This is a genomic window from Nitrosophilus alvini (genome assembly GCF_015100395.1).
GTDB lineage: Bacteria > Campylobacterota > Campylobacteria > Campylobacterales > Nitratiruptoraceae > Nitrosophilus > Nitrosophilus alvini.
The window spans coordinates 1083870-1141540 of the sequence record NZ_AP022847.1 but is presented as its reverse complement, the minus strand read 5'-3'; the positions used below and the strand labels follow the sequence as shown (position 1 = coordinate 1141540).

Annotated in this window: 56 protein-coding genes and 2 tRNA genes (1 of these 58 only partly in view); 28 read left to right on the top strand and 30 right to left on the bottom strand. The window is 38.1% G+C overall.

The window, feature by feature from the left end:
• Window positions 1–371: 371 nt before the first annotated feature.
• A complete protein-coding gene (locus tag EPR_RS05870) occupies window positions 372–1457 on the top strand; it encodes a TIR domain-containing protein (protein ID WP_267905522.1) in 1086 nt (361 codons plus the stop codon).
• On the opposite strand, the gene EPR_RS05865 is transcribed toward EPR_RS05870, so the two are convergent.
• From EPR_RS05865 to EPR_RS05840, 6 genes are all read right to left on the bottom strand, one after another.
• On the bottom strand, window positions 1454–2308 hold the full coding sequence (locus EPR_RS05865) for a lysylphosphatidylglycerol synthase transmembrane domain-containing protein (protein WP_200762320.1): 855 nt from the start codon (window positions 2306–2308) through the stop codon (window positions 1454–1456). The two genes, EPR_RS05870 and EPR_RS05865, sit on opposite strands and share 4 nt — an antisense overlap.
• 67 nt (window positions 2309–2375) lie before the next feature.
• Complete coding sequence (locus EPR_RS05860) at window positions 2376–3317, bottom strand: glycosyltransferase family 2 protein (protein ID WP_200762319.1); 942 nt, start codon at window positions 3315–3317, stop codon at window positions 2376–2378.
• On the bottom strand, window positions 3314–4849 hold the full coding sequence (locus EPR_RS05855) for an ArnT family glycosyltransferase (protein ID WP_200762318.1): 1536 nt from the start codon (window positions 4847–4849) through the stop codon (window positions 3314–3316). Before EPR_RS05855 ends, EPR_RS05860 begins: the two co-directional genes overlap by 4 nt.
• Window positions 4846–5427, bottom strand: coding sequence for a phosphatase PAP2 family protein (locus tag EPR_RS05850; RefSeq protein WP_200762317.1), 582 nt, complete (start codon window positions 5425–5427; stop codon window positions 4846–4848). The genes EPR_RS05855 and EPR_RS05850 overlap by 4 nt, the downstream gene beginning before the upstream one ends.
• A complete protein-coding gene (locus tag EPR_RS05845; RefSeq protein ID WP_200762316.1) occupies window positions 5424–6086 on the bottom strand; it encodes a phosphatase PAP2 family protein in 663 nt (220 codons plus the stop codon). Before EPR_RS05845 ends, EPR_RS05850 begins: the two co-directional genes overlap by 4 nt.
• Window positions 6083–7537, bottom strand: coding sequence for an ArnT family glycosyltransferase (locus EPR_RS05840; RefSeq protein ID WP_200762315.1), 1455 nt, complete (start codon window positions 7535–7537; stop codon window positions 6083–6085). Before EPR_RS05840 ends, EPR_RS05845 begins: the two co-directional genes overlap by 4 nt.
• A gap of 118 nt (window positions 7538–7655) precedes the next feature.
• Between EPR_RS05840 and amrB the strand changes: the two genes are divergently transcribed.
• Window positions 7656–8450: an AmmeMemoRadiSam system protein B gene (gene amrB / locus EPR_RS05835; RefSeq protein ID WP_200762314.1), complete on the top strand. Its 795-nt coding sequence runs from the start codon at window positions 7656–7658 to the stop codon at window positions 8448–8450.
• A gap of 30 nt (window positions 8451–8480) precedes the next feature.
• On the opposite strand, the gene truA is transcribed toward amrB, so the two are convergent.
• From truA to glmU, 6 genes are read right to left on the bottom strand one after another with little or no spacing between them, the layout of a single operon-like run.
• Window positions 8481–9206 carry a tRNA pseudouridine(38-40) synthase TruA gene (truA, locus tag EPR_RS05830; RefSeq protein ID WP_200762313.1) on the bottom strand — a complete coding sequence of 242 codons (726 nt, stop codon included), beginning with the start codon at window positions 9204–9206 and terminating at the stop codon, window positions 8481–8483.
• On the bottom strand, window positions 9206–10228 hold the full coding sequence (locus EPR_RS05825; protein WP_200762312.1) for an LptF/LptG family permease: 1023 nt from the start codon (window positions 10226–10228) through the stop codon (window positions 9206–9208). Before EPR_RS05825 ends, truA begins: the two co-directional genes overlap by 1 nt.
• The gene (locus EPR_RS05820) at window positions 10221–11036 is read right to left on the bottom strand and encodes a prepilin peptidase (protein WP_200762311.1); all 816 of its coding nucleotides are present in this window, start codon (window positions 11034–11036) and stop codon (window positions 10221–10223) included. Before EPR_RS05820 ends, EPR_RS05825 begins: the two co-directional genes overlap by 8 nt.
• Before the next feature lie 15 nt (window positions 11037–11051).
• Complete coding sequence (uppS, locus tag EPR_RS05815) at window positions 11052–11702, bottom strand: polyprenyl diphosphate synthase (protein WP_200764182.1); 651 nt, start codon at window positions 11700–11702, stop codon at window positions 11052–11054.
• 32 nt (window positions 11703–11734) lie between these two features.
• On the bottom strand, window positions 11735–13000 hold the full coding sequence (gene coaBC, locus EPR_RS05810; protein WP_420827473.1) for a bifunctional phosphopantothenoylcysteine decarboxylase/phosphopantothenate--cysteine ligase CoaBC: 1266 nt from the start codon (window positions 12998–13000) through the stop codon (window positions 11735–11737).
• Window positions 13001–13014: 14 nt separating this feature from the next.
• Window positions 13015–14310 (bottom strand): bifunctional UDP-N-acetylglucosamine diphosphorylase/glucosamine-1-phosphate N-acetyltransferase GlmU, encoded by a 1296-nt coding sequence (glmU, locus tag EPR_RS05805; protein ID WP_200762310.1) that lies wholly within the window; start codon window positions 14308–14310, stop codon window positions 13015–13017.
• Between the two features lie 100 nt (window positions 14311–14410).
• On the opposite strand from glmU, the gene trmA reads away from it, so the two are divergent.
• Entirely contained in the window at window positions 14411–15520 is a 1110-nt protein-coding gene (gene trmA, locus EPR_RS05800; RefSeq protein ID WP_200762309.1) for a tRNA (uridine(54)-C5)-methyltransferase TrmA, read from the top strand.
• A gap of 2 nt (window positions 15521–15522) precedes the next feature.
• Here the strand turns inward: trmA and EPR_RS05795 are convergent, their stop codons facing one another.
• Window positions 15523–16032, bottom strand: coding sequence for a rhodanese-like domain-containing protein (locus EPR_RS05795; protein WP_200762308.1), 510 nt, complete (start codon window positions 16030–16032; stop codon window positions 15523–15525).
• A gap of 198 nt (window positions 16033–16230) precedes the next feature.
• Here EPR_RS05795 and EPR_RS05790 point away from each other — a divergent pair, with 198 nt between their 5' ends.
• Genes EPR_RS05790 through feoB form a run of 3 tightly spaced genes read left to right on the top strand, consistent with a single transcriptional unit; the run spans window position 16231 to window position 19781 of the window.
• Window positions 16231–17448 carry an OprD family outer membrane porin gene (locus tag EPR_RS05790; RefSeq protein ID WP_200762307.1) on the top strand — a complete coding sequence of 406 codons (1218 nt, stop codon included), beginning with the start codon at window positions 16231–16233 and terminating at the stop codon, window positions 17446–17448.
• A gap of 18 nt (window positions 17449–17466) precedes the next feature.
• Window positions 17467–17685: a FeoA family protein gene (locus tag EPR_RS05785; RefSeq protein WP_234697200.1), complete on the top strand. Its 219-nt coding sequence runs from the start codon at window positions 17467–17469 to the stop codon at window positions 17683–17685.
• The gene (feoB, locus tag EPR_RS05780; RefSeq protein WP_200762306.1) at window positions 17685–19781 is read left to right on the top strand and encodes a ferrous iron transport protein B; all 2097 of its coding nucleotides are present in this window, start codon (window positions 17685–17687) and stop codon (window positions 19779–19781) included. Before EPR_RS05785 ends, feoB begins: the two co-directional genes overlap by 1 nt.
• 1 nt (window position 19782) lies before the next feature.
• On the opposite strand, the gene EPR_RS05775 is transcribed toward feoB, so the two are convergent.
• Entirely contained in the window at window positions 19783–21276 is a 1494-nt protein-coding gene (locus EPR_RS05775; RefSeq protein ID WP_200762305.1) for a sensor domain-containing diguanylate cyclase, read from the bottom strand.
• A gap of 97 nt (window positions 21277–21373) precedes the next feature.
• On the opposite strand from EPR_RS05775, the gene EPR_RS05770 reads away from it, so the two are divergent.
• From EPR_RS05770 to EPR_RS05740, 7 genes are all read left to right on the top strand, one after another.
• Window positions 21374–21805, top strand: a complete 432-nt coding sequence (locus tag EPR_RS05770) for a CoA-binding protein (RefSeq protein WP_200762304.1) — start codon at window positions 21374–21376, stop codon at window positions 21803–21805.
• A gap of 10 nt (window positions 21806–21815) precedes the next feature.
• The gene (gene ilvA / locus EPR_RS05765; RefSeq protein ID WP_200762303.1) at window positions 21816–23027 is read left to right on the top strand and encodes a threonine ammonia-lyase; all 1212 of its coding nucleotides are present in this window, start codon (window positions 21816–21818) and stop codon (window positions 23025–23027) included.
• Window positions 23028–23030: 3 nt separating this feature from the next.
• Window positions 23031–23936 (top strand): Ppx/GppA phosphatase family protein, encoded by a 906-nt coding sequence (locus EPR_RS05760; RefSeq protein WP_200762302.1) that lies wholly within the window; start codon window positions 23031–23033, stop codon window positions 23934–23936.
• Window positions 23937–23993: 57 nt separating this feature from the next.
• A complete protein-coding gene (locus EPR_RS05755; RefSeq protein ID WP_200762301.1) occupies window positions 23994–25694 on the top strand; it encodes an acetolactate synthase large subunit in 1701 nt (566 codons plus the stop codon).
• Window positions 25695–25697: 3 nt separating this feature from the next.
• Window positions 25698–26168, top strand: coding sequence for an acetolactate synthase small subunit (ilvN, locus tag EPR_RS05750; protein WP_200762300.1), 471 nt, complete (start codon window positions 25698–25700; stop codon window positions 26166–26168).
• A 4-nt stretch (window positions 26169–26172) separates the two neighbouring features.
• The gene (gene lpxD, locus EPR_RS05745) at window positions 26173–27123 is read left to right on the top strand and encodes a UDP-3-O-(3-hydroxymyristoyl)glucosamine N-acyltransferase (RefSeq protein ID WP_200762299.1); all 951 of its coding nucleotides are present in this window, start codon (window positions 26173–26175) and stop codon (window positions 27121–27123) included.
• A 102-nt stretch (window positions 27124–27225) separates the two neighbouring features.
• The gene (locus EPR_RS05740) at window positions 27226–27513 is read left to right on the top strand and encodes a hypothetical protein (protein WP_234697089.1); all 288 of its coding nucleotides are present in this window, start codon (window positions 27226–27228) and stop codon (window positions 27511–27513) included.
• On the opposite strand, the gene EPR_RS05735 is transcribed toward EPR_RS05740, so the two are convergent.
• The 15 genes from EPR_RS05735 to EPR_RS05665 form a co-directional block, all read right to left on the bottom strand.
• Window positions 27514–29463, bottom strand: a complete 1950-nt coding sequence (locus EPR_RS05735; RefSeq protein WP_200762298.1) for a glycyl radical enzyme family protein — start codon at window positions 29461–29463, stop codon at window positions 27514–27516. It abuts the gene before it with no gap.
• Window positions 29464–29537: 74 nt separating this feature from the next.
• Window positions 29538–30710 carry a pyridoxal phosphate-dependent aminotransferase gene (locus EPR_RS05730; RefSeq protein WP_200762297.1) on the bottom strand — a complete coding sequence of 391 codons (1173 nt, stop codon included), beginning with the start codon at window positions 30708–30710 and terminating at the stop codon, window positions 29538–29540.
• 97 nt (window positions 30711–30807) lie between these two features.
• Window positions 30808–31023, bottom strand: a complete 216-nt coding sequence (locus tag EPR_RS05725; protein WP_200762296.1) for a hypothetical protein — start codon at window positions 31021–31023, stop codon at window positions 30808–30810.
• Between the two features lie 163 nt (window positions 31024–31186).
• Complete coding sequence (locus tag EPR_RS05720) at window positions 31187–31534, bottom strand: type II toxin-antitoxin system PemK/MazF family toxin (RefSeq protein ID WP_200762295.1); 348 nt, start codon at window positions 31532–31534, stop codon at window positions 31187–31189.
• A complete protein-coding gene (locus EPR_RS05715) occupies window positions 31527–31769 on the bottom strand; it encodes a ribbon-helix-helix protein, CopG family (RefSeq protein ID WP_200762294.1) in 243 nt (80 codons plus the stop codon). The genes EPR_RS05720 and EPR_RS05715 overlap by 8 nt, the downstream gene beginning before the upstream one ends.
• A 112-nt stretch (window positions 31770–31881) precedes the next feature.
• Window positions 31882–32058 carry a hypothetical protein gene (locus tag EPR_RS05710; protein ID WP_200762293.1) on the bottom strand — a complete coding sequence of 59 codons (177 nt, stop codon included), beginning with the start codon at window positions 32056–32058 and terminating at the stop codon, window positions 31882–31884.
• A gap of 2 nt (window positions 32059–32060) precedes the next feature.
• Complete coding sequence (cysE, locus tag EPR_RS05705) at window positions 32061–32771, bottom strand: serine O-acetyltransferase (RefSeq protein WP_200762292.1); 711 nt, start codon at window positions 32769–32771, stop codon at window positions 32061–32063.
• Window positions 32771–34612: a biosynthetic arginine decarboxylase gene (speA, locus tag EPR_RS05700; RefSeq protein WP_200762291.1), complete on the bottom strand. Its 1842-nt coding sequence runs from the start codon at window positions 34610–34612 to the stop codon at window positions 32771–32773. Before speA ends, cysE begins: the two co-directional genes overlap by 1 nt.
• A gap of 12 nt (window positions 34613–34624) precedes the next feature.
• The gene (hisS, locus tag EPR_RS05695) at window positions 34625–35839 is read right to left on the bottom strand and encodes a histidine--tRNA ligase (RefSeq protein ID WP_200762290.1); all 1215 of its coding nucleotides are present in this window, start codon (window positions 35837–35839) and stop codon (window positions 34625–34627) included.
• Window positions 35839–36420 carry a dTMP kinase gene (tmk, locus tag EPR_RS05690; protein ID WP_200762289.1) on the bottom strand — a complete coding sequence of 194 codons (582 nt, stop codon included), beginning with the start codon at window positions 36418–36420 and terminating at the stop codon, window positions 35839–35841. The genes hisS and tmk overlap by 1 nt, the downstream gene beginning before the upstream one ends.
• A 39-nt stretch (window positions 36421–36459) precedes the next feature.
• On the bottom strand, window positions 36460–36939 hold the full coding sequence (gene coaD, locus EPR_RS05685) for a pantetheine-phosphate adenylyltransferase (RefSeq protein WP_200762288.1): 480 nt from the start codon (window positions 36937–36939) through the stop codon (window positions 36460–36462).
• 55 nt (window positions 36940–36994) lie between these two features.
• Entirely contained in the window at window positions 36995–37516 is a 522-nt protein-coding gene (locus EPR_RS05680) for a UbiX family flavin prenyltransferase (RefSeq protein WP_200762287.1), read from the bottom strand.
• A 90-nt stretch (window positions 37517–37606) separates the two neighbouring features.
• A tRNA-Gly gene (locus EPR_RS05675) sits at window positions 37607–37681 on the bottom strand.
• A 7-nt stretch (window positions 37682–37688) separates the two neighbouring features.
• A tRNA-Leu gene (locus tag EPR_RS05670) sits at window positions 37689–37775 on the bottom strand.
• Between the two features lie 95 nt (window positions 37776–37870).
• On the bottom strand, window positions 37871–38146 hold the full coding sequence (locus EPR_RS05665; RefSeq protein ID WP_200762286.1) for an HU family DNA-binding protein: 276 nt from the start codon (window positions 38144–38146) through the stop codon (window positions 37871–37873).
• 324 nt (window positions 38147–38470) lie between these two features.
• On the opposite strand from EPR_RS05665, the gene EPR_RS05660 reads away from it, so the two are divergent.
• Both EPR_RS05660 and EPR_RS05655 read left to right on the top strand, forming a co-directional pair.
• Complete coding sequence (locus EPR_RS05660; RefSeq protein WP_200762285.1) at window positions 38471–39127, top strand: response regulator transcription factor; 657 nt, start codon at window positions 38471–38473, stop codon at window positions 39125–39127.
• Window positions 39124–40188, top strand: a complete 1065-nt coding sequence (locus EPR_RS05655) for a sensor histidine kinase (protein ID WP_200762284.1) — start codon at window positions 39124–39126, stop codon at window positions 40186–40188. The genes EPR_RS05660 and EPR_RS05655 overlap by 4 nt, the downstream gene beginning before the upstream one ends.
• Window positions 40189–40200: 12 nt before the next feature.
• Here the strand turns inward: EPR_RS05655 and EPR_RS05650 are convergent, their stop codons facing one another.
• The gene (locus EPR_RS05650) at window positions 40201–40407 is read right to left on the bottom strand and encodes a hypothetical protein (RefSeq protein WP_200762283.1); all 207 of its coding nucleotides are present in this window, start codon (window positions 40405–40407) and stop codon (window positions 40201–40203) included.
• An 83-nt stretch (window positions 40408–40490) separates the two neighbouring features.
• On the opposite strand from EPR_RS05650, the gene EPR_RS05645 reads away from it, so the two are divergent.
• From EPR_RS05645 to EPR_RS05585, 13 genes are all read left to right on the top strand, one after another.
• Window positions 40491–40727 (top strand): PqqD family protein, encoded by a 237-nt coding sequence (locus EPR_RS05645; RefSeq protein ID WP_200762282.1) that lies wholly within the window; start codon window positions 40491–40493, stop codon window positions 40725–40727.
• Entirely contained in the window at window positions 40724–41755 is a 1032-nt protein-coding gene (locus EPR_RS05640; protein WP_200762281.1) for an ATP-grasp domain-containing protein, read from the top strand. The genes EPR_RS05645 and EPR_RS05640 overlap by 4 nt, the downstream gene beginning before the upstream one ends.
• A complete protein-coding gene (locus tag EPR_RS05635) occupies window positions 41748–43097 on the top strand; it encodes an alanine racemase (protein ID WP_200762280.1) in 1350 nt (449 codons plus the stop codon). Before EPR_RS05640 ends, EPR_RS05635 begins: the two co-directional genes overlap by 8 nt.
• 10 nt (window positions 43098–43107) lie before the next feature.
• The gene (locus EPR_RS05630; RefSeq protein ID WP_200762279.1) at window positions 43108–45201 is read left to right on the top strand and encodes an urea transporter; all 2094 of its coding nucleotides are present in this window, start codon (window positions 43108–43110) and stop codon (window positions 45199–45201) included.
• Entirely contained in the window at window positions 45198–46112 is a 915-nt protein-coding gene (locus EPR_RS05625) for a hypothetical protein (protein WP_200762278.1), read from the top strand. Before EPR_RS05630 ends, EPR_RS05625 begins: the two co-directional genes overlap by 4 nt.
• 8 nt (window positions 46113–46120) lie before the next feature.
• Window positions 46121–46741 carry a tetratricopeptide repeat protein gene (locus tag EPR_RS05620; protein ID WP_200762277.1) on the top strand — a complete coding sequence of 207 codons (621 nt, stop codon included), beginning with the start codon at window positions 46121–46123 and terminating at the stop codon, window positions 46739–46741.
• A 59-nt stretch (window positions 46742–46800) separates the two neighbouring features.
• A complete protein-coding gene (locus EPR_RS05615; RefSeq protein WP_200762276.1) occupies window positions 46801–47547 on the top strand; it encodes a c-type cytochrome in 747 nt (248 codons plus the stop codon).
• 126 nt (window positions 47548–47673) lie between these two features.
• Window positions 47674–48933 (top strand): TolC family protein, encoded by a 1260-nt coding sequence (locus EPR_RS05610; protein ID WP_200762275.1) that lies wholly within the window; start codon window positions 47674–47676, stop codon window positions 48931–48933.
• Window positions 48930–50075, top strand: coding sequence for an efflux RND transporter periplasmic adaptor subunit (locus tag EPR_RS05605; RefSeq protein ID WP_200762274.1), 1146 nt, complete (start codon window positions 48930–48932; stop codon window positions 50073–50075). The genes EPR_RS05610 and EPR_RS05605 overlap by 4 nt, the downstream gene beginning before the upstream one ends.
• Window positions 50068–53157 carry an efflux RND transporter permease subunit gene (locus EPR_RS05600; RefSeq protein ID WP_200762273.1) on the top strand — a complete coding sequence of 1030 codons (3090 nt, stop codon included), beginning with the start codon at window positions 50068–50070 and terminating at the stop codon, window positions 53155–53157. Before EPR_RS05605 ends, EPR_RS05600 begins: the two co-directional genes overlap by 8 nt.
• Before the next feature lie 210 nt (window positions 53158–53367).
• Window positions 53368–55548, top strand: a complete 2181-nt coding sequence (locus EPR_RS05595; RefSeq protein ID WP_200762272.1) for a TonB-dependent receptor — start codon at window positions 53368–53370, stop codon at window positions 55546–55548.
• A gap of 14 nt (window positions 55549–55562) precedes the next feature.
• Window positions 55563–56225, top strand: a complete 663-nt coding sequence (locus EPR_RS05590) for a sulfite exporter TauE/SafE family protein (protein WP_200762271.1) — start codon at window positions 55563–55565, stop codon at window positions 56223–56225.
• Between the two features lie 11 nt (window positions 56226–56236).
• Window positions 56237–57671, top strand: partial view of a 4Fe-4S binding protein gene (locus EPR_RS05585; RefSeq protein WP_200762270.1) — the 5' portion only. It continues 875 nt past the right edge of the window; the window shows 1435 of its 2310 coding nt (coding positions 1–1435); it begins with the start codon at window positions 56237–56239; its stop codon lies beyond the right edge, outside the window.

The window sequence follows — 57671 nt, the reverse complement described above, 5'->3', positions numbered from 1 at the left end:
CTCTAAAAATAATTGTAAGGTGTTTGGTCTTTTATTTTTAATTTTCAGATGATACATTATAATAAGATGAATAATAAAAATTAGAAATTCGTAAAAAATAAAACTAATTAAATATCGAAGAAAAAAATAATTTGGAGCTCTATTTAAAATATAAATGATTTTTGAAATGCTTTTTGATATGTATAAGAGTTGTTTTTTATCTAATAAGCAATACTTAACAAATAGAAAAGTAAATAACTATTAAAAAAACAACAATTAGGACAAAATGCAAGTATATACTAGTCCATTTTTTCATAATTTGATTTGAAACAAATAGGGATAAAAAATAAAAAAATATGATATTTATAAAGCAATAAAAAAAGAGTGAATAAATGGCAAATATTTTTCTGAGTTGGTCGGGTAAGAGAAGTAGGGAGATGGCGAGTTTTTTGTATGTGTGGCTGAGAAAAGTTATCCAAAAGGCAAAACCATGGATGTCAGACAGCGATATAGAAAAAGGTCAGCGATGGTTTATTGAAATAGGAGAAAATCTAAATAGTCACAATATAGGTATAATTTGTGTAACTCCAGAGAACTACAAGGCTCCCTGGCTTCTTTTTGAAGCAGGCGCTCTCTCCAAGGCGGTCGGAAGTTCGAAAGTGTGCCCACTGCTTCTGGGGATTTCTCCTTCAGAACTTGATGGTCCTTTGCGAGAATTTCAGGCTACCGTTTTGACTAAAGAGGATGTTTTCAAACTTGTTAAAACTTTAGATGCTGAGCTTGGTGAATGGAAAACACCATATCTTGAAGAGGCGTTTGAAGCTTTTTGGCCTGAATTTGAGGAAAAGATTTCAGAGATATCGAAAATAGAAATAGCAGGATCTAATGATCAGATCTCGCGAGTTATAAATTCGTTTGCTCGACATGGACTACCGGAGCCTCTCATAGGAAGTCAGGTCTATTTTTCAAGTGGGTTTGAAAGTCACTCTTTATATACGGTTTTGACCAATGTAGTTCAAAACAGATTGCTTATATTTGGTAGAAAAAACAGAAAACTTTTCGACAAGGAACATCGTGATTTTTTTAAGACTCTGAAAGAGCGTGTTGATAACGGTTTTGATTTTAGAGTTCTTTTTTTAAATCCAAATGCTCCTTTACATATACTGAGAGCCGCACATCAGGATGACGATCTGAAAAGTCAGATTGAAATCTGTATTAAAAGAGCGAAAGAAGTGCTGGAAAATGTTGGACTAGATCCGGAAAATCATATTAGAATTTATAATATTCATCGAACAGTAACATCTTTTATCGTTGATGATGCAGTTGTTTATTCTCCTATCACTTTGGATGAAAACGGAAGAGCGAAAAGACTCACAAAAGCTCCGTTCAGCGTCTTGAATCTAAATACCGAACTGGGAAAAGAGCTTCATAAATCTTTTGAGTCTGTCTGGGAAAATGGAAAAATGGTATCTTCCTAAACTTCTCTCAAAGGCCTGTGCACAAAAAGCAGTCCTATTGCAGATGATACGAGGGTGATCAGAAAAAATATAAATGAAAAAGCGATACCTGTTGCCGGATCCTCTCCTATAAGTTTCAAACCGTATAGAAAAGTCAGTTCTCTTGCTCCGACTCCGCCTATGGTAAGCGGCAGAACGGCTACAACGGAAGAGATGAGAAAAAGAGTCAGAAAATCTATATTGTTTACGTCGTTTGGCAGCGACAGTATGATGAAATATGCGCTTGACAGCTGCAAAAGCTGCACGGCAAGGCCGAGAAGTGTGGTCTCTTTTATATAGGTGGAGAAGTTTTTGAAAAGCTTTTTATGAAGATAGAGAAAAACAGGATAGACCAGAGCCGCCCCGATGATGGAGAGTATACCTAACCCGGGATAGATATCTGTGTATGAGCTGAAAGCAAAAAGTATCGCTGCCAAAAATACCAGAGCCGCCAGACCGCTTATGCGGTCCAGAAGAGTAGCATTTATCAAAGAGGAGACTTTTGTGTTATATCTCTTTGCAAGCAGATATATCTTATACCCGTCTCCTCCTATACCTCCCGGAAGAAAGAGGTTCAGATACATTCCTACGTAGTAGAGTATGAGATTGGCTTTTTCGGATAGATTTATGCCTATATCTTTGAAATAGTAGTTGAGTCTGACCGAACTTACTATTTTTGAGAGATTGAAAGCTACAAAGGCCCAAAAGAGCCAGATAGGATCGGTCTCTTTGAGGATCGCAAAAAGCCTGTCCGTATCGATTTTAGACAGAACGAAAAAGAGCAATCCTATAGAAAAAATGATCTTTATAGCTGTTTTAATCTTTTTTTTCAATCTATTTTCCGTAATTCGTGATTTGTCTCACACCCACACTCACACTCACACTAACATATAATTCGTATCAACCTTTTTTCCCTACAAAAATCTCCTTGATCACATAAGGCTTTTTATTTTGCGATTCATAATAGGTTCTCATCATGATTTCAGCCAGGAAGCCTGTAGTTATCAGCTGTATACCGCCGAGAGTTAGCATAACTCCAAGTAGCAGAAGGGGTCTGCCGCCGATATCCTGGCCGAAAAGTTTCAGTATAAAAAGGTAAAAATCGATCAAAATTCCTATGCCAAACATTCCAAATCCCAAAGTACCGAAAAGATGCATCGGTTTAGTACCGTATTTTTGGAAAAAGAGCATAAGCATAAGGTCGCTGATGACTTTGAATGTTCTGCCTATACCGTATTTGCTCACACCGTGTATTCTTGGATGGTGTCTGACGTCCATTTCGGTCATCTTTGCACCGTAGAGTTTTGCCAAAACCGGGATAAATCGGTGTAGTTCACCGTAAAGTCCCAGGTTTTTGGCTACATCTTTTTTGAAAAGTTTCAGTGTACAGCCGTAGTCGCTGATGTAAACTCCCGTACTTTTTCTGATAATCCAGTTGGCAATTTTGCTGGGAATTTTTCTTAGCAAAAAGCCGTCCTGTCTTTTTGCACGTCTGCCGGCAACCACATCCCAACCTTCACGTTCCAGTTTTTCCATCATCAACGGTATGTCTTTCGGGTCGTTTTGCAAGTCACCGTCTATGGTTACGATAAGTTCGCCTTCGGCTGCGTCGATACCTGCAGCCATTGCGGTAGTCTGGCCGTAGTTTCTGTTAAATACTATCAGTTTCGTTCTCTCATCTGCCTCCTCTTTTATCCTGTCGACCGTTCTGTCGGTAGAGCCGTCGTCTACAAGAATAAGTTCATAGTCAATATCATTTAAAGCCTCTCTAATAGCGTGAAAAAGAGGTTTTATGTTCTCTTCCTCGTTCATTACCGGAACTACAACAGAGAGTTTTTTCATTTTTCAACCTTTACAAGCAGGATACCGTTTTTTTGATAGATGATTTTGTAATTTTTTAACTCTTTTAGGGCCGTCACCTTGGTGAGCACAATATCACCCGGTATTGGCGCTCTTTTTTCAACGAATTTTTCGCTGTAAACGATAAAACTAGGTGTATTGAGTCTGTACATAACCACATCGAAACCGTACTTTTTTGAAATAAGTGCAGCCTCTTTTATGGGTTCTTGAGCTATTTTGCCATATATGGGAATAACGAAAAAGTTTACCGCTATTACCGATAAGAAGCCCAAAATCACCGTTTTTGTGATTTTATCAAAATGTTTATTAAAGCTTAGAATCAAAAGAAGAGTAATGGCAAAAATAAAAAATATCCTGTAAGGAAATGTGAAATAAGAAGGTGCCGAAACAATCACCGCTCTGGCAAATTCGTCTTTTACGCTCTCTTTGAAAAGCAGAGCAATTTCGGGCAGGAAAAGCAGAACCGTAAACAGTAAAATCACAGGTAAAAATAGCAGAAAATCATTTTTTATCTCTTTTAGATACATAGCCATGATAAAAAAGAGAGGCGTATATCCATATATCACGTAATGGGGGAGTTTTGTGCCTGAAAAAGAGAAAAAGAGAAATACAAATATAAACCAGATAGAGAAAAAGAGATAAAGATCGTTTTTAAACCAGGATTTTATCTTTGTAATAGCTTTTAAAAAGAGTGAAGTATACGGCAGAAGGCCTATAAGCACTACGGGAATGTAGTAAAAAAGCGATCCGCTATGCCCCTCGAAAGATGTTTTGAATCTGGAAATGTTATGTTTAAGAAAAAAACCTTCTATAAAACGCATTCCCTGGTCCATATATTCCAGTATATACCATGGAAGCGCAATGAGCGAAAATATCAGCAGTCCGATGGGATTGAAAACGGTCTTGAAAAAGAGTTTTAATTCTTTTTTGATCAGAAGATAGATAAAAGTAACCGCTAGAGGTATGAGAATAGCGACAGGTCCTTTTGTAAGTGCACCGAAGCCGATGGCTCCGAAGGCAAAATATAGATACTTTTTCTCGTTTTTATCCAGATAGATATAGACAAAAAACATAGAGTAGGCTATGAACATATTCAAAAGAGCGTCCGCAATGGCTGCTTTGGCTATGATGGTGATTTGTAGGGAGGTAACCATAAAAAAAGTGGCTGCAAACGCCGTGATCTCATCAAAATACCTTCTTGCAAACCAGTAGATTCCCAAAGACCAGAAAGTTGCCGCAAGGGCGGAGGGGAACCGGAAGGAGAATTCACTCATACCGAATATTTTGACGCTTAGAGCCTGAAGCCAGTAGATGAGTATAGGTTTATCAAATCTCAGTTCACCGTTCAGATATGTGGTAAGATAGTTGCCGCTTTGAAGCATCTCTCTTGTTGCTTCGCTGAAAGCTCCTTCGTCCAGATCGAAAAGCGGGGCCATGGAGAGGCTGGCAAAAAAGCTTAGAAATATAGCCGCCGCTAGGATCCAGTCGGAATATCTTATAAGAGTTTTGTTCATCTCTTTCCTTGAAAAAGTTTTTTATGTACCATTATGGCGGTAACACTTCCCAGAAGTGCCCCCGCAACTATGTCGCTGGGATAGTGGGCTGTAACACCGACGCGGCTTACAGCTATAAGAGTTGCCGCTGCAAAGAAGAGATATCTGTATCTTGGCCAGATGAAAGAGAAAGCCACGAACGCACTGAAGGCAGTTGTAGAGTGGCCTGAAGGGAAAGAGGCGAAAGAGTGCCCTAAATGAAACCAGTCAAAACCGTAAAGCCCTTCGCTAAAAAGCATTTTCGGTCTATATCTTGCAAAGATGATTTTGAGGATATTTACCGCTATCCCCGAGATAGCCACCGACCAGAATACCAAAAGTGCGTATTTTTTAACGATTTTTTGTTTTTTTCTGTATAAGAGATATATGAGGAAAGACGGTATCAGGTATATCTCGGCTCTTCCAAGTTGTGTCACCGCTTCGAAAAAATCTCTCAAAAGCTTTGTTTCATGAAAATAAAGAACTGCCCTCTTATCGAAAAAGAGATATGAGAGGATTATAAATAACAAAGCTGCTGTTACAGGAACGATTCTTTTCATAAGCCTCTCTCAAACATAAAATAGTACAAAATTCTTGCTGTAAAATATACGAAAAATGCACTAAATACCACATCGCTTAAAAAATGGCCGCCTTGTAAAACTCTTACCGTTCCAACGGCAAACCCCCACGCAAGAGCCGCAGCAGCTACGAAAAATCTCTTTTTAGGGTCTCTGAAAAGAGGAACGAGCGATAGAAAATAGAAAGCCGCTGCAGCATGTCCGCTTGAAAATGAGCAGTTTTTTTCGCATTGATCGGTTTTTACGAAAGCGGGGGTAAATTTTTTATCTCCTCCGAACTGCTCTATATGTATGGGTCTTGCCCGCCCCCAGTTGTCTTTAAATATCAGATTCACCACAAGGCCTGGACCAAGCAAAAGGGATAAAATAAGGTAGACAAGAACTTTTTTTCGAATAGAAAATAGCTCTTTTTTAAGTATCAAATCCAATATCAACAGCCCAAGGACGGCAATTGTAAAAACTGCTACGACAATTATTGTCGCTTTATATATTATTTTTGCAAAAAGGGTGTTCGCTAGATAAAAACCGGTTCCTTCTTTATAAAAAAAATCGCTTATATAAAGATCGATTTTGGCAAAATAGAGGAAAAGTGCTACGCTAAAACAAAAAAGTATAAAAATGACAATATCACTTTTTTTCACCTGTATCCCTTGAATCCCTGCAGATAATATATATGATAGACTCTGCTGAAATCTTTATAGAGTCTTATCTTTACACTGCCTATCTTTTTTGCTTTTTCAAATCTCGAAGCCACATCGCCGATGGATCTTCTTTTGGTTACAAATATGAAATTTTCGCCTATATGTTTTTGCATATCGGTGGTAAGATCGTAATGGTTTTTCATTTTGCCTTTTGGGTTCCATATAACTGCATCGAACGGATGGGGTCTTACGTAGTATATAAGCTCTGCCATCGTTTTTCTATCATCACACAGAAGTTTTGCGTCCGGATACTCTTTGAGTATTTTTGAGACCTCCTCACCTAGCTCTTTCCAGCCCAAAACCCTTTTGTAAGGGTCGGTTTTTGAAGTAAGTTCTATTCCGAGCAGCGAAGTGATGGCGTGGTAGTGATAAAAAGCAAGGGCAAGTATGATATTTACAGCTATGGCCGTTTTTAAAAGAGTGTCTCTGTTTTTATATACTAGATATGCGCTCACCAGCAGCGTTGCCGCTATATATGTGGGAGCGGCCCAGTTTGCAAATGCACGGCTCAAAAAACTTTGCAAAGTGATTATCGCAAGAAACGGAACGGTAAAAGAGTACAAAAGTCTGTATCTGTCATCTTTTATAAAAGGTCTGAACAGAAGATAAAGAAGAACAGCAAAAAGAACAGGGCCAAATACCGCAAACTGGGCTCCCAAAAATTCAAACATTTTGTCGAAATGGAAAAGCTGCCTGTCTATTTCGCTTATCTCTTTGGTATGAACGAAACTGACAAAATGGTGTTTATAGTTCCAGTAGAGGTTTGGAAGATAGATTATCGCGGCAAGAGCCATAGTGATATAGAGTTCTATACTTTTTAAAAATTTTCTATGCTCTTTTGACATTGCAAGATAGACAAAAACCGAGATCACAAAAATGATCATCGTATATTTGCTTAGCAGTCCAAAACCGGCACTCACTCCAGCCAAAATCCAAAAGAGTTTTCTTTCCGTTTTAAGAGCTTTTATAAAAAGGTATAGTGTCAAAGACCAGAAAAATAGCAAAACCACGTCTGTGGAAATTATAAGCGAAGACATTGAAACGGCGGGAATCGTTATGAAAACAAGGCCCGAAAAAAATGCCGTTTTTTTATCAAAAAGCTCTTCGGCTATTTTATATATGATGATGGTTGTCAGCGGATATATAAACAAAGAGGGAAGTTTTATACATATCTCACTGTCACCGCAAATAGAGGTAAAAACGGCTATTATCCACGCTATCATAGGCGGCTTCGAGTAGTATCCGAACTCAAAACTCTGCGACCAGCCCCAGTAGTAGGCTTCGTCAGCATATAGATTTGCATCTGAAAAATATAAAACGGCAAATCTATAAAAAGTGATCAGCATAATAAAGAAAAAAAGTGTGGAAAGAGAATATCTTTTTTCAGTCATCCACGTCCTTGAAATTACTGGTTATTTTGTATAAATACAGATTTGTATTATACTTATAATAGACTTGATAAATATTGAACTTTTATTGCCACTAAGGCAATTGGCAAGGAGGTTGAAAATGGAAAGAACAGCAAGCGTGGCAGGGGCCTTTTATCCGGCTTCTTGTAAAGAAACGGAAGAGATGATAGATCACTTCAACTCAATTTTGGAAAATGCGCTCCATGAAAAAGATATACTGTCCACAGTTCCCAGAGCCGTTATCGCTCCGCATGCAGGATATGTTTACAGTGGATTTACAGCAAACATTGCCCACAGGGTTTTGGCAAATGCAAAACCAAAAAGGGTTGTTGTTATAGGGCCAAGCCACAGGGTATATCTAAACGGTATAAGCGGAAGTTTTTTTGATACATTCCAGACACCATGCGGGGAGCTGGATATAGATAAAGAGTATTTGACCCATCTTTCGGATCTTTTCGATATAAGTTTTGTAGAAGAGGCCCATTTCGAGCATAGTACGGAAGTTCAGATGCCTTTTATAAAACATTATCTGCCTGAGACAAAAGTGGTTGAGATGGTCTACGGTGAGATTAATCCTGCATATGTTGCGAAAATATGTGAAGCTATTTTAAGCGACAGAAACAATGCTATAGTTATCAGTACTGACCTGAGTCACTATTATCCACTAAAAAAAGCGGAAATACTTGATATGCAGTGTATAAAGGCGGTTCGTGATCTTGATACAGGTTTGCTCCATCAAGGTTGCGAAGCATGTGGAAAAATAGGAGTGGAAGCTATAATCCTTGCGGCAAAAGCAAAAGGTCTAAGTCCTGTTCTTCTAGATTATAGAACAAGTGCGGATGCAAGCGGAGATGAGAGCGCTGTAGTTGGATATATGAGTGCTGCGTTTGTGTAGTTGGTGTTAGTGTGGGTGTGGGTGTCAGTGTCAGTAAAAGACTCTGCATAGATAGAGCCCGTATGGTGGGGCTAGAGTGGAGGAGTACTGATGTTTGCATGAGAGTTGCTCTGCAAGCTCTTTTAAAGTAAGATCGCCTCTACCTATTTTAAAAAGAAAATCGGCCATCATTCGTACCTGGCTTCTTAAAAAACCGTCCGCTTCGAAATAGAGGATATAATAATTTTTATATCTGTATATGCAGGCTTTGTATATTGTTCTTTCGAAGTTTGTTACCCCACTTCCCTCTTTTTTGAAATATTCGAAGTTGTGTCTTCCCTCGAACAGTTTTACTGCATTTTTGCACTTCTCGTAATCGAAATTTTCCAAAAAAGTTATGTATTGTGCAGAAAAAGGGTTTGGTGTATCCATTGAGAAGATATATCTGTAGGCTCTTCTTTTTGCACTGTATCTTGCGTGGAAATCATCGCTTACTATTTCAATTTTTTTGAAAAGTATTGAAGGAAAAAGATATCTGTTGAGGTAGCTTTGAAGTTTTTGGGTATCATTCCAAAATGGCGGTAAATCAAAATGAATTACCTGACCTGTTGCGTGTACACCTCTGTCTGTTCTTCCGCTGCCTGTTATCTTGGTTTCGATTCCGGTCTTTTTCAAAGCCTTTTGCAGAGTGCCGATAACGGTTTTTGATGTATGCTTTTGTGACTGAAAACCATGAAATCTGCTTCCGTCATAGGATATAATGGCTTTTGCCCTCATCAGTATCTCTTTTTGACCGTTTTAATATATATCAGATATCCTGTAACAATCCAAATAAGAGGTATAATGCCTATAGCATAAAATGTTATCGATTTTGCCAGAATGAAGCCGATAACATAAAAGAGTGTCATTGCGATAATCATGTACATATAGGTGTTTTGTTTCTCATATCTGGGATTTATAATTCCTATTGCCATAATAATAAAGATAGAAATTAATGGAAAAACAGAAACTACCGTAAAAATGGAAAAATCAAAAGCTCTTGTTCTGTTTTTTTTCGCTTCCATCCAGTATTCGGCCACATTTTTATATTTGTCTGATGTAAAAGAGCTCAGGTCATTGATGATCATCTTATCAAACTCTATCTCAGTGAGTTTGCCTTCTTTGTATGTATAACCCTTGCCAACGCTAAGTACAAACTTAAGCATATTGTCTGAGGTATCTATTTTTGCTTTTTTAGCTATTATGAAGTTTTCCGAAGCGATAGCCTTTTGGTTGAACATAACGATATCTTCAAAGCTGTTTTTGCCTTTCTCTTTGCCGATGAAAACAAGCCAGGTCCCGAATTTCTGGCCGAATTCACTAGCTTTGATATTTAGTGTGGCCTGTGATTTTTTGTATGAGATAAAACCTTTATAAAGCTGCTTTGCCTGGGGAATGAGACCCAGGGATAAAACAAGCAGAACAATGGTAGTCAAAAGTGCGGGTTTTGCAAAAATCCTTGCAATTTTTGAGGGTTTTACTCCAAGGCTGAAAAGAACTATTAGTTCATAATCGAAAGAGAGTTTGACGAGTGTCATTACAGCGCCGGCAAAAAAAGCGATCGGAATAGTATAAAAGAGTATTTGCGGCAATACGAAGAGGTAAATTTCCAAAAGTTCCAGAAAAGTGACTTTTATGATAGATGTTATGGATACCGTCTTTATGAAAAAAACAAGTGATGCTATACCGTAAAGAGGTACAAAGATAGAAAAGAAAAGCGCCGAAAAATTCCTGTTTATATAATTTTCAAGCCTAACCATTTAACCATTCCAAAAATATTTTGAATTTGTCATCAAACATATAAACTATCCAAAGTGCAAGTGCTAGAAAAGGGATATAGGGCAGTTGTGCCTCTTTTCTTGCATATTTAAAAAAAAGCGAGGCGGGCAGGGCAAGAAAAGCCGAAAGAAAAATTGCTATAAGTGCAAGCTTAAGCCCCAATATGGCTCCCATAGTTGCGGCTATTATGATATCGCCTTCTCCCATCGCCTCAATCTGAACAAACTTCGGATAGAAGTTTTTAAGCCAAGGAGCATTTTTTATATTTTTTTTGATTTCTCCTTCATATGAGAGACTGAGTGCGTAACTGACGAAAAATCTTAGCATTGTAAAAGCTCCGGCAAGAAGCAGTGCGCTTTGCAGGCTTTCCAAAATATTGCGTGATGCTGCGAGTGCGATAACAAATGCCCCCAAATTTAGCGAATCCGGGACGGCTTTGTAGTAAAAATCGATAATCGAAAGCGCTAGCAGCAAAGAAAAAGCGATGCTGAGCAACAATGTATGATAGGAAATTCCCGCCTTTACAAAAACGAGCAGGAAAATAAATGATGTGAGGATTTCTATGAGTGGATATTGCAGGGAAATTTTTGATTTGCAGTAGTAGCATTTTCCTCCGAGAATTATCCATGATAAAACAGGTATATTGTGCCACCACTTTAGTCTGCTTTTGCATTTTGGGCATCTGCTGGGTGGATATGCAATGTTTTCACCTTCGGGAATTCTTGTTATAAGTACGTTCAAAAACGAGCCAAACGCTAGCCCCAGCAGCCATATTAAAAGATAGATCATCTATTGGCCCTTTTTCTATATTCCGCCAAAGCGTCTCTCCCTTTTGTAAAACTCATATATGATCTCTTCCATCTCCTTTGGCGAAAAATCGGGCCAGAGTGTGTTTGTAAAGAAGAGTTCCGCATAGGCAGAACGCCATAAAAGAAAATTCGAAAGCCTCATTTCGCCACCGGTTCTCACAAGTATATCTACGTCTCCTAGCCCAGGAACATCCAAAAAATCGTCAAAATTTGACTCTTTCAGTTCAACTCCTCTTTGGCAGGCTTTGTTTGCGGCTCTTACTATTTCATCTCGACCACCGTAATTGAGTGCCAGAACCTGAATCAGTTTTTTATTGTTTTTGGTAGCCTCTTTTGTCTCATTGATTCTTTTTTTAAGTTTTTCTCCAAAAGGCTTCAAATCTCCTATCGTTTCAAATCTGACACCTTCTTTCATATACACCGGAAGCTCGTTTTTGAGATATCTCTCAAGCAGCCTTGTCAAAAACTCCACTTCAGGTTTGGGTCTTTTCCAATTTTCGGTACTGAATGCGTACAGTGTCAAAACTTTTATTTCCGGGTGGTTTGCGCAAAAAGTTGTTATCTCTCTGACCGTTTCTGCACCCTGTTCATGTCCTTTTATTCTGGGAAGTCCTCTTTTTTTTGCCCATCTTCCATTTCCATCCATAATGATGGCTATATGGGCAGGAATATTTTTTTTCACTTCTCTTCGACCTCTTTAGAGAGTTCGGTTATCTGCAAAGAGACGGAAAGTTTGTCACCGCGGGGGATTTTTGTCTCTTTTGTTTCAGTGATGAAAATGATTTCATTCGTATCGCTTCCAAAATCTTCGGAACTTTTGAGAATATTCAGGCAGACCGCGTCAAGCTCTTTTTCGAAAAGCATCTTTCTGGCATTCTCAAATGCACTCTCTTTATCGGTTTCAGCTTTAAATCCTATAGTACAAATACCTGTTTTATCTATACTTTTCAATATATCTTCATTTTTAATAAGTTTAAGGTCCCATTCCTCCCCAAGCGTCTCTTTTTTGAGTTTGCCCTGCTGAGGAAATTTTGGTCTGTAGTCACTAACGGCGGCAGCCATAAAGAGATAAGGTGTTTTTTGTATCAGTTTTATCTGTGAGTCATCAAGCAGTGTAGCTTTTGTAAGCACTCCTTTTTTTGCTGTTTTTAAAGACTCTTCAAGATACTTTTTCAACTCTTTTGCACTTTCTACTTCTATGATATGTACCGGAGGGATGTTGTGATGCTCTTTTGTGGTTATCAAGCAGACATCGGCTCCTTTGAGGTAGAGTGCCGTTGCGAGCGCTGCAGCCTGTTTTCCGCTCGAGAAGTTGCTTATATATCTTACTTCGTCTATCTTTTCGATAGTACCTCCTCCTGTAACTACAACCCGTCTGTATTCCCAGAACTCATCTTTTAGAAGTTCTCTCGCTGCCGCCCAGAAGATATCGATAGGTTCTGCCAGAGCTCCTTCTCCTACGATTTTGCATGCCAGCTCTTTTGTTACAGGGTTTACAAACTCGTAACCGTTTAGTTTAAGCATTTTTATGGATGCTTCGGTGATGGGGTTTTTTATCATTTTAGTATTTGCGGCCGGGGCTATGATTTTTGGTTTGTCAAACGCCAGTGCGGTTTGCAGAAGAAGGTTGTCCGCTATGCCGTTTGAGAGTTTGTTGATAGTGTTTGCCGTGGCCGGGGCAATAACCAATATGTCATAGTCTTCCGCCACATGAATATGGTTGTTTCTGTTTGTCCAGTCCTCATTCTCTTCATTGAGTACTCTGTTACCGCACAGAGTTTCAAATGTAAGGGCTGATACGAATTTTTGTGCAGAGGGCGAAAGTATAGTCTTTACTTCGGCTCCGGCTTTTACGAAAAGTCTTATAAGCTCGAGTGATTTGTAAACCGAAATACTCCCGGTTACACCTACAAGTATCTTTTTGTCTTCCAGAATTTTTGGCATATTTTTAATATCCACTACTTCCCTTTGCCGAAAAATTTGTAAAAAAAGTTTTCTACTGTTTTCAAGGGTGTCCTGCTTATAGCTAGAGAGCCTTTTTTGACATCTTTTGTTACAGTCGACCCTGCCGCTATGATAACGTCATCTTCTATCTTTACCGGTGCAATCAGCTGTGTATCACTGCCCACAAAAACATTTTTGCCGATGATAGTTTTGTATTTTGCTTTTCCGTCGTAGTTGCACGTTATCGTTCCTGCTCCTATGTTTGAACCTTCATCTATTTCGCTGTCTCCAAGATAGCTTAGATGCCCTGCTTTAACGCCTTTGAGGACCGATTTTTTTACTTCGACAAAATTTCCTATGTGTGAATCTTCTATGTCACTTCCCGGTCTGATACGGGCCATCGGACCTATAGTTGAGTATTTGATTTTGGAATCTTCTATGACCGAATTTGCAAAAACGATGCTTTTGCAGATGTGAGTGTCTCCTTTTATTACCACACCGCTCTCTATTTCACACTCTCCTTCAAATTTTACTCCCTCTTCGATGAAAATGGTTTTGGGAAGGTGCATAATTACGCCTTCTTTCATCCAGCGGGTTTTTATCCTCTCCTGCATTATCTCTTCGGCATGGGAGAGGTCTGCTTTGGAATTTACCCCTTTGAAATCCTCCTCTTTCACAAAGAGAGGTTTGATAGAGTACCCTTCATCTTTTGCAAGTGAAATGATGTCTGTTAGATAGTACTCTTTCTGGGCATTGTCATTGGAGATTTTTGGCAGAAATTTTTTTAAAATATCCTTTTTAAAAAGATATACTCCCGCGTTTACCTCTTTTATCCTTTTTGTATCTTTATTGGCATCTTTCTCTTCAACGATTTTTTCGACTTCGCCGTCCCTTATAACGACTCTTCCGTATCCTGAAGGATTTTGAAGCTTTATCACACTCATTACTATATCTGCATCGGTTTCAAAGAACTTTTCCATCTCCTCTTTTGTTATAAGAGGCATATCGCCGTTGAGAACGAGGATACGATTATGTCGGAACTCTATGTCTCTTAGAGCTCCTCCTGTTCCCGGATAGTTTTCCAGGTCTTGTATGACAAAATTGATGTTTTCAAAATATTTCTCTATACTCTCTCTTACTTTTTCGGCTTCATGATAAAGGATGAGGGTTATGTCGTCTGTTATCTTTTTTGCTTCTTTGATAATATGATATATCATCGGTTTGCCGCTGATTTTGTGCAGCACTTTCGGGAGCGGAGATTTCATCCTGGTTCCCTTTCCTGCTGCCAGAATCGCTATCGAAACGTTCATCAAAAACCTTTTTATAGATTTCAGATCCCCGGCCGTTCAGGCCTCTTTTCCTGTTAATTTGGTACAATTCTATCAAATTGCTTATAAAAGTAGGATTAGTATGGAGTGTAAATATTTCGGATTATGCGGAAGCTGCAAAATATATGACAAGGGTTATGAAGGGCAGCTTGAAGAAAAAGTGAAAAAATATACAGAGCTTTTCAAACCTTTATATGATAAAAAAATTGATATTTTCAGATCGCCCGAGTCACATTTCAGAAATCGTGCGGAATTCAGGATCTATAAAGATGGCGAAAGACTCTTTTACGCCATGACTGGATTTGACAAAAGGCCGGTTCCTATAGAGTCCTGTCAGATCGTAAACAAAAGGATTTACGATGCTATGCCATTGATCAGGGATTTTATAGAAAACTCAAAAGTTTTAAAAGAGAGACTTTTTGCAGCGGAGTTTTTATCCACTCTCTCAGATGATCTGCTTGTTACGCTCATATATCATAAAAAACTTGATGATGAGTGGACTAAAGAAGCTGAGAAACTAAGAACACTTGCATCTGTAAGCCTTATCGGAAGAAGTAGAAAACAAAAAATCGTTTTGGGAAATGAGTATGTAACCGAGAGATTTGAAATATTTGGAAAAGAGTTTGTATACAGACAGTATGAGAACGCTTTTACACAGCCAAACGGATATGTAAATATAAAGATGATAGAGTGGGTTGTGGAAAATATAAAAGATATAGGGAATGATCTTTTGGAACTCTATTGCGGAGCAGGGAACTTTACATTACCGATGTCGAAGTATTTTGAAAAAGTTCTTGCTACGGAAATTTCCAAAACCTCAATAAAAGCCGCACGCGAAAACTGTTATCTAAACGGCATAGAAAACATAACGTTTGTAAGAATGAGCAGTGAAGAGATAAGTGAAGCTTTTGAAGGAAAGAGAGAGTTCAGGCGTCTTAAAGATATAAAGCTTTCAGAATTTGACATAAAAACGGTATTTGTAGATCCTCCAAGAGCAGGACTTGATGAAGTTACGAGAGAGCTTGTGAAAAATTTTGAAAATATCGTCTATATTTCATGCAATCCAGAAACTTTGAGAAGAGATTTGGATATTTTGTCAAAAAGTCATGAAATAAGAAGATTTGCATTTTTTGACCAGTTTCCGTACACTCCTCATCTTGAGTGCGGAGTATTTATGAAAAGAAAAGACTAAGATTACTCGGCTCCCCAAGGAAGTCCGGCTTTTTTCCACCCGAAGGTAAATCCTTCCGATACGTTATAGACTTCGTCGTAGCCCTTTTTTGCAAGAAGATTTGCAGCATATGCGCTTCTTTGTCCGCTTCTGCAAATAATCAAAAGAGCTTTACCAGGATATTTTTTTACTACAGCTTTAACATTTTGGGCAAAATTTTCATTTTCAACAGGATTTATGTCATACATTTTATGTGCATCAAAAACGCTGTTTTTCTTTAATTCCATTTGAGAAAATTTTATTCTGTATTTTATATCTTTTGGTTTGATGTGGTAGAAAAAAATCGGTATATTTATGCTGCCAGGGGCATGCCCGCCGTAAAGAAATTCGGCAGGAGTCCTGACATCAATGAGGATTGCTCCGTTTTGCTGCATGAAATATGCCTCTTTAGGAGTTATATCATCCTCATAATAGACATTCTCTTCTGCAAACAAAAGAGATATAAACATTGCAAAAGCAATAAAAAATCTCATTCTATCCCCCTATGCAGAATTTAGATATATAACGACAAACGAAAATTACAATAAATGTTCTTACATTACTCTTATTTTCATTTCTTTATTAAAAACGAAAGGAAAGAGATAAATAAAAATGAGAATGATTATCATAATTAAGCATTTGGTAAGTTTTTCTCTGTTATTATTTCAAAAGATTTATAAAGGAGAAGATCGGTGAAAAAAGGTTTTTACATATTTTTCTGTTTAGTTTCGATGCTTTGGTCTGACGTGCTCTCTTTCGGAGAGTTTGAAAGCGTCAGAAAAAAGCTCTCTGAAGTTGATTTAATGCAGCATCTAAACGGCGAGATAAGAGCCGGATACATAAACTTTGATGCAAAAAATGAAATAGATTCAAAAGCTTTCGCTTTGGGCGGGCATCTGCATATAAAAACTTTTGCTTTGAACGGTTTACAGGCAGGTGCTGCATTTTATACCGTTCAGGATTTCGGTTTAAATGAGAAAAACAAAAACGGAGATTTCTTCGATTCGAACAAGAAATCTTTCGCGATGTTAGGTGAAGCTTATATTCAATACACATTAAAAAATACGTTTTTAAAAGTAGGAAGACAAATAATTGATACGCCTCATGCTGACAGTGACGATATCAGAATGGTTCCAAATCTTTTCGAAGGGGCTCTTTTGAAAAACAGTTCTTTTGAGAATTTCGATATTTTTATGATATATATAGACAAAATGGCAGGATGGGAAAACGGTACGGATGCAAAAAGATTTGTGAAAATTTCCGATGTTTTGGGAGTGGAAAAGGGTAATACGGCGATAAGTATACTTGGTGCCGAATATTCGGGCCTTTACTATCTTCCTATGCAGATCTGGTTTTACAATATAGATAATGTGGCGAATATAGTATATATGGAAGCTACTTACAACAAAATGATTGCTTACGATACCGATATCTCCATATCTATGCAACTTGACAGGGCACTTTCAACGGGTGAGAGGCTGGCAGGAGAGATAGATACCAAAACAGTGGGTGCTGCGGCAGAAATATCATTTGAGAGCATAGGGCTGAGACTCGGTATTGCTTATAACAGAGAGTTTGGCTCTTCCTCTTCTATGTTCAGTTTTGGAGGCGGTCCGTTTTTCACCTCCATGGAAGATCAAACCATTGATGCGGTCGCCGATGAAAATGCCGAAGCATATACCTTTGGAGGAGAGTATGAAGTTTATGATAATATTTCTGTTGGATTTTATCGCGGAGAGTTCAAGGCCGGCGATAACTCAGTATATCATACTGCGGAAACAGATGCATATATAGTTGCGAATCTGACTGAAAACATAGAAATAGAATCGGCTTTTGCAGCAGTAGACGACAAAACACAAAGCGATACGGATTATAATCAATTCAGAATGTTAGTAAAATACAGATTTTAGGAGCGGAAATTGAAAAAAGTGTCTGAAATGAAAATAGGAGAAAGTGCTGTTATAAAAAAAATTACTGCTTTAGAACCTGTAAAAAGTAGATTAATAGCTATGGGAATTGCAAAAGGCAATGTGATAAAACTTCTTGATCATACATTAAAAAAACAGACTTGGGAAGTAGAGGTTGACAATACGCGAGTAGCTTTGAGGCGTGAGGAAGCTGACTCCATATTATTAGAGGATAAATGATGCGAAAGATAAAAGTAGCTATGGTGGGTCAGCCCAATGTGGGTAAATCGTCTATCATAAATTCTATAAGCGGTGCAAGGCTTCATGTTGGAAATTTTGCAGGCGTTACAGTAGAAAAAAAAGAGGTTTTCATAAAAAAAGATCAATATGATATAGATATTGTCGATTTACCTGGGATCTACTCTTTGAATGCCTATACTCCCGAGGAACATGTAACGAAAAACTATCTGATGAATGAAGAGTATGATCTGTTGATAAATGTAGTTGATGCAAATACTCTGCAAAGAAATCTGATTTTTACTCTTCAACTTCTGGATATGCGCAAAAAGACTATACTCGTCGTCAATATGATCGACGAAATTGAAAGCAGAGGCGGAAGTGTTGATGCAGAGAAGCTTTCGAAGCTTTTGGGTATTCCTGTGATTCTAACTTCTGCAAAAGAGCAACGAGGGGTTGATGAAATAGTAGACAAAATCATTGAAGTTTACAATACATCTAGATTCAAACCGAAAGTATACTATGATGAGAAAATCGAGGAAGAGATTGAAAAACTTTCACATATTCTTTTAAAATCTCCTCACTTCAATGACAAAGATTTAGCCAGATTTTATATCATAAGGCTTTTGGAGAAAGATGAAGATGTTTACAAAATAATTCACGACCTTCCGATTTTCATAGAGTTTCATGAAGCGTTAGGAGAGAGTTACAAAAAACTTAAAATCGAATTTGATGAAGAGAGTGTTGCGGATGTACTTGCGTATGAGAGAAACGCACTTGCAAAGAGTATCGTTATGCAGGTACTTAAAAGTGTCTCTAAAGAGAGCATTACCGACAAGATAGATAAATTTCTCATCCATCCGGTTTTGGGACTGCCGATATTTCTTTTTTTTATGTGGGGACTATTTCAGGTAACTTTCGAAGTGGGTTCGATTCCTATGGAATATATAGACGAGGCGTTTACCAATTTTGCTTTCTGGCTTAAAGGTATATTGCCCCAGGGAGCTCTAAATTCCGTCATTACGGATGGGATAATACCTGCAGTAAGTGCGGTTATTATGTTTTTGCCCAATATTCTTATACTTTTTTTGGGTATAAATCTACTTGAACAAACAGGTTATATGGCAAGAGCAGCGTTTTTGCTTGACGGTTTTTTGAAAAAGTTCGGATTGCAAGGAAAAGCGTTTATTCCTCTTGTTAGTGGCTTTGGATGTACCGTTCCCGCATATATGGCGGCAAGGACGCTCAAAAATCCTAAAGACAGACTCATAACGATGCTTGTTCTCGGATTTATGAACTGTAATGCGAGACTTCCTGTCTATGTACTGCTGATTGCGGCTTTTTTCCCTACTCAAAATGCCGGAAACGTACTTTTTGCAATATATATAGGGGGAGCGATATTGGGCCTTATAGTTGCCAAAATACTAAGAATGGTACTTTTCAAGGGAGAACCTGAACCGTTTGTTATGGAGATGCCGCCGTATAGATTTCCCTCTGTAAAGTCTCTGGCTATGGAGTTATGGATCAAAACCAAACTATTTTTGAAAAAAGCAGGTACTTTTATAGCCGGTGCAGCTATGATAATCTGGTTTTTGAGCTCTTATCCTGTAAATGAAACTATAGTAAATCAATATGAAGAAAAAATTGAACATGCCGGTACTGAAGAACAAAAAGTTCAGTTACAAAATGAACTTGCAGCAAAGCTTCTGGAAAACAGCTATTTGGGCCAAATCGGAAAAGCCATAGAGCCTGTTTTCGAACCTATCGGATTTGATTGGAGAATGTCGGTTGCCACTATAAGCGGACTAGCTGCAAAAGAGGTAGTTGTATCCACTCTTGCGACTCTGTACGCCGTAGGCGAAGCGGATGAGACAAGTTCTACACTCATCTCAAAGCTTAGAGAAAATATCGATATTAAAACGGCGGTTGCACTTATAGTCATCATAATGATCTATTCGCCGTGTGTAGCGGCTATGAGTACGTTTTATGCGGAAGTACCGCAATGGGCGTGGAGAAGTTTTTATACGATATATCCAAATGTCCTTGCATGGCTCATGGCGTTTGCGGTATATAACATTTTAAAAGCGGCAGGGTTGTAACTTAGTAAACAACTCTGTTTTTCCCCGCCTTTTTTGCTTCATACAGTTTTTTATCTGCAACCATAAAGAGTTTTTCCAGGCTCTCTTTATTTTTTTGAGCAGATATGCCAAAGCTGGCAGTTACTTTGCCCGCTTTTCCAAAATGGCTGTTTTCTATAACGCTTCTAAGTTTTTCAGCTATGACAACACTGTCTTCAAAAGAGGTTTCGGGGAGAAAAACAAGAAACTCTTCTCCTCCGAATCTGCATAGTATGTCATCTTTACGAATATATCTTTTGACGATTTCAGCTATTTTTTTCAATACTTCATCACCTGTTTGATGGCCAAATCTGTCATTGATTGTTTTAAAGTTGTCTATGTCAAAGAGTATCAGACTGTTTTTACCGCTGTTTATGAATTTTTTTATTTCATTTTGGCAGCCTCTTCTGTTAAAAGTCTGTGTCAATTCGTCAATATGTGCCTGTGAGCGTACGTTTAAAAGTTTCTTTACTATAAAAAGCACCAGGATTGTAATGGTTGTCAGAAGAATAAGCAGATAAGTTGTTCTTTTGAAATTTTCTTCATTTTTGATAATTTCTTTATTGTCAAGTTTTATATTTACTATATAGCCGTTTTTTGCACCGCTTATCGATTCGATAGGTATAAATGAGATAATATAGTCTTTGCCGTTTTTTTCTTTATAGATGGCCTTTTCCAAATAATCCGGATTTTCCAGTCTAAGCCCCAGTTTTTTTATAATTTTGCATTTTTCGCTGTTTGTCTCTTCTATCAGAAAATTGGGATTGAGGTAGCATATTCTGTAGTGATAAAATTCGCTTTTTGGCACCGTTTGCATTACAATGTTTTTATCCAGTATCATAAAATAGTAATTGAGCGGTTTTTCCAGATTTTTTCTTATTATTTCAAAGGAAAAAGATATTTCCATATTTCCGAGATATTTTTTTGATTCCGAGAATATAGGAAAAATATTCCTAAATCCGCCATGATATCTTCCTATCTCAAATCCATAAACAGGCTTTTTATTTTTCATTACATAATTGACAGAATATCTGAAATCATAAAGATTGTCTCCATATTTTTGAGGTTTGTGAAATCTCAAAAAAGATCTGCCGTCCGGAGTATGAAAATGGAGTTGTCTTAAACCGTATTTTTTTAAAATTTTGTAATTTTTCAACAATTTTTTATATAGAAGAGTTCTTGCGATTACCGGATCCGTTTCAGCTTTTGAAAGTATTTTTTTTATTTCTTTGTCCAGCATAAGCTCATAAAGCATTCGTGTACTGGCATACAGAGTATTTATCTGAAGTGTGATTTTCTCTTTTTCGCTTCTCAGTTCTTTTGAAAGAATACGTTCAACTTCCTGTTTTTTTATACCGTATATAAAAGTGTATATGAAAAAAAATATAGCAATTATCAGAATAATAAGTATGGCGAATCTGTTTTTGAAGAGCTCTTTTATTTCACTTTCGACTCTTCTTCTGTTATAAGTAATCATAATAAAATATTATATTCCTTTCTACCTTAATTGGCTCTTTACGCTATATTTGATATACTTACCCAATTTTATATAAAGCATTTAAGAAGGATTGTATATGGAATGTGAAATTCCGAGTATAAATGCAGATAAAAAAACTATCAAAAAGATATTTGAAGATGTTGAAACTATTGCTGTTGTAGGATTGTCCCCAAATCCTCTAAAAGATAGCCACAGAGTTGCGAAATACCTGCAGGAGCAAGGATATAAAATAATTCCCGTATATCCAAAAGGCGGTGAGATTTTGGGAGAAAAAGTTTACCGATCTCTTGAAGAGATTCCAGAGCGTATCGATATGATAGATATTTTCCGAAAATCCGAAGCCGTTACGGCAATAGTGGAAAGCGCAATCAAAAGAGGTGATGTAAAAGTTGTCTGGATGCAAAAAGAGATAGTGAACAATGAAGCTGCCGCAAAAGCTAAAAATGCCGGTATAGAAGCCGTGCAGAATATGTGTGCCATGATAGAACATAAAATTCTTTTTGCCTGAAAGGTTTTTGATGATAGATTTGAAAAAGATTGAAGATGCAAGAAATATAGTTTCAAAAATTGCGGTAAAAACGCCTTTCGCATATGCTCCCCAGCTCAGCGTAAAAAGCGGCTATGAAATATTTTTAAAAAAAGAAAATCTTCAGGTTACCGGAGCATTTAAAATCAGAGGTGCTTTTTACAAAATATCAAGATTAAGTGACGAAGCCAAAGAGAGAGGGGTTGTAGCTGCGAGTGCAGGCAATCACGCTCAGGGTGTGGCTTTGAGTGCAAAATATTTCAATATTCCTGCAACTATAGTTATGCCGGAAAATACGCCGCTTACTAAAGTGAACGGAGTCAAGTCATACGGTGCGGAAGTGATTTTAAGCGGGGCAAATTATGATGAGGCTTATCTTTTTGCACGCAAATATGCAGAAGAGAAAAATCTGGCTTTTATCCATCCTTTTGCTGATGAAGATGTAATGGCCGGTCAGGGTACTATAGTTCTTGAGATATTTGAAGATATAGAGAGTTTGGATGCTATAGTTGTCCCTGTCGGCGGTGGCGGGCTTATAGCCGGTATAGGAAGTGCTATAAAACAGATGAATCCAAAGACGAAAGTCATAGGCGTTACTGCTGCGGGAGCACCGGCAATGAAAAACTCCTTTTACGCAGGCAAACCTATAGACAGCATTGATGTAAGAACCATAGCGGACGGTATTGCTGTACGAGATACATCATCTGTTACCCTTGATATTCTTCTTGAATGTGTAGATGAGATTGTAGAAGTGGATGATGAGGAGATTGCCGATGCGATACTCTTTTTGCTTGAGACAAGAAAATTGGTTGTTGAAGGAGCGGGGGCGGCGGGCGTCGCCGCTGTTTTGTACCAAAAACTGAACTTACCTCCTGAGAGCAGGGTTGCAGTAATTTTAAGCGGCGGCAATATCGATGTGACAATGCTTTCGGTCATTATAGAAAAAGGTCTTATAAAATCATACAGAAAAATGAAATTGATAGTTACTCTTGTTGACAAACCGGGCTCGCTGATGAAACTTACTGAAATTTTGGCAAGTGTAAGTGCAAATATTGTACAGATAGGATACGATAGAACTTCCGCCTCACTGGCTTACGGTGATGCGAATGTGAGTATCGCCCTTGAGACAAAAGGAAAAGAGCATCAAGAGGAGATCAGAGAACTTTTGACAAAACAGGGGTATAGATTTTATGAGGAGAAGTAGAAATTGATAGCAATTGATCTTGGTTCTAATACCCTGCGTATTGTAAAGTTTGACTGTGAAACACTTAAAAAAACTGATGAATTTGAAAAAACCGTAAGAACGGCTGATAAGCTTTATTTAACAGGTATCATATCCAAAGAAGCTACACAAAGGATAATCGACGCCATAATTGAAGCAAAAGAGAAAATCGATTTCGATGACGATATAGAGGCGGTTGCCACCGCTGCATTTAGAAAAGCCGAAAACGCCAAATCTGTTATAGAAGAGATAAAAACAAAAACAGGAATAGAATTTAAGATAATCTCTTCTGATGAAGAGGCCGTTTTTACGGTATATGCGGTAAAGCACAGATTGATTCAGCTTGGCAAAAAAGCGGAAAAATTTCTGGTTGCGGATATAGGCGGTGCCTCTACGGAACTTATTATGTATCACAAGGAGGGAGTAGTTACCGAAAGTTTTGATATAGGTATCGTTACAACGGCACAGCAGTACAAATCAAAAGAGAGTATGCTCATTGGAATCAGAAGAAAGATATCCTCAATGAGAATTTTTATTGATGATATATACGAGCTTTTCGGCATTCCGAAAGAGTTTGTGGCAACAGGCGGAACACCTACTACTTTGGCCGCATTAAAACTGGGATTGACATATGATACGTATGATCCCGAAAAAATCAACGGAACCGTTCTTTATCCGGTCGATCTTGATGAAGCTTTACGAAAATTGGAGTCACTTTCGTTTAAAAAGAGAGAAGAGATAGTAGGAGAGGGCAGAGCGGACCTGATAACGGCAGGAATTCATATACTTAAAGAGCTGCTGAAAGTCAGCGGATTTGATGAAGTTACTGTATGTGACGACGGTTTAAGAGAGGGAGTTGCTCTAATTAATTGCCAAAAAAAGTTGGGTTAAAGGGTTTTTTTAGGTAAAATTACGGCTAATTGATAATGTTTAACTTTAGGAGACAAGATGCAGCAGATCAGCGGCGCACAGATGGTTGTTGAAGCAATGCGCAAGGAGGGAGTCGAAGTTGTTTTCGGATATCCCGGCGGTGCGATAATGAATGTTTACGATGAGATATACAAGCATAAATATTTCCAGCATATTTTGACAAGGCATGAGCAGGCAGCGGTTCATGCAGCAGACGGCTATGCAAGAGCTACGGGTAAAACAGGTGTAGCGTTTGTTACATCCGGTCCTGGATTTACAAATGCGGTAACGGGTCTTGCAACTGCCTATACAGACTCTATACCTCTTGTTGTCATAAGCGGACAGGTTCCCATTTCCATGATAGGCACAGACGCTTTTCAGGAAATTGATGCGGTGGGAATCAGTAGGCCGTGTACAAAACACAACTTCTTGGTTAAAGACGCAAAAGAGCTTCCCTTTATATTGAAAGAGGCCTTTTATCTTGCGAAAAGCGGCAGACCCGGGCCTATACATGTTGATATACCAAAAGATGTAACGGCTCAGATAGCGCCATTTGATTATCCTGATGAGATAAGATTGGAGACTTATAAACCTACATACAAAGGCAATCCTAGACAGATAAAAAAGGCTGTTGCGGCTATTGCTGAAGCTAAAAAACCGGTATTTTATCTTGGTGGCGGAATTATCAGAAGCGGTGCGGCGGAACTTGTAAGAGAGTTTGTAGCGGCTGCCAAGATACCTGCGGTTGAGACTCTGATGGCGAGAGGTACATTGAGATACGATGATCCTATGCTGCTTGGTATGGTCGGAATGCACGGAACATACGCCGCAAACATGGCGATGAGCGAAGCTGATCTGCTTATTGCTTTGGGGCCCAGATTTGACGACAGGGTTACAGGTAAACTTTCCGAATTTGCAAAATACGCAAAAATCATTCATGTGGATATTGATCCTAGTAGTATAGGAAAACTCGTTCATGTTGACTATCCTATTGTGGGTGATTTGAAAAAAGTTTTGGAAGAGATGGTTCCTCTGGCAAAGGAGCAGATAAATCCCGACAGATATGAAAGCTGGAGAGAGATACTGAAAAGGTACGGAGAACTTCACCCATTGAAATATGAAGACAGTGACAAAGTTTTAAAACCGGAGTGGGTTATACAAAGAGTCGGAGAAAAACTAAAAGGCAAAGCGAGAATATCCACAGATGTTGGACAGCATCAGATGTGGACGGCGCAATATTATCCGTTTACCAGACCGAATGAACTTATTACAAGCGGTGGGCTAGGCACTATGGGCTTTGGTTTCCCTGCGGCGATAGGTGTTAAAAGAGGAGTTCAGGAAGAGATATCGATAAACTTTACCGGAGACGGCTCGATCCTTATGAATATTCAGGAACTTATGACCGCTGTGGAATATAGATTGCCCGTTATAAATATAATACTTAATAACAACTATCTGGGAATGGTCAGACAGTGGCAAACTTTCTTTTATGAAAAGAGATATGCGGAGACCGACCTCTCTATGCAGCCCGATTTCGTAAAGTTGGCTGAAAGTTTCGGAGGGATAGGATACAGGGTAAAAACAAAAGAGGAGTTTGACGAAGCACTTGATGACGCGATAAGCAAAGGAGTTGTTGCCCTTATAGATGTTGTAATAGACAGATATGAGAATGTTTTGCCGATGGTACCTGCCGGGGGCTCGCTTTACAATATGATGTTAGAATATAAAGACGAGGGATAAAAGATGCATAAAGAAAGAAGAGTTATATCTGTAATCGTCAAAAATGAACATGGAGTTCTTTCAAGAATTTCCGGACTTTTTGCCGGCAGAGGCTACAATATAGAGACTTTGACCGTTGCTCCCATACCCAACTCTTCGCTCTCAAGGCTTACTATAGTCACTTCGGGAAGTCACAGAGTGATAGAGCAGATTATAAAACAGCTGAACAAACTGATACCTGTTTTGAAGGTTATAGAGCACGAAGAGCTTATAGAAAAAGAGATGGTACTTGCAAAAGTCCCTCTTGAAGAGAGACTGAGTGATGTGGAGGCTCTATGCAGGGCATATAACGGAAGTATCGTAAATGTGGGAAAAGACGGAATTATTGTTATGATTGCAGATGAGCCTACCAGAGTAGCCCATTTTATATACGCTCTTAAAAATTTCAATCCCAAAGAGATTATAAGAAGCGGCGTCGTTGCAATTGAGAGGTAATCCTATGTTGTTGAGTGAATTGGCCAAATCTCTGGAATTGGAACTTGTGGGAGAGGATAGAGAGATAAGGGGTATTGAGAGTTTGGACAAGGCCGATTCTTCTCAACTATCTTTTCTTGAAAATCCCAAATATCTCAAATTGTTGAAAGATACAAAAGCCGCTGCGGTAATTTTGAATAAGAAATATCTAAAAGAGCTGCCTGAAAACGTATCTGCACTAATCAGTGAGGAGCCTTATCTAAGCCTTGCTTATGCCACAAAGTTTTTTGCGAAGCCCCCTTTTGAAAAAGATGGAAAAGAGCCTGAAATTGAAGAGAACGTTACTATCGCTCCAAACGTATATATCGGAAAAGGTGCTGTTATCAAAAAGGGAGTGACTCTGATGCCGGGTGTGTTCGTGGGGGATAATGTAACGATAGAAAAGGGCACACTTATATATCCGAATGTTACCGTTTATCGTGACTGTAAGATAGGCAAAAACTGCATCATACATGCAGGAGCCGTTATAGGAAGCGACGGTTTTGGTTTTGCACATAAAAAAGACGGCACGCATGTAAAGATATATCAAAACGGAAATGTGGTTATAGAAGATGATGTTGAGATAGGAGCCAATACAACGATAGACAGGGCAGTTTTTGGTTCAACTGTTATCAAAAAAGGTGTCAAGATAGATAATCTCGTTCAGATTGGACATAATTGTGAAATAGGCGAGTACTCTATAATAGTATCACAGGTAGGCATATCGGGTTCAACAATCCTTGGACGAAATGTTGTTATGGGAGGGCAGAGTGCTACGGCAGGGCATCTGAAGATAGGTGATTTTGCAACTATAGCCGCAAGAGGGGGAGTTACAAAATCGATCGAGGGCTCAAAAGTATATTCCGGTTTTCCTCTTATGCCTCACAAAGAGTGGCTTAGACTACAGGCGAAACTTTCAAAACTTCTAAAAGAGTAGTGCTATAGGAAAAACCTTTTAGTTTGGTCTTATAATTGTTTGATATACTTTATATTAGAAGTGATGTTAAAATGAAATTAAACTTCAAAAAAGGAGTCGATTATGCCAAAAAATGCCCATATGATAAAGTTCTTCAATCTTTACGGAACAAAGGACGGAGTCGTTACTGTAACTCATCTGACTGAACCTTACGGTAAAAACAGTGAACCTGTTGTAAGTATCGGAATATCTCTAAACGGAAATCTTGAAGAGCCTGAGTGGAAAGTTCATATACCATATGAAAATATAGATGACCTTATAGATGCATTAAATATTGCAAAAAATGAGTTCGGAAAAGACTATATCCCTGAAGAGACTCCAAAAGATGTTGATGAGGGAATAACCGGATAACTAAATGTTACAGGCCAGGATAGTGCAGTAGCCCTCTCCGGCTCCCTCGCTTCCGCCGAATTTCGACCAGTCGATTTTCGGCATCTCTTTGACTCTTTTTTCATACTCTTCTTTTGTTATTTTCGTAAACGGCATCTGTTTGTATACTTTGCCTCTTTTATGCGGAAGCATCGATACAGATTTGATTACAGGTGCGTACATCGCCAGCATGTGCTCTACCTGCTTACCCTCTTTCTCTTCGTCAAAATGTATAGTGCATGAGACCATATTGTCAGACCACTCTCTTTGAAGCATTGCAAGCAAAGAGAACTGTTCCCAGGCAGATACGGAAGTGATAGGTCTTGTTTTTTTATACTCTATAGGAAATTCAAAGACAGTAGTGTTTTCAGAATAGATATCGGGTTCGTTTGGAACACCTGCTTTTATTAAAAATTTACATATGGGAGTGTTGTTTCCTACTCTGATTCTTCTTATGGCATATCTGAAAGGCGGAAAGTGAATGCCGGGACTTGTGCCTGCAAGTATGCTGATCGTACCCGACGGTTTTATGGCTGTAACTCTGATAGAAACCGGAATGCCCGCCTGTTCTGCAAGCATTTTGTTTGTATCTTTTACTATTTTATAACCGTATCTGAGTCTGCGTGTCAGCTCAGTTGCACCTATCTCATCCAGTAGGTCCGCAATACCCGATATACTTACTCCAACTCTTCTGTTTCTTGCTACTATCTTGTTCGTTTCATGTCTATGGGTTGGAAGCAAAGAGACGGTAGATGCGTAAAAAGTTGCATATCTCAAAGCTTTGTAAAACTCATCTTCGTTTTCGCACCTTGTTGGAAAAACTTCAGCAAGATTACACAACTCATAGCTTTCAAGGGCAATTTCCGCACAGGGATTGGAAAGCCATGCTCTGTCATACTCGATGTCACCGAATCTTGCATATTTTCTTACGTTTATAAGGTTTAAAATTCCTGGTTCACCGTTTTTTCTCACAAGTTCGGCAATTTCAGGAAGTTTTTTGAAATCTTCCGTTTTTTCAAAAACTACTGTATTGTTGGACATCCATCCTATATCTTTTCTGTCAGGAAAAATATCGTAATTTTTCAGATTCAGAAAAGTTTCGTCATGGGGCGAGCCTATAGCTATTTCAGCAGAACGTCTCACGTTTCCAGCTACAACGCAGACTCCTATAGAATTGAAAACGTCCGCTATGCATCTTGTTTTGTTTATTTTTCCTTCGATATAGCTATCCATTACGGCTTCAAGTCTTTTATGAAGTTCTTTTAGAGGTTCCGGACCGGATGCAGTTCCGCCAAATCCCCTTATTGGAGAACCTGCCGGTCTTATTTTCGAGTAGTCGAATCTATAGAAAGGTCCGTCACTTACATAGCTGTCAAGCAGCAGTCTGACAGATTTTACCCATCCCTCTCTACTGTCGTCGATAACGTATAGTTTAGGATTTTTTCTATCCGGTTTTTTTGCAAAACCGTCCCACGACATATTAAATCCCACTCCCACTCCGCACATAAGCATATCCATAGCCCAGTCGGCTGAGAGTGCAAGATCTTCGGTATCTACCGCACCGCAGTTGTAGAGGGCGGCACTTCCTCTTTCGTAAATATACGGGGTTCCCATGATCCAGAGACCTCGACCGGGGGGAAGCCACTTCATATCGAAGCAGGTAATAGCAAAGTCATGTGCAAATTCCTGCCATTTTTTTTCATCCCATTCAAGTCCGTTAATGATGTAGTGGTTTTTTCTGATAGAGATGACGCCTTCAATGACACGGATGATAGTATCTACCCAGTGTTCCTGGGAGCCATCCGGTTTTTTACGGCTATAGGTACGGTAGTAGGTGGCTTCCGAAAAAGCGCCGAAACCGAAATTTGGCTTTTTTCCTTTTAGTTTTTCAACTGTTTTTTTGGAAAGTTTGAAACGCTCTTTCACAAACATAATACAGCCTTTGGCATAAGTAATTTATTATACCATCAGCTGTATTAAGTATGAAAGAAAAAATAAAAAATTTTTTAGCTGTTTTTTTGTGTTTCCACAAATCTTTTGATTCTTTCGATACCGTGTCTGATACTTTCGATATCGGTTGCGAAACTAAATCTAAAATAACCGTCTTTTCCAAAACCTATGCCCGGAACGACCGCTACGCCTTCCCTCTCAAGAAGCTCTTTACAAAATTTCATGGAGTCAGGTTCTATCTCTTTGGTGTTAACGAACAGATAAAAGGCACCCTGGGGAGGTAGTACGCTAAGCCCTTCTATATCGTTGAAGAGTTGAACAGCTTCGTCCCTTCTTTTTTTGAACTCTTCTCTCATATACTCTATATCACCGTCTACACTTCCGTCAAGTCCGACTATGGCGGCTTTTTGAGTTATGGAGTTTATATTTGATGTGCTTTGGCTCTGAAGCTTTTTCATTGCTTTTATAAGCTCCGGATCTGCCGCCGCAAGATAGCCAAATCTCCATCCGGTCATCGCTACAGATTTGCTGAGGCCGTTTATGGTTATAGTTCTGTTATACATATCTTCGTTTATAGACGCTGCGGAGACAAATTTTGCATCATATACCAGTTTTTCATACATCTCGTCGCTTGCTATATATATGTCGGTACCTTTTAGAACTTCCGCTATCTCTTCCAGTTCCTCTTGCGAGTACACCGCTCCGGTCGGGTTCGAAGGGGTGGTTAGAACAAGCATTTTTGTTTTTGGTGTTATAGCGTTTTTCAACTGCTCTGCTGTTATCTTGAATTGGCTGTTTTCATCCGTGTCAACGAAAACAGGTTTTCCACCGGAATACTTTACAAGTTCAGGATATGTTACCCAATACGGAGCCGGGATGATAACCTCGTCACCTTCATCTATAAGTGTTTGAAAAAGATTGAAAAGAGAGTGTTTTGCTCCGTTGCTTACGATGATCTGGTTTCTTTTATAATCAAGATTGTTGTCACGTTTCAGTTTTTCACTTATAGCGTCGAGAAGCTCCGGAATTCCTTCAACGGCCGTATATTTTGTAAAACCTTCGTTTATCGCCTCGATAGCCGCTTTTTTGATAAGTTCAGGTGTATCAAAATCCGGCTCTCCCGCCGAAAAACCCAGCACATCTTTTCCGGCAGCTTTTAGCTCTCTCGCAAGAGAAGATATCGCTATAGTCAAAGATTCGGACAATGTTTCTATTCTTTTTGAAAACATTCCACTTCCTTCTAAAAATTTTATGAAATTATAGCTAAATTTTGATGAACAAATAATTGAAAAGCGAGCAGTGACCAGAATGTGTATAGTAAAGTAGCTATTTGTCGTTTTTTTTGGAAAACATGTACTTTATAGCAGCTAAGTAGTATAGAGCAATCGCAGAAAGAGCGATTATAAAGACAGATACGTTGTCCAACTTTACGCCTGCAAAATAGAGAAGCGCTATAAAAAGAATATTTAGAATGAGTATGACAGGAAAGAGAAGCACGATAACTATAATCGAATCAATCATTTCGTTGAGATATTTGATCATATGAATATTTTAGCACAAATGATTCTATATATGATGTATTGTGTTGTGATCATTTTTCGTTGTAAGTCCTTTTAGTAGGCCATTTAAAAATCTCTTTCGTTGTCCTTTTTACAAGAATATAGATTTGTTTAGTTTTTACAGAGAGAAGAGATTTTTATATCCGTTATTGAATAAATCCCAAAATAATTTCAAGTCTATGTTCGATATCGACAATCTCTTCTTCCGTCAGAAGTGTCAAAGGAACTGATTTCAGTCTATTTATATCTATGGCTCTAATTTGATCGCATAAAATATCTGAATCTTTTTCCAATCTGTCTCTTTTGTTTATTCTGAATCTCAAAGGATATGCTTCATCTACAAGTTTTGTAGAAAGAGGTAGTATTATAACAGTGGGATGAGATATCTCGTTTAACATATCTGTCTGCAAAACAAGGACAGGACGGAGCTTCCCAACTTCATTGCCTTTTTTAGGATTGAGATTTGCAAGATATATCTCGCCTCTTTTAATCATCTCTCAATCCGTCAAGATTTGTTTCCTCGAACTCATTTATCTCCTCAGACAGACTGCTTCTGACTTTAAACGAAGCTTCTTGAACTTTTTTCTTCAAATTTTTTTTATACAGATTTTTTTCATACTCTCTTACAGCTTCTCTTATGAGCTCGCTTTTGGAAATATGAAGATTTTTGGCTAACTTTGATATCTTTTCAAAAAAATTATCATCTGTTTTTAATGTTATCGTTTTCATGTTTTCTCCTACTTATTTACGTATTACCATTTTAAGTAAAATTAGAGTAGTTGTCAAGGAGATAGTTTATTTGTAATAGATTTTTACAAGTGGCTGTCGATTTTTTCTAATATCAATATTTTGTTCTTTTTATTGCAAAACACTCTTCGCAATCGTATGAAGGGTTGATGCAGACGACTCTTTTTAGAGCTACGCCCATTGTACCCCTGACCATGGAGCCTATAAATCTGGGAGGTTTGTACTCTTTTTTTTCAGATTCCACTTCTGTTTTAAGGTAGATGTATCTCATAATCAATCTTTCATAGCTTTTATGAACGCTTCATAGATGTGATCTAGCTCTTTGTCTTTTTCCAGTATGTTTTTGTCGCCGGTTAAGATCGCATGTTCGAGAACAGCCACTCTTTTTACAAGATATTCGAAGATCTCTTTATTTATATCCGGCAGTTTGTTGTGGCTTAGAGGCGATTTGTCTCTTCCTTTTACGATGATTTTTGCAGGTATGCCAACTGCGGTGGAATCGTCAGGCACATCTTTTACAACTACCGAATTGGCGCCTATTTTTGCATTTTTGCCTACCGTTATGTTTCCAAGTACCTTTGCGCCGGCTCCTATGACGGCTCCGCTTTTTACGGTAGGATGTCTTTTGCCTTTGAGTAGACTCACTCCTCCTAGGGTAACCTGCTGATATATCAGAACATCATCTTCAACTACCGCCGTCTCTCCTATAACAAGACCTATACCGTGGTCAATGAATACGCGTCTTCCTATCGTTGCCGCTGGATGGATATCTATTCCGGTAAAAATCTGGTTTATGCCCATTATCATTCTTGCAAGTAGTTTAAGACCCTTTTTGTGAAGGGCGTTTGCTATCCTGTACCAGAAAAGCGCCCAAACGCCCGGATAGTTTGTCAAAAGTTCAAATTTAGAGTGTATTGCAGGGTCTTTTTGAGAAACTACGGAAAAATCCTCTTTTATTATCTGCCACAAAGATGCTTTTTTCATCAGCCTTCCTTTTTGGTAACCATTTTCAGATAACTGTTTTCATGCAGATGAAAAGCCAGCTGTTCCAATATCTTCTCTTTTTCATCTATTTTAATTTTATCAGATTCTGCGATGTTTGTTTTTAGTCTGCTTTGCAGATCATTTATATCATAATCAAGATCATATAAAATATCGAGAATACTCTGAGCTTCTACGATATTTTCAAGAGTGTATCCCTCTTCTTCGAACTCTACAGTCACTTCGGTAGGGTGGGTGAAAAGGTTGTGTTTCATGCCTAACGTCTCCTGATAGGCGCCTACAAGAAAGAAGGCTAAAAAATACTCCTCTTTTTTTACATCGATATCGTGCAGATATAGAGGATAGTCTATATTAAAATCGATCTCACCGTCACTGTCACATGTTATGTCCCAGAGCGATGCGCTTCTAGTAGGGGTTTTGTCCAGATGGCTTAGCGGCATCACCGGGAAACGCTGTTTTAATCCCCAGAAATCTGGCAGGCTTTGAAAAAGAGAGAAGTTCAGAAGATATCGCTCTTGAACCCTGTCCTGTATTCTTTTAAGTTCCTGCGAATTAGAGGAGGTTGTCAGCTCAATCGCTTTTTTGATGATGAGATGTACGAGAATTTCGGTGTTTGACCTGTCCTGAAGGTCTATATATCCAAGATCGAAAAGAGTCAGCAAAGACTCCATATGATCGAGGCTGTCGTGAAGGTACTCTATGGCGTTTGCACTGTTTATCGTTTTATAAAGATCGTATAGCTCTTCTATCAAAGGAGGGTTCTCTTTTTTTAGTTTCAGGCCCTTTTCGGTGTATTCCTGTGAAAAGAGCTCCAGTACCGGTGCGATAAGTACTGCATGGCTTGCCGCTATGAACCTTCCGGATTCTGTATATATCATAGGCTCTGCAACGCCTTTTTGCGCTGAAATCTCTTTTAGCAGATAGACCACATCGTTTGTAAACTCAGTAAGGGTATAGTTTCTGTTGTGAATATTTTCATGCTGGGAGTATTCAACGGCAAGACCCCCGCCAAGGTTGATGGCGTCGAGGTTTTTCGCACCCATTTTTCTAAGTTCGGCATATATGTTTCCCGCTTCTCTAAGGGCTTTTTTTACAGGGGCTATTTCGCTTATCTGGGATCCTATATGAAAATGTATCATTCTGAACTTCTCAAGAAGATTGTTCGATTTTAAAAGATCAACCGCTTCGAGAAGCTCCGTAGAAGTGAGTCCAAATTTGGAATTGATGCCGCCGCTTTTTGCCCATATACCTATACCGGAGCTGTGCAGACGAATCCTCAGACCTATATTGGGGAGAGGTTCTCCTAGCTCTTTTGCAACTTCGAGTATGGTTTCGAGTTCGTTTAGACCTTCTATGGTCAAAGTTATGTCATATCCCATTTTTGCCGCGATAAAACCGAGGCTTATCATGCCTTTATCTTTGAAGCCGTTTACCGTGATGGGGGCGTTTTTGTTATTGTAGGCCATCGCTATGATAAGTTCGGCTTTACTTCCCGCTTCAAGTCCATAGTTGTACTCCTGTGCAATATCCACAAGAGATTTTATGAAGTTTGGAAACTGATTTACTTTCAGCGGAAAAACGGCATTGAACCCCCCTCTGTAGTCAAAAGTGTCGATCGCTCTGTTAAATTGCGTATAAAGAGAATCTATCTGTTTTTTTATAAGGTGTGGAAATCTTATGAGTATAGGTCCTCTTACACCTGTGTCTCTGATTTTTTTTGTAATTTCTATCAAAGAGGGCTTGACGGAATGGTTTACCTTTACCAGTCCGTTTTCGATGATAAAGTCATCTTTTGCCCACTGTTTTATGCCGTAGTCAAACATTTGCTCTCCAAATCAGAACTGTTCCAGATCTATAACTTTTTCTTTCTTGTTTTCAAGATCTTTTACCCATATTGTTCCGTTTTTGATCTCTTCCTCTCCGATTATAGCCGCATATTTTGCATTTGCCTTGTCTGCAGCTTTGAGATGGGCTTTCAGGCTTTTCTTTCTATATTCCATAAAGACTTTTTCTTTTTCTCTTTTCTTATGTGCCAGAGTGAAAATAGTGTCTATAGCATTTTCGCTCAAAGCGCCAAGATAGATCCCTTCTCTTTTTGTTTCCGGCATCTCTATCAGATCCAGAATCCTCTCCATTCCGATGGCAAAACCTATGGCCGGAGTGGGTTTGCCGCCCAAAAACTCTACAAGTCTATCGAATCTTCCCCCACCGGCTACCGCGCTTTGGGCACCTATCTCGGCACTGACAAATTCGAATGCGGTTTTAGTGTAGTAGTCGAGACCTCTTACAAGATTGGGGTCTACCTCGAATGAGACGCTGTTCTTTTTTAGAAGCTGTTTTAGCTTTTCAAAGTCGTTTTTGCACTCTTCACAAAGGTTGTCCAGAAGTTTTGGCGCCTCTTTGAGCTCTTTTTGGCAGTTTTCTATCTTGCAGTCAAGAACTCTTATCGGATTGGTGTCAGTTCTTCGTATACAATCGACACAGAGTCTGTTTTCGAGCCCTTCTAGATAATCAACCAGTTTTTTTCTGTACAGAGGCATACAGTTTGGACAACCTAGGGAGTTTATTTTGAGCGAATATTTTATTTTGAAAAAGTCCAGTATATCTTTTATAAGCAAAATCATATTCGCATCTTCATATACGCTTCCTTCGCCGAAAGTTTCGCAGCCGAACTGATGAAACTCTCTGAGTCTTCCCTTTTGCGGTCTTTCGTATCTGAACATAGGGCCGTAATAGAAAAATCTGTATGTCTGCTGCATACGGTCCAGTTTGTGTTCTATGAAACTTCTGACGATTCCGGCCGTGCCTTCCGGGCGAAGACATACGTCGTTTCCCCCTTTGTCTATAAACTGATACATCTCTTTGCCCACAATGTCGCTGCTTTCTCCCACACTTCTTTTAAAAAGAGCGGTCTCTTCAAGAAGAGGCGTTTCTATATATCTGAATCCGTACCTTTCGGCTATTTTTGTGGCGTTTTCTATAAAATATAAAAATTTATCGCTCTGCGGCGGAAGAATATCTTTCATACCCCTTAAAGCTTTTATAGTCATTATCTTCCCTTTTCGATAAAGTCGGAAATTTTGTGGTTTATTGTCTCTTTATCCAAAGAAGCGTCTATAAAAAGATGTTCGATACCTGTTTTGAGTATGGTTTTTTTCATGATTTCCTGAACTTTCAAAAGATACTCTACGCCTCTCGCTTCTATGGTATCGAGTTTTTCTGTGTGCATTCTTTTTAGCAGCGCATCTTTGGATATCTCTATCAGGACGATTTTGTCCGGCTCTATATTTTCCATAGCGAAACTGTTCAGCCAGAGCAGGGTCTCAAGATCTATATTTTCTTTTACATGAGCGTATGCCACCCCTGATACAAAACCTCTATCACTGATGATCAGTTTTTCGATATTTGGTTTTATAACCTTTTGAATATGTTCGTTTCTGTCGGCAAGAAACAGCAGTGCTTCCGCTCTTGGGCTGATATTTTTTGTATTTAGTACTATATCTCTTATCTTTTGTCCAAATGGCGTTCCACCAGGCTCTTTAGTAAAGAGAGCTTTGGGATATCTTTTTTTCAAAAGCTCTATCTGGGTGCTTTTACCCGCTCTGTCTATTCCTTCCAAAATAACATACATAGTTTGCCTTGTTTTATAACTGGAGATTTGAAAGCTTTTCTACTTTCTATCTATTTCCTCCAACACTTCCAATACCTCTTTGGGTACCAGATGAGATATGTCTCCTCCGTATTTCAAAATAGTCCTGACGACGGAAGAGCTGATGAATGCGTTTTTGAGACTTGGCATCAGATATACGGTTTCTAGATCCTCTTTCAAAGACTGGTTGGCATACCCCATCTGCAACTCATACTCAAAGTCGCTTACGGCTCTTAGTCCTCTTATGATGACATTTGCATCCACTTTTTCGCAGAAATCCACCAAAAGAGTATCGAAACTGACCACTTCAACATTTTTGTATGATTTGATCGCTTTTTTTGCCATCATGATTCTTGTTTCGATATCAAACATAGGTTTCTTTTCACTTGAAACAGCAACGGCGACTATGACGCTCTCAAAAAGAGTTGCCGCTCTTTTGATGATATCCATATGCCCCTTTGTTATAGGGTCAAAAGTACCGGGATATACAACTTTTTTCATTCAAAAACCTTTTGCTGCTAAAATGAAAGCTTTCAGATTTACAATCAATACTCTCTTACCCTTCCCATCTTTTAAACAGCGAATTTTTGATTCCAAGTAAATCGAACCATTTTCCGATTATAAAATTTTCCATATCTTCAAGATTTTTCGGTTCACTGTAATAACCCAGAACCGGAGGCGCTATTATAACATTTAACATAGAGAGTTTATGCATATTTTCAAGCGCTATTGGGCTAAAGGGCAATTCTCTTGGAGCAAGAAGCAGTTTTTTTCGCTCTTTTATCATTACGGAAGCTGTTCTTGTCGTTAGATCGTCTGATATTCCTACGGATATTTTTGCCAGTGTATTCATAGAACAGGGCACTATCATCAAGGCGTCAAGGCCGAAACTTCCGCTAGCAGGTTTTTCCCATATATGTGAGTTGTTAAAAATCTTCTCTTTCTCCTCTTTTTGGGCCACTTTAACGGCATTTTCGTTTACGATAAGATATTTTTCATATGTTTCGGGAATTTTTTCATATGTTTTGATACCGAGTCTAACGCCGCTTGCACCGCTTATAGCTACCGCTACTTTCAATAGAAGCCTTTTTATGATATTTGGAAGGTTTTATTATACTAATATATGACTGAAATAAATCAAAAAAATCGGAAGAAAAGGAAGAATATATGGAGCGGGAGACGGGATTCGAACCCGCGACCCCAACCTTGGCAAGGTTGTGCTCTACCCCTGAGCTACTCCCGCATCCGCATGGTACCGAGGGCGGGACTCGAACCCGCACGGGGTTGCCCCCACGAGATTTTGAGTCTCGCGTGTCTACCAGTTTCACCACCTCGGCTTGAATAGCGGAATTCTATAATATAAAAACTTAAAGGAGAGTTAACCCGGGCCTTTAAGAAAGACCCGGAAAGTTATGAGTTTCAGGCAGTCAGTTTATTTTGCAACCGCTTCTTTTAGTTTTTTTCCTACTCTGAATTTTACTACTGTTGTAGCAGGAACTTTAACAACTTTGTTTGTACCCGGAACTTTTGCTTCTCTTGCCGCTCTTTTAGCAGTTGTAAATGTTCCGAAACCTATGAAAGACACATCTTCGCCACTCTTCAATGCCTCCGTGATTGTCTCAAGAGCCGCATCGATAACTCTTTGGGTATCTTTTTTAGATAGCCCTGTTTTTTCTGCAACAGCTGCGATAAAATCGGCTTTTTTCATCGTACATCCTTTATGAAAAAAATTTACATTTCAATTGTACAGAGTTTTTTTAAAAAATTCAAGTAATTTTGGCTATTTTTTGCCTTAAAATGGTGCAAAAGGTGTATTAATAGATAAAAAAGACAAATTTTTGCTTTTATTTTTATAAAAATTTTAAAAGAACAGTATTTCCCATTATAACGAGTAGAAATGGAAATCATAAAATTATATTTAAAAAAAAGAGTCTTTTTATTTTTAAAAATTCCGACTGATTATTAAGTTGATAATTTAACTTTTAATATCTATTTTTTTGTTATATTTATAATAAATTTTGGTGGAGCCTACATGAAAAGACTTCTTTTAGTGGAAGATGATGTGACGCTGGGAGAGACTCTAAAAGAGCTTCTGGAAGCGGACAATTTTGATGTTACATGGGTTAAAGACGGTGAAAAAGCGCTGGATGAGACATTTGCAAAAGAGTATGATCTGCTTCTTTTAGATGTGAAAGTGCCTTTTATCAACGGTTTCGAACTTTTAAAAGATTTAAGAGAGAGCGGAAACAGCACGCCGGCTATTTTTATAACGGCTCTTACTGATATAAACTCTTTATCGCAGGGATTTGAGTCCGGAGCAGATGATTATATAAAAAAGCCTTTCGATTTTGATGAACTTTTGATAAGAATCAAAGCTCTTATAAAAAAAAGTTTCAATTCTCACAGCAATATTATTAAATACAGAAATATCAGTTACGATATAGAAAAAGAGGAGATTAAAAGAGACGGTGAAACGATACATCTGCCACCATTCGAAAAGAAGCTGTTGAAAGTTTTTTTGCAAAATATAGGAAAAACTATCAGTAAAGAGGAGATTGCTTTGAAGATATCCGAAGGTGAAGAGATAAGCGAAAAAGCTTTGCGTGTTCATATAAACAAGCTGAGAAAAGCGGGGTTTGATATAAAAAATATGAGAGGAATCGGATACAGACTTGAGGAGGAAGCTTGAAAACATATGAAAAAAAAGCTTTCTGGAAGTTTTTTGCTATCTATTTTGCATCTGTTGCGATACTTATAACCGTTTCCGGATATTTTTATTTTCAACAACAAAAAGAGACGTTTATTTCAAAAGAGCAGTTTTCGATGATATTATATGCGAGAATGTTGAAAACTTCAAACTTCAACTATAAAAGAGAAGGGTTTACATATGAAATATTGAAAAAAGAGATAAAAAATTTCAATCCTCAAAATCTGAAACTGACAGAGTGCTGTTTTGAAAAAATTGTACCCAACAGAAACAATTTGGGGTATCTTTTGATAAAAAAAGATAGAAAAGAGTTTGACGAAAACATAAAAAAGCTTCTATTAAAGATAATTGTCGTCGAATTTTCTTTGCTTTTTCTTTTTGGTGTGATAAGTTTCTACCTTTCAAAACTCTCATTAAAGCCTATGCAAGAGACCATAAAACGTCTGGACTGGTTTGCAAAAGATCTTATACATGATCTGAACACTCCTGTAACGTCGATTCTTTTAAATATAAAACTTTTGAAAAAAGATCCTTTGTGCAAGGGTAAAAAGGAGCTCTCAAGAATTGAGACAAGCACAAAGGAGATAGCATCTTTATATAAAAATTTAAATATTTTGCTGGAAGAAAAAACATTCAAAATGGAAAAAATAGATATATGCCCTTTGATAAAAGAGATGGCAGAAGAGTATTCATTGAAATTCAGGAATATAAAAATAAGTGTAGAGTGCAAAAGTTTTGAAGTGAAAGTAAACAGTGCCGCTATAAAACAGATACTTCACAATTTACTTACAAATGCCTGTAAATATAATGTAGAGGGCGGTTCTGTAAAAATCTGGACAAAAAACAGAACTCTTTATATCAAGGATACAGGCAAAGGTATTGAAAATGTCGATTTGATATTTAAAAGGTATTATAAAGAGCAAAAAAGCGGCAGTGGGATAGGACTGCATATAGTCAAAACTTTATGTGATGCAATGGATATAGAAATCGAGGCGGAATCCAAAAAAAATTTTGGTACCGTTGTTATGCTCTCTTTTCCCTAATTGAACCTTTTATTATAAAAAGCCCAGTTCGGCAAGTATAGGCATAAGACTGGCCGATATCTCTTCTGCTTTTGCCGCAATATCTCTAACGGCATTTTTATCCTCTCTCCACTCTTCAAGCCTGGCTATTATTCTTTTTTTCTCTTCCTCATCCATTCTGTTAGACTTTTTGACCGCTTCAATAATTTTCTCTATTTTTTCTGTATGCTCTTTTCCCATACTCTACTCCTTTTTTATAATTATTACATACTTAACAGTATGTTAACAAATTATAGCTATTATTTTATTAGAAGGAGGCGATAATGAGAGTGCAAAATCTGGCAATAAATCAAAACGGTTTCGCTTTCGACCCTACTACGGGAGAGAGTTTTACTGTCAATGAAACCGCAAAAGAGATAATAGAGTCTCTGTCCAAGGGAATGGACGAAAAATCTATAGCAGACAAAATTGCCCGTGAGTACGATGTGAGTGAAGAAGAGGCCTTCAATGATGTTCTGGATTTTAAAGAGAAACTGAAACTTTACGGACTTTTGTCATGATTGTAGCTGTAAGCGGTATTAACGATACGGATAATCCTGGTCCCGGTATAGGTGTCGCCAGAAGTCTCAAAGAAGCCGATCCTTCTATAAAGACGGTGGGACTAAGTTATGATGTGCAAGATCCGGGAAACTATATGGATTTTGTGATAGACAAAAGCTACATTTTATCATTTCCCACACAGGGGTGGGAGCCGATATTCAACAGGCTTCTTTATATAAAGGAAAGTTACGGACTCGATGTCGTTATACCCACGCTTGATGCAGAGCTTCCACAGTATATCAAATACCAAAATGATCTGGAAGAGGCCGGTATCAAAACTTTTCTCCCCTCACTCGAACAGTTTGAGCTTAGAAGCAAAGAGAATTTGCAAGAGGTTAGCAAAAAAATTTCTATAACCTATCCTGAAACGAAAAAAGTCTTTACTGTCGATCAGTTAACGAAGGCTGTAAAAGAGATAGGGCTTCCCTGTATTGTAAAAGGCAACTATTACAAAGCATACAAAGCAAAGTCACTACCCGAAGCGGTCTACTACTTTACCGAAATCTCAAACGAATGGGGGTTTCCTATACTTGTTCAGGAGATTGTAAGCGGCGAAGAACTAAATGTTATAGGTGCAGGTGACGGTAAGGGTGGAGTCCTTGGACTTGTGGCCATAAAAAAGATGACAACCACAAATCTCGGAAAAATATGGAACGGTGTAACTATAAAGCATGATAAACTTTTAAAAACTGCTGAGAATTTCGTAAAGCAATACAAATGGAAAGGACCGTTCGAACTTGAATGCATAGTGGATGGTGATGAAATAATAATGATAGAGATAAATCCTAGATTTCCTGCATGGGTCTATTTTGCTACAGCTGTTGGTGTGAATCTTCCAAAAAGGGTACTAGAAGAGATGTTTGATAAAAGTACGGATACAAACAGCGACTACAAAGCAGGAAAGATGATGGTGAGATATACATATGAGATGATAACGGATATAGAAAAACTGAGCACCCTTGCGACAAAAGGAGAGAGTGATGGCTAAAAAACCGTATGAAAAACCAACTATTATAAAAATCGAAAGCGGTTTTAGTAAAGCTGGTGTTCCTATGCCCAAACAGAAGATAAGAAAAACGATAGGCGGTGTGAGTATTGATGAGATGGTAGAAAAATTTGGCTCTCCTCTTTTTATTTTTGATGAGAAAGCCATCAGAGAAAAATATCGCGGGGCTTATGAAGCTTTTTCGAGTAGATATCCCAATGTGCAATTTGGATGGAGTTACAAAACAAATTATCTCAAAGCCATATGTGCCGTTTTTCATCAGGAAGGCGCTATAGCCGAAGTTGTCAGCGAGTTTGAATATGAAAAAGCCAGGGAACTTGGAATTGAAGGCAAAGACATTATCTACAACGGACCATATAAGCCTTATGACTCTCTGATAACCGCCGCAAAAGAGGGTGCAAAAATTCATATAGATACATTTGATGAGATCAATGATCTTGAAAAAGTGGCGGTTGAACTTGGTATGGAGATACCAGTAGCAATTAGATTAAATATGGATACAGGTATCTACCCGCAATGGAGCAGATTCGGTTTCAATATTGAAAGCGGCCAGGCGATGGATGCGGTCAAGCGTATAAAAGCTGGCGGAAAACTAAGGCTCAATGGACTTCATGCACATATAGGTACCTTTATGCTGGATGCCAATGCCTATAAAGTAGAAACCGCCAAAATGGTACAACTCATGAACGAGATAGAGGAGAAGGTGGGTTTTTCCATCGAGTATATCGATGTAGGAGGTGGGTTTGCATCCAAAAACCATTTGAAAGGCATCTATCAGCCTCCCGAAGTTGTTGTTCCTTCCATAGACGACTATGCAGAAGCTATAACCTCGGCTCTGTATGAAAATATAAAAGGCAGCAGTTATCCGAAGCTATATCTTGAAACCGGCAGGCATTTGATAGATGAAGCAGGTTTTTTGGTAACTTCCGTAGTTGCCAGCAAAACACTTCCTGATTCGAGAAGAAGCTATATAGTCGATGCCGGCGTAAATCTTCTATATACCTATTTTTGGTATAAATTCAATATTGAACTGACCCGTGAAATCAGCGGAATAAGCGAGCCTGCCACTATCAACGGGCCGCTTTGTATGAATATAGACATTATAGAGGATTCCATACTTTTGCCGAGACTCAAACGAGGCGACAAACTGGTTATATCACCTGTCGGTGCATATAATGTGACCCAGTGGATGCAGTTTATCAGATACAGACCCAGAGTTTTGATGGTAATGGAGAACGGGAGTGTGGAGATAATAAGAGAAAAAGAGGATTTGAGTGATATAGAAAGAAGAGAAATATTGCCAAAAAAACTGGAACTCAAATAAGGATTTTTGTTTGGCAGTTAAAAAAGCGAATCAAACTTTTGAAATACTGAAGCCTTATATATCATCTGTAATATCAAGCTATGCAGAAGTTCTGTTTATAGAGAGCAAAAAAGTCGGTCTGCTTTTGTTGATAGCTTCGTTTATAAATCCCAATGTAGCATTGAGCGGTCTTTTGGGTGTTCTTTTCGCTCTTTTTTTTGCGGCACTTATAAGGATGGATCCCGATTATCTTGAAAGCGGTTTTTATATATACAATCCTCTTTTAGTCGGTATGAGTATAGGATTTTTATTTAAACTGACCTTTATGTCTCTGTTTTTGATAGCTGTGGCATCGGTTCTAACTTTTCTTATCACTATCATTTTGCATACACTTTTTTCAATATATCTGATACCGATTCTCTCTTTTCCTTTTGCGATAGTCAGCTCTATTGTTTATCTTTCGACGCTTAATTACTCAAATCTTTTTGTCGAAACGCTTTACAGTCACTCTTTTTTACTGAACTCTGGATTAAATATACCGGTATGGTGTGAAGCCTATTTTAAATCCCTAGGTACTATTTTGTTTATGCCAAATATCTGGGCTGGAATTTTTATCTTTTTACTGATTGTTTTGCACTCTAGAATTATGGCTATTATGACAATAGCGGGCTTTTATTTCGGAGTTTTTGTCCACAGCCAGCTAAGCGGTTCGTATATACAGTCTCTCTTAAACCCTTACGCGTTCAATTATATTTTAGTTGCCGTGGCACTGGGTTCGATTTTTTTGATTCCCGGGATTAGAAGCTATTTGTTGGCGCTTCTTGGAGTAAGTATTTCTGTTTTACTGGTAGATGCAACGGCAATATTCTGGACACTTTACAAGATACCGGTATTTACGCTTCCTTTTAACATTACCGTTATAAGTTTTCTGTTTGTACTGAGGCTAGTGAGATTTAGAGAGTTTGCGTATGTTATTAAAAAGACACCGGAAAACAGTCTCAGCTATTTTCTTTTAAGTCTATTCAGATTCAAATCAAACGAAAAAAGCATATTTTTGCCTTTTTCCGGAAAATGGAGTGTATATCAGGCTTTTGATGATGTATGGACACATCAGGGAAAGTGGAAATACGCCTATGACTTTGTTATACGTGATAAAGATGGGAAAACATATAAGAATGAAGGGTTGCGACTTGATGATTATTATGCTTTCAAAAAGCCTGTATTGTCCCCTGTAAGCGGATATGTAGTTGAGGCCGCAGATGATTTTCCTGATCAGCCTATAGGAGAGGTAGACAACATAAATAACTGGGGAAACTATCTGATATTATCTACACCTTCAGGGGTTTATGTGGAAATTTCTCATCTTGCGAAAGATTCTCTCAAGGTTAAAAAAGGAGATTTTGTAGAAGCAGGACAGATAATTGGTCTTTGCGGCAACAGCGGATACTCTCCAGAACCGCATATACATATTCAGGTTCAGGAAAATATGTATCTAGGAAGCAAAACAATTCCTTTCAACTTTGTAGCTTATTTAAAAAAAGATGAGGTATGTTTTTATCAAAGACCTCTCAAAGGTGACGAGATTTCTAGTTTTGCTGCTGATAAATCTTTGGATACTAGATTTAGTTTTGTTTTGGAAAGCAGATGCAGTTATGAAGTTTTTAAAGATGAAAAAAAGATAGATGAGTTTACTTTGAGAGTGGCTATGGATAGATTTAGCGGCAGATTCTTTTTTGAAGATCCGGAAAAAAACAAGCTATTTTTTGCCAAAGAGTACGGTATTTTCTATTTTTATGATTATACTGGCAAAGATAGAAGCTATCTGAAGAAATTTTTTATGGCGATTCCAAGAATTGCTCTTATAGGAAAAGAGAGGGTTAAATGGGAAGACTTTTTGACGCCTCGTATAGTTTATGAAGGATTTAAAAAAGATTTTTTGATGTTCTTGGCTTCAATTTGTAGCAAACCTTTTCTTTATAAGGGAGTATGGGAAAAAAACGGTGATGATATAAAAGGAACAATAAATATAGGAAACAGACAAATATCAGTACTCACTGTTATAGATAAAACACACGGGTTTGATACCATAAAAGTTGAAAACTTGATTATAAGGAGAAAAAAATGAAAAAAATTGCAAGTTTGTCCCTCATAGCAATAGCTGCATTAGCAGGGGAAAATATAAGTGTAGTTCCTTTTGCAGGATATCTTGATTATGGCAGCAAAAGTGTCAAAGATAATGGATATTTTGGTGGAGTATATGTAAGCAAAGAGTTTGATTTGCAAAAAGTTGAACTTCAGTATGAATATCTGAAAGTCAAATATAAAAATGATGAGCCTGATTTGGAACAAAATGATTTTACCGCAGTTTATACAAACTATTTTGATGATAACTATCTTGCAAGAGCGGGACTACATTTTATCGATTCGGATGATTATCTTACAGATGGCGGTTATATACTGTTTGGCGGTTTAAAATATTTTCAGGCATTTGATTTTGATGCGGGAATAGATGTTTTCTATACTCACTACGACAACTTCGATCCATCTTTGGGTGTATGGCAGTTTTCACCGAGTTTTGGCAAATATATAAAAGGGTGTAGTTACGGTGACTTTTATGTTGAAGGAAAATATAACTATATTACATTCAAAAGCAGCAAAATAACTCAGACCGTTGTAAATCAAAGTTCGGGTATGAGTGCAATGGGCAAAAAATCGACACATATTATTCAGAGGTCTGAAGAGTATACAGACAGTTATAACTCTTTTGAATTCAATTTGGCCAACTACTACGGCAAATTTACCACAAAAGCTTCCGTTTGGATTGGGAAGCAGGCATTTGGCGTTAGAGACGGCGGATTTACTGTTTACAATCTTGCAGAAATTCATAAAGGCGGTGCGGCGCTGCAAACAAGATACTCATACTCAAAAGAGCTGGGGTTGAGTGCGGGTATATATTATGAAAAATTTACCGATACCGAAAACGGTGAAGATTCATATATGACAACTCTCGGGGCCTCTTTGGACTATAGATTTTAGGAGTATATATGAAACTTAAAAAAATTTGGCCAATTTTTTTACTTATAGTGTCACTGTATGGGTATGACGACTTTATAAAAAAGGCGTATTATGACTCGTACAATTATGAAAAGATGGGGGATTTTGAGGATGCGATAAAGTCTCTTATGCCTGTATATAAACAGTATCCGAATGCCTATACTCCAAATCTGCGGCTGGGATGGCTTTTTTATCTGGAAAAAAAATACTCAAATGCCCTTTTCCATTATGAAAAAGCCGCATTGGCCGTAAAAAGTGCTATAAAACCGAAACTGGGAATTATAAATATCTATATGTTACAGCAAAAATATGAGGATGCTATAAAGTTGTGCAATGATATTTTAAAGATGGACTATTATAATTATTATGCAAATCTCTATTTTGCACAGATTCTTATATATAAAAAGGAGTTTTCCAATGCTAAGGCCGTAATATATAAAATGCTTTCTTTATACCCCTCTGAGGTTTTATTTTTAGAAAAACTCGCCAGTATATTTGAACATGAAAACAGAAAAGAGGAGGCGGCAAAAATTTATGAAGATATTTTGATTCTTGACCCGAAAAATATTGCTGCCAACGAGTTTTTTCAGCGTAACGGAAAAGCAAAATAGAGTGTTAACGTTTTATTAACATTGAAAGTATAAGATAACGAAATATCGAAGGAGTGTTTATGAAGAGATTTGTTTTTGTGGTAGGTTTTCTGTTTCTGTTTACAGGGGCAGTAAATGCTGAAGATGGAAGAACTCTGTTTGAAAAGAAGTGTTCTGTCTGCCATATTACCGGTATGCCTGCATTAGAACAGAAAAGGAAAATGGTTGCGCCTCCCGCAGCAGGTATTATGTTTCATGTAAAAGAGAACTATAAGACAAAACAAGAGGCTGTAGATTTTATCGTCGATTATGTATTAAATCCTTCCAAGGATAAAGCGGTTTGTATGTCTAAAACTATAAAAAGATTTGGGGTAATGCCTTCTATGAAAGGAAACGTCTCAAAAGATGAGCTTATAGTCATAGCCAAATATATGTATGACAACTTTCCTCCAAATGAGTTTACTCACAGTGCAAATGGTATGGGAAGTTGCGATAACAATTGTAATAGTGCTAGTTCGAAAAGTGGTAAAAATTATCTACCGGGAGAAAAACTCGCACAAGAGAATGGATGTTTTGCATGTCACAATGTAATGGGAGCAAAAAAAGGTCCCGGCTTTATAGGAATTTCGTTAAGGTATAAAAGAGAGTATGGTGAAGGTGCAGTCGGTAAACTTGCCGATGTTATAAAAAATGGAAGTAAAGGTAGATGGCCCAGATTTAAAAAGATAGTTATGCCGGCTTATCTGACTATGCATGAAGAAGATAGAATAGCTATTGCCGAATGGATAGTATCGTTGAAACCTCCAATGTTACAGAAAGGGGAATAGGGAAGTCAGGATTTATTGTAAAGCTGCTGCATATGGGGAGTAAAATGAATAAAAAAGAGTCTTATAAAAAAAGAGTGTATATTTTGCAGCTTTTTTTAAACACCTTTAATGGTGAAAGTTAATCTGATGGTTAGTAAAAAAATTAACTTCATTGTGCTTATATGTGTGAGTGTAATTACTGTAAATATAAATGCGATTACACTTGATGAAGCTATAGAAACAGCACTTAAAAAAAGCCCTGAAATTTTGATACAAAAACAGAAACTTTTGGAAGCCCATCAGGAAAAAAGAGTTAAAAAAGCTCAAAATTTCGGCAAAATAAATGCGGTAGGAAGTTACACACGCTACAATATTCCAAGAACACTCACTCCGATAGTTCCTCCAATCACGCCAGATGTGGTTTCTAGCAGGGAGATAAGCAGTGCAGGTCTGATATATGAGGTTTTACTTTTTAACGGTTTTGCTGATGTGAGTTCTGTGGATATCGCGGAGCTTGGCAAAAAGATATCAAATATAAATCTCAGTCTCACCAAAGAACAGCTCATATACAACATAAAATCCCTCTATTTTAAGATAGTTTCTCTGAAGAACCAAAAAACTTCAGCAATCTCATATCAAAGAGCGTTGGAGAAACTGTATAAAGATGTCAAAAAAGAGGTAGAAGTTGGCAAAAAAGCGAAAATCGATCTTTTAAAAGTCTCTTCGGAGCTGGAAAACGCCTCTTTTAATGTAAAAAGTATAGAAAATTCCATAAAAACCCTAAAAGCCAAATTGGCTTCCATTATCGGTGTAGATGAAATCGATGACGTGGAGAGTGTGAACGATGATGAAAAGTTTTCCGCCAATGTGGATCTAAGAAACTCCTATACCTACAAAAAAGCGAAGTTCGAAGCCCAAAAAAGCAAAAAAGCGATAAGAAAAGCCAAGTCACTTTATTTTCCAAAAATCGGTCTGAATACCTATTATGGAAGCAACTTTGCAAAGGGAATCCAGGAAGAGTTGTGGCAGGCCGGTATAAATATAAACTGGAGACTGTATGATTTCGGCTACAAAGATGCACAGCTTCAAAAGGCAAAAATTGCTCATATGGTTTCAAAACTCAGACTCAAAAATACAGAATTGAAATTAAAAAGCGATATTATAGATGCCAACAACCGTATATCTACCGCGATTGCGAAAGTTCAATCCGCCAAAAAACAGCTTATTCTTTTAAAAAAGATAAAAGATACCGAATATATCAAATATGAAAAAGGTATATCTGATATGTACGATCTTCTCTATGCCATAGCGAAATATCAGAATGCCCAAAGCTCTTTTATAGAAGCTATGTACGATCTGAAAATGCAAAAAGCTTATCTAAACTATATAACGGCAGGTGAAAAATGAAAAAACTCTTTGGAATATTGATACTTATTTTACTTATTGCCGGCGGTGTAATTATTGTTAAAAAGAAAAAAGAGCAGATAGACTCTCTTCCTGTTCCTGCTGCAAAATCGATATCTATTGAAACAGTTAATCCAAAAAAGATGAAAATAGAACAAAAAAGAGAGTTTATAGGTAGATACTATTCTCTCAATCATCCGCAAATTGCCTCCAAAATAAGCGGTTTTATACAAAAAGTATATGTGGAGGAAGGAGACCAGATAAAAAAAGGCGATATTCTCATCTCTATCGATGATAGAGAACTCAAAGCAGCTGTTGAAGCACAAAAGTCATCTATCAAAGCTCTGGAGCGTTCAATTGAGTCTATAGAAGTCAGTCTTGATTCTTTAAAAAGCGACTATCAGTATGCCAAAAAAGTGTATGAGAGAAATCTTGTACTTTTCGAAGCCGATGCAGTATCAAAAGAGAAGCTCGACCAGTCCGAGGTTGCAATGAAGCTCAAATTATCCAAATATGAATCTACAAAGAAAAGCGTCGAGGCAAAATATGAAGAGCTTAATTCTTTAAAAGAACAACTTAAAGCAAAAATCAATCAACTGCGCTACGCCATAATACGATCGCCAATTGACGGGACGGTAGGAAAGATATTTCTTAGAGTGGGAGATCTTGCAACTGCCGGAAAACCTCTGATAAAACTTTTTGGAGACAAAAAAAGAGTGGAATTTCTGTTTCCAGCAGCATTAGCAAAGACTATTAGAAACGGTAAAAAGGTTTATGTTGACGGGGTTGAAGCAAAAATTTCTGAAATTTTACCGGATAGTGAAAAAGCTTTATTTGTTGCCAGGATAGATCTTCAAACCTCTCTTGGAGTCCCTGAAAACAGCAATGTAAAGGTTGAAGTTGTAGAAAGAGAAGCGTTTGGAATGGCAGTACCCGTTAATGCGCTCCTTGAAAAAGAGGAAGGAACTTATGTTTTTGAGCATGTAGACGGCTCCTTTTTGCCAAAAAAAGTGACTATTATGGCTCAAAATGAAAAATATGCTATTCCTATTTGCTATATTGCTCATCCGGTAGCAGTAGGCAGTAGCGATAAACTCTCAAAACTATTTGTTTTGAAAAATGGCAGGGCTCTAAACGATGAATAGCGGCTGGCTGGATACGATACTAAAAAGACCTTATTATATCATCTCCTTTTTAGGGCTTTTTCTATTTCTCGGGTTGTACGGATACAACTCGATTGATAGAAAGCTTTTTCCGGATTCTAACAGGCCGGAAATTGCAACTGTTATTATCTGGCCGGGAGCGGGAGCGAAAGATATCGCTTCGAACGTGGCGGTAGTAGTTGAAAAAGAGCTCTACACGCTGGATAAGGTAAGAAGAGTTTATTCTACTACTATAGATGAAGTTAGTGTAATCAGAGCAGAGTTTGAATACGAAAAAGAGATAGACAGTGCGGCAAGTGATGTAGCAAATGCAATATCGAAAATCCGTTCTTCTTTGCCAGATGGTATCAAGGAGCCTCAAATCCACAAAATTACCGCGGCTACTCCTCCTGTAGTTACGATAGGAGTCTCATCTGTTAGAGCTTCTTTGATAGAGGTAAGAGAGATTTGTGAAAACGAGATAAAAAATGAACTTCTAAAAACAGAAGGAGTTTCAAACGTAGAGATTTTTGGCGGTTACAAAAAAGAGATTTTGGTTGAGATTGATAAAGAGGCTCTGGATAGATATGCTTTGAGCATGGGGCAGGTTTTGGGTGTTCTTTCAAAAAACGACAGAGACTATGCTATCGGATTTTTGGATATTCCAAGAGGGAGGTTTCTGCTTAAATCAAAAGGAAAAAGAGAAAGACTTGAACAGATAAAAAAACTGGCTATAACAGATACTATCCGTCTTGAAGATATAGCACATATTTACTATGGCCATTATGACAACAGCGCTCTTTATTACGGTAACGGCAAACCTGCCATAGCTCTATCGGTTCAACGTTCAATTGATGCAGATGTAGTGAAGACGATAGAAAATGTTGAGGCTAAATTGGTTGAGATAAAAGCTACTTATCCGGGGCTTCATTTTGAGATTACCGATACGCAGAAGGATACTATTGAACAAAGCATTGCCAATATGTTTGAGTCTTTGCGTGATGCCATCATCATGTCAACAATCGTAGCATTTTTCTTTTTGGCTTCGCTCAGACAGGTTTTGGTTGTTCTGTTTACCATACCGCTTGTATATGCTGCTACAGTAGCTATGATGTATCTTTTTGGCATAGAGTTCAGTGTAGTTACCCTGACGGCTATTATTTTGGCTCTTGGTTTATTGCTAGATGATGCCGTTGTTGTCATGGAAAATATAGAACGTCACTACAAAGAGCGTAAAAAACCGATAAAAAAAGCGGTTTTGGATGGTACCAAAGAGATAATGTTTGCTGATCTGTCGGGCACTGTTACAACTATGGCCGCACTTTTTCCTATTATGTTTGTGGGAGATTATCCGCAGACGATATTCAGACCTCTTGTTTCCACGCTTCTTATAGCACTTGCTGCTTCATATATCATATCCATCACCACTGTTCCGCTTCTGAGTCTGAAATTTTTGGCTATAAACAGTCAGTGGATACTAAAAGCTGAGGCAGTATTTGGCAAAGTTACGGATAGTTTTAACAGCTGGGCCAGAAATTTTTTCATAAAGCTTGCAAAAGCGGCTATGGAGAGCAGAGCTTTATCGGTTCTTTATTTTTCCCTTTTGCTGATTCTTTTTGTGATAAGTGTCAGAGTGGTTATGCCGATAGTCGGTCAGGAGCTTATGCCGCCTATGGATACCGGTATTGTGAAGATAAATATCACTATGGATCCAAATCTTCCAATTGAAAAAAGTGCCGAAGTTCTTGAAAAAGTCAACAAAGCCGTATATGGAAGCGGAGAGGTACTCAGAGTGTCGGCCAGTGTAGGAAGTGAAGCCGGAGTTTTAAGTATCGGCAGCGGCGGGGGGATAGACTATATGGCTATTACTGCTGCGTATGTAAATAGATTTGAAAGAGGTGAAAGTATTTGGGATATAGAAAGAAAAATCAGAAAAAGACTTCAGGAAATCCCCAATATAAAATATTTTTCTGTATTCGACTATGGAGCTACCGCACTCTCCAGTATCAGAGGAAATGTGGATGTTATGCTTAGCAGCGACAGTTTTGAGAAGCTCCAAATCGCCTCGGAAAATCTTTTTAAAGTTTTGGAAAATACCCAAGGATTAGTTAATGTTGCAAAAACTTGGGATTTGGATAAAACAGTCTACAGACTTTTCATCGATGAGGCAAAAGCAGCATACTACGGGGTGAACTCAGAAGAGATATCAAAACAGGTGGGACTTTATCTAAAAGGTGCACCTGCAGCGCTGAAACCTGTCAGAAATTCCAACGATATACTGATAAGAATCAGGGGAGACGATAGAGATAAAGCTTTATTGTATCTTGATACAATTTTGATTGATACACCTAAAGGGAAAATTCCGCTATCAGCTTTTTCGAAACTTGAAAAGGCAAAAGAGCCAAGCCAGATTACAAGAGAGGGGCTGGAATACACGATAGATATATATGGATTCAGGGAAAAGGCAGCCATATCTCATATTATGCAAAATTTTGATGAGGCATATCAGGGCGTAAAACTTCCTGATGGGGTAGAGATGACGCAAACAGGAGATATCGCCCAGTTTCAAGATTCCGCTAAAAGGATGATAAAAGCGGTAGCGTTTGGCATTGGTCTGATATTTTTTACATTGGTTCCTATGTTTAACTCTGTAAGGGCACCGCTGCTTATAATCTTTTCTATTCCCCTGACGCTTGTTGGAGCAAGCTGGATATTGTTGAGTATGGATTATCATACTTCTATGCCTGCAATGATGGGTTTTATACTGCTTAGCGGTATTATTGTAAACAATGCAATACTTCTTATAGAATTTGCACTTCTTGGTATTAAAAAGGGACTGAGTGCAAAAGAAGCTATGCTCGAGAGCATAAAAATAAGAACTAGGCCTGTTCTTATGACCGCATTTGCTACAACAGCAGGTATGCTTCCGGTAGCGCTTGGATGGGCAATAGGGTTAGAGCGTCTCGCACCACTGGGTGCTGTAGCTATCGGCGGGCTTATGGTAGGAACGTTTTTGACGCTTGTATTTATACCTATTCTGTTTGTGTGGATTTATCGGAAAAAAGAGATAATTGATTTTAATTAAAACTAAATGGCATAGTGCCTTTTCTGAAAATATTTATTCTTAAGTAAAAAATCTGCATAAATATCCTACTACTTCGGCTTTTGTAAAAATAAAGTGACAACTGCATGACTCAAAAATTAAAAAAATAATTTATATAAAAAAGTAAGAAATGTTTAACACATATTTAACACTCCTTTGCTACACTACCAAAAAATCAGATAGGAGTAGTGAATGAAAAGAACTCTTTTACTAGCAGGTTTGGCACTGTTCTCTTCGCTTGCGGCAGCAGAGGAGATAGTTTTGGACAGTGTAGTGGTCGAGTCTTCTACCATTGAGGATATATTTACTGATCCGAAAACGGAAGTTTCGACTGTAAATGTTATAGATGAGAAAAAGATAGAGATAATAGATGCGAAAAACATCAATGAAATTTTGCGTACCGTTCCAGGTATTACAGCGGATGTAAGAAATGGCGATGTTGTTGAGATCCATATGAGAGGCGTTGCACAGCAGGAGTTTATGTGGGAAGATACCGGTGTTGCGATAGTTATTGATGGCGTACCTGTACTTCAAAACGGAGGTAAGGTTAAGTTTAATCTTGATGAGATTGAGAGCATCAAAGTGATAAAAGGGGGAGCTTCATATCTGTACGGTCCCAATGCATTGGCAGGTGCTGTAATCATTACAACCAAAAAACCGAAAAACAGAAATGAAGTATCTGTAGAAGCCGAATACGGAAGTTATGCGTATCAAAACTATAAAGCTACTGCATATAAAAGTACGGATCAATACGCTGCAAATGTGATAGCAAGTTACAGATATACCGGTGGATACTGGGATATGAGTGAAAACTGGACAAAATCCGCAAGTGGAAAATTTACATATTTTATTGATGAGATGAGTGACATAACAGTCGGCGTAGATGTTACAAGAAAATATGAGGAGAGTTCAAGAGGAAGTGTTACCGGAGTAACGGCTGCCGAAACAAATCCTACCGGCAAAGATGATGCAGATCTGCCATGGAACCATGACTACTATTCCGACATAGACAAATATTTTATAACTTACAACAAAGACTTCGACAACGGCGCAAATTTGATGGTAAATACCTACTATTATGTGGACCTGTACGATTTTGAAGCTTCTCCTCAGGATCTCAACGGCGACGGATTTGAAGATACATATACGAGAGACAGCAGTGACGATATATATCAAAAAGGTATAAAAAGCGAATATAGAGCCAATATAGACAATCTTGCCTATATGGTAGGGTTAGATATCGGTCAAAGAGAACTGAAATCTTATGATTTAACTACAAAAACTTATACAAGCAGAGGTAAGACATATTATACTGGTGAATGGACCGATTCTGACAGTACAGAAGACAGATATGGATTGTACGGAGAAGTTAAGTATAAACTAAACCCGAAATGGACAATTGTAGCCAATGCCAGATATGATTATGACAAATATGAATATGCATCAGAGAGTTACGATTTTGACGGGACTGTGTGGACGCTTTCAAATATAACTAGGGATGATTCTTTTAGAAACGTTTCATACAGAGTAGGTGCAACTTATCAGTTGAATGCTGACAACACTCTTTATACAAATATTTCCACCGGTTTCAGAAATCCTCGTATATATGAGTTGTATGCGTACGATTTTGATCCAGACAGATATTCTCAAAACAATCCTGATATCGATACCGAAACTACGATAAACTATGAAATAGGTATCAGAGGCACACGCCACCTGAAAAATAACAAATTTGAATATGAGGTTACATTGTATCAGCTTGATACCAAAGATATTATAGCCAGAAACGGAGGTACCTACTATTCAAACGGTTCGAATGTATATTTTGACAATGTGGGTGACGCAAGAAGCAGAGGGCTGGAATTCTCTGTAAAGAGTGATAGAAGCAAAAAGCTCGCCTTTGATCTGGCATATACATACCTGGATGCATACTATACGTCACATCTGCCTTTTACAGTAGACTTGGATCCTATATATAGATCAACAGGAGATGAAACGTATGATATTGACGGAAACCAGCTTCCAAGAACACCACATCATAAAATCGATCTTTTTACCTATATAAAGATGTCGCCTAAGTGGACGTTGATTCCCGAATGGTATTGGCAGTCAAGCTATTATGCAGATGAAACAAATTTTGTAAAAATGCCTTCATACGGTGTCTTGAATCTTCAGGCAAGATACAATACAAAAATCAATGGAAACGATTTTGAGTTTTTTGCAAGAGTGGATAACTTCTTTGACAATCAATATTACAGAACAGTCTACCTTTATAGTGACAAAAGTGGTGACGGCAGATTGGATGCGGAAGACGCATCCATTACGGTTGATCCGGGAAGGGTCTATTATGTAGGTATGAAATACAGATTTTAAATAAAAGGATTTGATTGGAAGCGGCTGCGTATATAACAGTTTTTCTTATGGGACTTTCATACGGTTCGACGGCTTGTATGTTGTCCTGCGCGCCGCTTTTGAGTCCTCTGCTTGTGAGTAATTCATCAACCTTGAAACAATCTATGACGACTGTAGGGATATTCAGTGCAGGCCGAGTATTTTCATATTCGATGATAGCACTCAGTGCCTCTTATGCCTCGCTTACCGTCAAGGAGATTTTGAATGAGCCGCTGCTTTGGGGGAGAGTTATGGGAGTGCTTATGATCTTAACGGCTTTATATCTCTTTTATACACAGTTTCAAAGAGAAAAAAGCTGTTGTGTTGCACGGAACTTTTCAAAAGGTATAAACAGGCTTGGAAAAGGCGGATATTTTTTTATGGGTGCAGCACTCTCTTTTAATTTTTGTGCGCCAGTTTTAAGTCTTGCTGCGTTCAGTGCCGGCAGTTCTTCAAAGGTAGTTTCTCTTTTTTACGGATTTTTGTTCGGGATAGGCGCTGTTATGGTCTCTTTTATTTTTTACGGATTTATTCTCTCGTCTATAACCAAAGAGCTTCTTTTTCAATTTTCCAGACAGAAAAAGTGGATAGAAACAGCTGCTTCGGCTCTGCTTTTTGCGGGAGGCGTTATGGTGCTGCTTGGCATATTGAAACTATAAAAGGCTAAATTATGGTCAGATTTATTAAACGCGACAATAACGATATCTTCAAAATGCCGATTTTAAGGTTTTTATTTAAAAATCAAAAATTCCTTTTGGTTTTGCGTATATCTGTTGCTGCGCTTTTTTTCTACGCAATCTATATGGGATATGCAGACTCTTCAAAAAACAATATTTTTACCACTGCCGTGTTTTGGGGGATTTTTTGGCCTCTTTTTATAGTTACCACTCTGCCGACTTTCGGCAGAATATTCTGCGGTATATGCCCACACGGTTTTTTGGGAAAATATATCACTAAAGCAGGGCTCAAAAAAAAGATGCCAAAATGGCTTGAAAACAGATTTATCGGTATTATGCTGCTTTTTTTGGGATGGTGGGGAGTTTACTACATGTTTCCGGGAGTCTACAGAACTCCTCTTGGAAGCGCGATACTCTTTAGTGTAATGACTGTTTTGGCGTTTTTCATCTATTTTCTCTATAAAGATATGAGTTATTGCAAATACATATGTCCTATCGGTACGGCACTCAGAGCTTTCGGCAAGCTCTCTTTTACATGGTTCGGTTCGTATGAGAGTGCCTGCAAATCGTGTAAAACGTTCGATTGTGCAAAAACTTGCCCTTATGGTCTGAGTCCTTTCAATTTCGACAAAAAAAACTCTATAAGCGATTGTACTCTCTGTATGGAGTGTACGCATTCTTGCGAAGCTATCAATTTCAGATTTGTAAAACCGGGATTTTCTCTTTATAACAGATTCAAAACTCTCAAAGCTGAAGTCTGGGTATATATACTTATTTTGGCAGCTATTCCTATCTCCATGGCATTTCATCACGGTCTTGGCAGAAGCAATATTTCCGATCATTTTATATGGGCAAAGACGGCCGAATTTTTCAAACAGTTTGTGGATTTTGGCAAACTTGATGCCACAGGTATGTTTGCCTTTTTATATGCTGCGCTTTTTACCATCGCAGCAGCAGTGATCGGTATGTGGATAGCCTCCAAAATAGTGAAAAAAGATTTCGGCAGTGTCTTTTATACACTGGGATACGCATTTGCGCCTCTTTTTATCTTTGCTTCCATGGGTCATGCTCTTGAGTTTTTCTTTACAGGCAATTATGAAAGAATAGTTGAAGGGCTTGCTTGGGGATTTGGGTTCGATGTAGATGTGGAGCCTTTGGCGAAAAGAGGAGATAGATGGCTGCAGATTTTTCATCTGTTTAGATGGATTGCTGTTTTTTGGGCTCTTTTTATACTTTATAAAAGAATGGCTTTTATTGAAACAGACAAAGTCAGAAAAGTCATTGCATATCCTTTCGCGGCACTTCTTATAATCTTCTTTGTGGGTGTAAATCTATACAGAGACTATGTTATAGAGACATATGGCAGAAAGCCGCGCGGTCATCACACGGGCAGTGCGGCAATGATGATGAAGAAAAACTCCAAAAACA

Bases quoted from the DNA above. Each gene is read 5' to 3' on its own strand.
- EPR_RS05650 (WP_200762283.1), bottom strand. From the start codon at position 40,407: ATGGGAAAAGAGCATACAGAAAAAATAGAGAAAATTATTGAAGCGGTC.
- EPR_RS05615 (WP_200762276.1), top strand. From the start codon at position 46,801: ATGAAGAGATTTGTTTTTGTGGTAGGTTTTCTGTTTCTGTTTACAGGG.
- EPR_RS05640 (WP_200762281.1), top strand. From the start codon at position 40,724: ATGATTGTAGCTGTAAGCGGTATTAACGATACGGATAATCCTGGTCCC.
- EPR_RS05645 (WP_200762282.1), top strand. From the start codon at position 40,491: ATGAGAGTGCAAAATCTGGCAATAAATCAAAACGGTTTCGCTTTCGAC.
- EPR_RS05770 (WP_200762304.1), top strand. From the start codon at position 21,374: ATGGAATGTGAAATTCCGAGTATAAATGCAGATAAAAAAACTATCAAA.
- coaD (WP_200762288.1), bottom strand. From the start codon at position 36,939: ATGAAAAAAGTTGTATATCCCGGTACTTTTGACCCTATAACAAAGGGG.
- glmU (WP_200762310.1), bottom strand. From the start codon at position 14,310: ATGAACGTTTCGATAGCGATTCTGGCAGCAGGAAAGGGAACCAGGATG.
- EPR_RS05840 (WP_200762315.1), bottom strand. From the start codon at position 7,537: ATGACTGAAAAAAGATATTCTCTTTCCACACTTTTTTTCTTTATTATG.
- EPR_RS05735 (WP_200762298.1), bottom strand. From the start codon at position 29,463: ATGTTTGTGAAAGAGCGTTTCAAACTTTCCAAAAAAACAGTTGAAAAA.
- EPR_RS05730 (WP_200762297.1), bottom strand. From the start codon at position 30,710: ATGTTTTCAAAAAGAATAGAAACATTGTCCGAATCTTTGACTATAGCG.
- EPR_RS05795 (WP_200762308.1), bottom strand. From the start codon at position 16,032: ATGAGATTTTTTATTGCTTTTGCAATGTTTATATCTCTTTTGTTTGCA.
- EPR_RS05635 (WP_200762280.1), top strand. From the start codon at position 41,748: ATGGCTAAAAAACCGTATGAAAAACCAACTATTATAAAAATCGAAAGC.
- EPR_RS05775 (WP_200762305.1), bottom strand. From the start codon at position 21,276: ATGATTACTTATAACAGAAGAAGAGTCGAAAGTGAAATAAAAGAGCTC.
- uppS (WP_200764182.1), bottom strand. From the start codon at position 11,702: ATGGATGGAAATGGAAGATGGGCAAAAAAAAGAGGACTTCCCAGAATA.
- ilvN (WP_200762300.1), top strand. From the start codon at position 25,698: ATGCATAAAGAAAGAAGAGTTATATCTGTAATCGTCAAAAATGAACAT.
- EPR_RS05870 (WP_267905522.1), top strand. From the start codon at position 372: ATGGCAAATATTTTTCTGAGTTGGTCGGGTAAGAGAAGTAGGGAGATG.
- EPR_RS05710 (WP_200762293.1), bottom strand. From the start codon at position 32,058: ATGAGATACATCTACCTTAAAACAGAAGTGGAATCTGAAAAAAAAGAG.
- EPR_RS05600 (WP_200762273.1), top strand. From the start codon at position 50,068: ATGAATAGCGGCTGGCTGGATACGATACTAAAAAGACCTTATTATATC.
- EPR_RS05850 (WP_200762317.1), bottom strand. From the start codon at position 5,427: ATGAAAAGAATCGTTCCTGTAACAGCAGCTTTGTTATTTATAATCCTC.
- ilvA (WP_200762303.1), top strand. From the start codon at position 21,816: ATGATAGATTTGAAAAAGATTGAAGATGCAAGAAATATAGTTTCAAAA.
- speA (WP_200762291.1), bottom strand. From the start codon at position 34,612: ATGTTTGACTACGGCATAAAACAGTGGGCAAAAGATGACTTTATCATC.
- EPR_RS05860 (WP_200762319.1), bottom strand. From the start codon at position 3,317: ATGAAAAAACTCTCTGTTGTAGTTCCGGTAATGAACGAGGAAGAGAAC.
- EPR_RS05820 (WP_200762311.1), bottom strand. From the start codon at position 11,036: ATGATCTATCTTTTAATATGGCTGCTGGGGCTAGCGTTTGGCTCGTTT.
- lpxD (WP_200762299.1), top strand. From the start codon at position 26,173: ATGTTGTTGAGTGAATTGGCCAAATCTCTGGAATTGGAACTTGTGGGA.
- amrB (WP_200762314.1), top strand. From the start codon at position 7,656: ATGGAAAGAACAGCAAGCGTGGCAGGGGCCTTTTATCCGGCTTCTTGT.
- tmk (WP_200762289.1), bottom strand. From the start codon at position 36,420: ATGTATGTTATTTTGGAAGGAATAGACAGAGCGGGTAAAAGCACCCAG.
- EPR_RS05625 (WP_200762278.1), top strand. From the start codon at position 45,198: ATGAAAAAAATTGCAAGTTTGTCCCTCATAGCAATAGCTGCATTAGCA.
- EPR_RS05825 (WP_200762312.1), bottom strand. From the start codon at position 10,228: ATGGTTAGGCTTGAAAATTATATAAACAGGAATTTTTCGGCGCTTTTC.
- EPR_RS05725 (WP_200762296.1), bottom strand. From the start codon at position 31,023: ATGATCAAATATCTCAACGAAATGATTGATTCGATTATAGTTATCGTG.
- EPR_RS05720 (WP_200762295.1), bottom strand. From the start codon at position 31,534: ATGATTAAAAGAGGCGAGATATATCTTGCAAATCTCAATCCTAAAAAA.
- hisS (WP_200762290.1), bottom strand. From the start codon at position 35,839: ATGACTATAAAAGCTTTAAGGGGTATGAAAGATATTCTTCCGCCGCAG.
- EPR_RS05660 (WP_200762285.1), top strand. From the start codon at position 38,471: ATGAAAAGACTTCTTTTAGTGGAAGATGATGTGACGCTGGGAGAGACT.
- EPR_RS05620 (WP_200762277.1), top strand. From the start codon at position 46,121: ATGAAACTTAAAAAAATTTGGCCAATTTTTTTACTTATAGTGTCACTG.
- EPR_RS05855 (WP_200762318.1), bottom strand. From the start codon at position 4,849: ATGAACAAAACTCTTATAAGATATTCCGACTGGATCCTAGCGGCGGCT.
- EPR_RS05755 (WP_200762301.1), top strand. From the start codon at position 23,994: ATGCAGCAGATCAGCGGCGCACAGATGGTTGTTGAAGCAATGCGCAAG.
- EPR_RS05715 (WP_200762294.1), bottom strand. From the start codon at position 31,769: ATGAAAACGATAACATTAAAAACAGATGATAATTTTTTTGAAAAGATA.
- coaBC (WP_420827473.1), bottom strand. From the start codon at position 13,000: ATGCCAAAAATTCTGGAAGACAAAAAGATACTTGTAGGTGTAACCGGG.
- feoB (WP_200762306.1), top strand. From the start codon at position 17,685: ATGCGAAAGATAAAAGTAGCTATGGTGGGTCAGCCCAATGTGGGTAAA.
- EPR_RS05605 (WP_200762274.1), top strand. From the start codon at position 48,930: ATGAAAAAACTCTTTGGAATATTGATACTTATTTTACTTATTGCCGGC.
- EPR_RS05665 (WP_200762286.1), bottom strand. From the start codon at position 38,146: ATGAAAAAAGCCGATTTTATCGCAGCTGTTGCAGAAAAAACAGGGCTA.
- EPR_RS05595 (WP_200762272.1), top strand. From the start codon at position 53,368: ATGAAAAGAACTCTTTTACTAGCAGGTTTGGCACTGTTCTCTTCGCTT.
- cysE (WP_200762292.1), bottom strand. From the start codon at position 32,771: ATGAAAAAAGCATCTTTGTGGCAGATAATAAAAGAGGATTTTTCCGTA.
- EPR_RS05740 (WP_234697089.1), top strand. From the start codon at position 27,226: ATGCCAAAAAATGCCCATATGATAAAGTTCTTCAATCTTTACGGAACA.
- truA (WP_200762313.1), bottom strand. From the start codon at position 9,206: ATGAGGGCAAAAGCCATTATATCCTATGACGGAAGCAGATTTCATGGT.
- EPR_RS05610 (WP_200762275.1), top strand. From the start codon at position 47,674: ATGGTTAGTAAAAAAATTAACTTCATTGTGCTTATATGTGTGAGTGTA.
- trmA (WP_200762309.1), top strand. From the start codon at position 14,411: ATGGAGTGTAAATATTTCGGATTATGCGGAAGCTGCAAAATATATGAC.